35 protein-coding genes and 1 pseudogene (1 of these 36 running past the window's edge) are annotated in these 57,671 nt (G+C 41.4%); 12 read left to right on the top strand and 24 right to left on the bottom strand.

Going from position 1 to position 57,671, the window contains the following annotated elements; all coding sequences use genetic code 11:
* The 4 genes from GC101_RS15910 to loaP all read right to left on the bottom strand — a co-directional run.
* A protein-coding gene (locus GC101_RS15910) for an AprA-related methyltransferase (RefSeq protein ID WP_171718029.1) crosses the window boundary here: on the bottom strand, positions 1 to 3,040 show its 5' portion. 2,384 nt of this gene lie to the left of the window's left edge; only the first 3,040 of its 5,424 coding nucleotides appear in the window; it begins with the start codon at positions 3,038 to 3,040; its stop codon lies beyond the left edge, outside the window.
* A 3-nt stretch (positions 3,041 to 3,043) separates the two neighbouring features.
* Positions 3,044 to 3,811 carry an enoyl-CoA hydratase/isomerase gene (locus GC101_RS15905; protein ID WP_171718028.1) on the bottom strand — a complete coding sequence of 256 codons (768 nt, stop codon included), beginning with the start codon at positions 3,809 to 3,811 and terminating at the stop codon, positions 3,044 to 3,046.
* Positions 3,808 to 5,067: a hydroxymethylglutaryl-CoA synthase family protein gene (locus tag GC101_RS15900; RefSeq protein WP_171718027.1), complete on the bottom strand. Its 1,260-nt coding sequence runs from the start codon at positions 5,065 to 5,067 to the stop codon at positions 3,808 to 3,810. Before GC101_RS15900 ends, GC101_RS15905 begins: the two co-directional genes overlap by 4 nt.
* Before the next feature lie 424 nt (positions 5,068 to 5,491).
* Positions 5,492 to 6,076, bottom strand: a complete 585-nt coding sequence (loaP, locus tag GC101_RS15895) for an antiterminator LoaP (RefSeq protein WP_171718026.1) — start codon at positions 6,074 to 6,076, stop codon at positions 5,492 to 5,494.
* A 343-nt stretch (positions 6,077 to 6,419) separates the two neighbouring features.
* Between loaP and GC101_RS36925 the strand changes: the two are divergent.
* Positions 6,420 to 6,635: pseudogene (locus GC101_RS36925) on the top strand (DUF3221 domain-containing protein); the annotation flags it as partial.
* A gap of 487 nt (positions 6,636 to 7,122) precedes the next feature.
* Here GC101_RS36925 and GC101_RS15885 read toward each other — a convergent pair.
* From GC101_RS15885 to GC101_RS15875, 3 genes are all read right to left on the bottom strand, one after another.
* Positions 7,123 to 11,229: an NACHT domain-containing protein gene (locus tag GC101_RS15885; protein ID WP_171718025.1), complete on the bottom strand. Its 4,107-nt coding sequence runs from the start codon at positions 11,227 to 11,229 to the stop codon at positions 7,123 to 7,125.
* Positions 11,230 to 11,297: 68 nt separating this feature from the next.
* A complete protein-coding gene (locus GC101_RS15880) occupies positions 11,298 to 12,443 on the bottom strand; it encodes a hypothetical protein (protein ID WP_171718024.1) in 1,146 nt (381 codons plus the stop codon).
* 429 nt (positions 12,444 to 12,872) lie between these two features.
* On the bottom strand, positions 12,873 to 13,991 hold the full coding sequence (locus tag GC101_RS15875; protein ID WP_171718023.1) for a DUF3800 domain-containing protein: 1,119 nt from the start codon (positions 13,989 to 13,991) through the stop codon (positions 12,873 to 12,875).
* A gap of 205 nt (positions 13,992 to 14,196) precedes the next feature.
* Here GC101_RS15875 and tcmP point away from each other — a divergent pair, with 205 nt between their 5' ends.
* From tcmP to GC101_RS15855, 4 genes are all read left to right on the top strand, one after another.
* Complete coding sequence (gene tcmP, locus GC101_RS15870; protein ID WP_171718022.1) at positions 14,197 to 15,480, top strand: three-Cys-motif partner protein TcmP; 1,284 nt, start codon at positions 14,197 to 14,199, stop codon at positions 15,478 to 15,480.
* Between the two features lie 51 nt (positions 15,481 to 15,531).
* Positions 15,532 to 16,278 carry a DUF5131 family protein gene (locus GC101_RS15865; protein WP_171718021.1) on the top strand — a complete coding sequence of 249 codons (747 nt, stop codon included), beginning with the start codon at positions 15,532 to 15,534 and terminating at the stop codon, positions 16,276 to 16,278.
* 308 nt (positions 16,279 to 16,586) lie between these two features.
* On the top strand, positions 16,587 to 18,473 hold the full coding sequence (locus tag GC101_RS15860; protein WP_171718020.1) for an AAA family ATPase: 1,887 nt from the start codon (positions 16,587 to 16,589) through the stop codon (positions 18,471 to 18,473).
* A complete protein-coding gene (locus GC101_RS15855) occupies positions 18,470 to 19,489 on the top strand; it encodes a hypothetical protein (RefSeq protein WP_171718019.1) in 1,020 nt (339 codons plus the stop codon). Before GC101_RS15860 ends, GC101_RS15855 begins: the two co-directional genes overlap by 4 nt.
* A 315-nt stretch (positions 19,490 to 19,804) precedes the next feature.
* Here the strand turns inward: GC101_RS15855 and GC101_RS15850 are convergent, their stop codons facing one another.
* From GC101_RS15850 to GC101_RS15835, 4 genes are all read right to left on the bottom strand, one after another.
* The gene (locus GC101_RS15850; RefSeq protein ID WP_171718018.1) at positions 19,805 to 20,206 is read right to left on the bottom strand and encodes a nucleoside 2-deoxyribosyltransferase; all 402 of its coding nucleotides are present in this window, start codon (positions 20,204 to 20,206) and stop codon (positions 19,805 to 19,807) included.
* A 227-nt stretch (positions 20,207 to 20,433) separates the two neighbouring features.
* Complete coding sequence (locus GC101_RS15845; RefSeq protein WP_171718017.1) at positions 20,434 to 21,030, bottom strand: hypothetical protein; 597 nt, start codon at positions 21,028 to 21,030, stop codon at positions 20,434 to 20,436.
* A 791-nt stretch (positions 21,031 to 21,821) separates the two neighbouring features.
* Positions 21,822 to 22,934 carry a hypothetical protein gene (locus GC101_RS15840; protein ID WP_171718016.1) on the bottom strand — a complete coding sequence of 371 codons (1,113 nt, stop codon included), beginning with the start codon at positions 22,932 to 22,934 and terminating at the stop codon, positions 21,822 to 21,824.
* A 38-nt stretch (positions 22,935 to 22,972) separates the two neighbouring features.
* The gene (locus tag GC101_RS15835) at positions 22,973 to 23,629 is read right to left on the bottom strand and encodes a MarR family transcriptional regulator (protein ID WP_171718015.1); all 657 of its coding nucleotides are present in this window, start codon (positions 23,627 to 23,629) and stop codon (positions 22,973 to 22,975) included.
* A 258-nt stretch (positions 23,630 to 23,887) separates the two neighbouring features.
* On the opposite strand from GC101_RS15835, the gene GC101_RS15830 reads away from it, so the two are divergent.
* Positions 23,888 to 24,760, top strand: a complete 873-nt coding sequence (locus GC101_RS15830; protein ID WP_343049721.1) for an IS3 family transposase — start codon at positions 23,888 to 23,890, stop codon at positions 24,758 to 24,760.
* Between the two features lie 69 nt (positions 24,761 to 24,829).
* Here the strand turns inward: GC101_RS15830 and GC101_RS15825 are convergent, their stop codons facing one another.
* From GC101_RS15825 to GC101_RS15810, 4 genes are all read right to left on the bottom strand, one after another.
* Complete coding sequence (locus tag GC101_RS15825) at positions 24,830 to 30,913, bottom strand: hypothetical protein (RefSeq protein ID WP_171718013.1); 6,084 nt, start codon at positions 30,911 to 30,913, stop codon at positions 24,830 to 24,832.
* 13 nt (positions 30,914 to 30,926) lie between these two features.
* A complete protein-coding gene (locus GC101_RS15820) occupies positions 30,927 to 34,235 on the bottom strand; it encodes a hypothetical protein (protein ID WP_171718012.1) in 3,309 nt (1,102 codons plus the stop codon).
* A 35-nt stretch (positions 34,236 to 34,270) separates the two neighbouring features.
* Positions 34,271 to 35,119, bottom strand: coding sequence for a hypothetical protein (locus GC101_RS15815; RefSeq protein WP_171718011.1), 849 nt, complete (start codon positions 35,117 to 35,119; stop codon positions 34,271 to 34,273).
* A gap of 464 nt (positions 35,120 to 35,583) precedes the next feature.
* Positions 35,584 to 36,939: a TniQ family protein gene (locus GC101_RS15810; RefSeq protein ID WP_171718010.1), complete on the bottom strand. Its 1,356-nt coding sequence runs from the start codon at positions 36,937 to 36,939 to the stop codon at positions 35,584 to 35,586.
* Between the two features lie 432 nt (positions 36,940 to 37,371).
* Here GC101_RS15810 and GC101_RS15805 point away from each other — a divergent pair, with 432 nt between their 5' ends.
* Positions 37,372 to 38,610 carry an FRG domain-containing protein gene (locus GC101_RS15805; RefSeq protein WP_171718009.1) on the top strand — a complete coding sequence of 413 codons (1,239 nt, stop codon included), beginning with the start codon at positions 37,372 to 37,374 and terminating at the stop codon, positions 38,608 to 38,610.
* A gap of 9 nt (positions 38,611 to 38,619) precedes the next feature.
* Positions 38,620 to 39,534 carry a hypothetical protein gene (locus tag GC101_RS15800; RefSeq protein WP_171718008.1) on the top strand — a complete coding sequence of 305 codons (915 nt, stop codon included), beginning with the start codon at positions 38,620 to 38,622 and terminating at the stop codon, positions 39,532 to 39,534.
* Between the two features lie 158 nt (positions 39,535 to 39,692).
* Here GC101_RS15800 and GC101_RS15795 read toward each other — a convergent pair whose 3' ends face one another.
* The 7 genes from GC101_RS15795 to GC101_RS15765 all read right to left on the bottom strand — a co-directional run bounded on the left by GC101_RS15795 (position 39,693) and on the right by GC101_RS15765 (position 50,702).
* Positions 39,693 to 39,956, bottom strand: a complete 264-nt coding sequence (locus GC101_RS15795; RefSeq protein WP_171718007.1) for a hypothetical protein — start codon at positions 39,954 to 39,956, stop codon at positions 39,693 to 39,695.
* Positions 39,957 to 40,272: 316 nt separating this feature from the next.
* A complete protein-coding gene (locus tag GC101_RS15790; protein ID WP_246354357.1) occupies positions 40,273 to 41,973 on the bottom strand; it encodes a TniQ family protein in 1,701 nt (566 codons plus the stop codon).
* A gap of 172 nt (positions 41,974 to 42,145) precedes the next feature.
* A complete protein-coding gene (locus tag GC101_RS15785; RefSeq protein ID WP_171718005.1) occupies positions 42,146 to 43,156 on the bottom strand; it encodes a TniB family NTP-binding protein in 1,011 nt (336 codons plus the stop codon).
* A gap of 1 nt (position 43,157) precedes the next feature.
* The gene (locus GC101_RS15780; protein WP_171718004.1) at positions 43,158 to 45,281 is read right to left on the bottom strand and encodes a Mu transposase C-terminal domain-containing protein; all 2,124 of its coding nucleotides are present in this window, start codon (positions 45,279 to 45,281) and stop codon (positions 43,158 to 43,160) included.
* Positions 45,282 to 45,284: 3 nt separating this feature from the next.
* Positions 45,285 to 45,929, bottom strand: a complete 645-nt coding sequence (locus tag GC101_RS15775; protein ID WP_171718003.1) for a TnsA endonuclease N-terminal domain-containing protein — start codon at positions 45,927 to 45,929, stop codon at positions 45,285 to 45,287.
* A 369-nt stretch (positions 45,930 to 46,298) separates the two neighbouring features.
* Positions 46,299 to 47,804, bottom strand: a complete 1,506-nt coding sequence (locus GC101_RS15770; RefSeq protein ID WP_171718002.1) for a DUF6119 family protein — start codon at positions 47,802 to 47,804, stop codon at positions 46,299 to 46,301.
* A gap of 252 nt (positions 47,805 to 48,056) precedes the next feature.
* A complete protein-coding gene (locus GC101_RS15765; RefSeq protein WP_171718001.1) occupies positions 48,057 to 50,702 on the bottom strand; it encodes an adenosylcobalamin-dependent ribonucleoside-diphosphate reductase in 2,646 nt (881 codons plus the stop codon).
* Between the two features lie 550 nt (positions 50,703 to 51,252).
* Here GC101_RS15765 and GC101_RS15760 point away from each other — a divergent pair.
* From GC101_RS15760 to GC101_RS15750, 3 genes are all read left to right on the top strand, one after another.
* The gene (locus tag GC101_RS15760) at positions 51,253 to 52,998 is read left to right on the top strand and encodes a DEAD/DEAH box helicase (protein WP_171718000.1); all 1,746 of its coding nucleotides are present in this window, start codon (positions 51,253 to 51,255) and stop codon (positions 52,996 to 52,998) included.
* Complete coding sequence (locus GC101_RS15755; protein WP_171717999.1) at positions 52,998 to 54,074, top strand: YqhG family protein; 1,077 nt, start codon at positions 52,998 to 53,000, stop codon at positions 54,072 to 54,074. Before GC101_RS15760 ends, GC101_RS15755 begins: the two co-directional genes overlap by 1 nt.
* A 193-nt stretch (positions 54,075 to 54,267) precedes the next feature.
* The gene (locus GC101_RS15750) at positions 54,268 to 55,332 is read left to right on the top strand and encodes a hypothetical protein (protein WP_171717998.1); all 1,065 of its coding nucleotides are present in this window, start codon (positions 54,268 to 54,270) and stop codon (positions 55,330 to 55,332) included.
* Positions 55,333 to 55,461: 129 nt separating this feature from the next.
* Here the strand turns inward: GC101_RS15750 and GC101_RS15745 are convergent, their stop codons facing one another.
* Positions 55,462 to 55,650, bottom strand: a complete 189-nt coding sequence (locus GC101_RS15745) for a YqzE family protein (protein WP_042135853.1) — start codon at positions 55,648 to 55,650, stop codon at positions 55,462 to 55,464.
* A 195-nt stretch (positions 55,651 to 55,845) separates the two neighbouring features.
* Between GC101_RS15745 and GC101_RS15740 the strand changes: the two genes are divergently transcribed.
* A complete protein-coding gene (locus GC101_RS15740; RefSeq protein WP_246354356.1) occupies positions 55,846 to 56,643 on the top strand; it encodes an N-acetylmuramoyl-L-alanine amidase family protein in 798 nt (265 codons plus the stop codon).
* Here GC101_RS15740 and GC101_RS15735 read toward each other — a convergent pair.
* Positions 56,630 to 57,577, bottom strand: coding sequence for a divergent polysaccharide deacetylase family protein (locus tag GC101_RS15735; RefSeq protein ID WP_246354355.1), 948 nt, complete (start codon positions 57,575 to 57,577; stop codon positions 56,630 to 56,632). The two genes, GC101_RS15740 and GC101_RS15735, sit on opposite strands and share 14 nt — an antisense overlap.
* Positions 57,578 to 57,671 lie beyond the last annotated feature (94 nt).

The following is a 57,671-nucleotide window of genomic DNA, read 5'->3' as shown; positions in this document are numbered from 1 at the left end:
GCAGATTAAAATAATACGAAAGGCGGTTCGGCAGGGCCGCCATAGAAGCGCCGGGACCGTAGTAAACCTCGTGCTTATCCAGCAGCCGCTGATAATCAGAGCCGCTGGCCCCGATAAACACACCCGTATCGCTACCGGCCAGCTCCTTGGCCGGATAACCTGCGTGTTCGAAGCATTCCCAGGCAAGCTCAAGCAGCAGACGCTGCTGCGGGTCAATCCATTCGGCTTCCTTCGGGGAGATCCGGAAAAACGAAGGATCGAAGCCCGAAACATCATCCAAAAAACCGCCCCTATCGATTCCCCTATGGGATTGAGCCGTATCAACGGAATCCGGCCACTCCCATCTGCCGGCCGGCATACGCCCGACGGCGTTTCTTCCTTCCTGCAGCAGCTCCCACAGTTCATCCAGATTGGACACGCCTCCGGGAAACCGGCAGGCGGCGGCAACGATAGCGATACCGTTCTCCGGTGCCGCTTCACCATTCCCGGCAGCAGCTTGACGCAGGTTCCCGCTATCCGTGCAATCCGGAGCATCAACGGGCTTCACTGCGGCAACCTCCTCTTCGGTTTGCGGCTCCCGGGCGGCAGCCTGCTCCTCCAAGTAAGCAACGATGAGCTGCGGCGTATTATATTGAAAGAAAAAGGCCGGCTCCAGTCGGACAGAAAACTCGTGGCTGATCCGTTCGTTCAGCTCCAGCAGATCCGCCGAATCCAGTCCCATCTCCATCAAAGGCTGGTCCATGGAGAATTCTTGACCGCCCCCCAGAACGAGACCGATAACCTTCGTCACGTAGTCGCGGATCAAGCCGTTTCGGGATGGAACATTTCTGGCCGGCAGCGGCATCTTCGCCGCGGGTAACGCTTTCACTTCTTCAGGCGAAGGCGATGGTGCATGCTTATGCTTCTGATGCCGGTGCTGCAAATCGTATTCGATCCAGACGCCTTGGCCCTCGTTCGCGGTATCGAGCGGCCGGTAGCCCGGTATCAATTGCTTAATCTCCGCCCCATGCCATTCGTGAAATCTTAAATTCGGGTCCGCCGGGCTGCCATGCTCGTTGCGCAGCCGGATATAATCCTCCAGCGGGACCCCGGAATTCCGCGAGTAATTCTTGCACCGGGTAATGCCTGCTACGGTATGCACTCCGCTAATCAGGCTGCATCGCAGCAGCATAAATTCCAGCAGCTGGTCCCCCAAATTCCGGTGCTGCATCCCGGGCAGAATGTTCAGTCCAAGCAGCTGGACTACCGGTCCATTCTCCTCTTGCAGCTCTTCCAACCGGCCGAAGGAAGCCTGCCTCAGCTGCCCGGATGCTCCAATTCTCTGGGAGTACACCGCTCCGGCTATTCTTCCATCCACTTCAAGGACAAGCTGACCCGCCGGGTCCTGCTCCCATCTGCTCCGGATGGAGGAGGGCGGTGTCCGAAGATCAGGCTCCCAGCATGCCTCCTCCAGCTCCTCTAGAGCCGGCATATCGTCCAGACGGGCATACCGGATTCTATAGTCTCTCCGTTCGAACCGGTTCAAGGTAATACGGCCGAAGGGCATCGTCTTTGGGTATTTGCGGAAATAATTAGAATCCGGAAACAAGCCCGCCTCGGATGCGGCCATTAGAAACTGCTCTGCACCTACAAGAAGCTGCTGGGAGAAAGCGTGGTAAGCATCGAAATGCAAGCTTTCGCATTTACTTATATAATCGCGTACTGTCCGCGTCTCCAGGCCGTGTACCTCCAGGATGATTATACCGTCCTTACCCATGACGGATGCCCAGCGTTCCAGATGCTCCACCAGGCTTTGAAACACGTCGGTTCCCGGAATTTCATTCCCTTCCGAATCCGTATACGGCTGGTCGAAACGGACCCGCGAGCGGGCAGCGGCCGACACCTGATCTGCCGGCGGCAGGTAAGGGCGGTCATGATCGAGAAACGAACGGACATGCAGAATATGCTCCGGGTCCCCGATCCCCAGCTCCCTCAAATCCCGGATCACCTGGGCCGGATCGCCAATATTGCCCTTAAGCACCAGATGCTCCGTTCCCTGCAGGGTCAGGCTTGTCGCGTCCAGCGCCTTCCCGTTATAATCGATGCCGATCAGCTTAAGCGGATATTCCTGCAAATGCCGGCCCCGGACCGTTTTGTCCCGGATGATGGCATGCATCTTCTTCAACAGGGAGCCGTCCCCACATCCCATATCGGCGATATATTTCGGCTGCTCCGCGAGCGGCTCACGGTTGAATATCGCCAGGACGATTTCCTCCATATCGGAGAAATATTTTTCATGCTGAAATCCGCTGCCCACGACATTCAACGTCCGGTCGATATGCAGCTCATGCCCTTCCCCGTCATGTCCGAAGACTGCCCTGGAATCCCCGAACAGAAGCTCGTCCATACTCATGAGCATCGGCCGGTAGGCGGCCATCGCCGCGGTAATGAAAATACGGTCCACCATAAAGCGGCCCGTATCAGTCAGGCAATCCTCTTCCTTAACTTGCGCCAGCCAGCCGTGATGTGAAAAGTAACGCTTAATCTCCTTACGGGTGCGCGCCCCCATGTTCTTCAGCAGCAGCGTGTTGCTTCCGTCTTGCCCGTAGCTTAGCTGGCCGTTTTCTTTCAGTGCCAGGAGGAGCGGAATCACCAGCAAGCCGTCCATAAACCGGGCCATGACCGGGTTCTGCATATCCCACTGCCGCTCCGACCGTTCGATCCAATGCTCCAGTGTGAGCTTGGATGGGTTTCTTTTTAAATATGATTTCATCGGAAAAGACAACAGCGGCACGCCTTCCTCCCGCATCTGTTCATGAACATCGGCCGAAGCCGTGCGGATATAAGCATCCCCTTCGCTTCTCTCCACCCAATGCATCGATTCAAGCATGTTCAGCGCGATGCGTAAAAAACCCTTGTTGGCGTTCAGTTTCCCGCAAAGCTCCTGAAAAGAAACCGGGTCCGTCAAGGACAGCTCCGCGAAAAGTCCCTGCTTGCTGCATGCTGCAATGACGGGAATGGCTACATAGCCATTACTATAATCGTTCAATATCGTCAGCATAGATTATTCGTCCTCCCAAGGAAATTGTCCCTTCTCCACATAGCGGTAAATCTTCTCCAGATTCCGGGGGTCCGCGAAAATCTTCTCGTTAGCCGCCAAAGCTAACGGTTTGGATGTCGTCAATATCGCGCGCAGCTCGTTCATATAGGTTTTGTAATGCGCAATCGCGGGTTTCGGCAGCTTCTTGAGCCGGAGTAAATGCCTGCGGAGCAGCATTTCGCTGTCCGGGCCGTACCCGTCCACAATCCCCCACGCATGCGCTTCCTGTACCGGAATCGGCTTCGTTGTAAGGGTCATATAATGTGCCTTCTGAAAACCCGTCCGCCGAATGAGAAACGGTAATACGCAAGCAGGAAAAAGCCCGAACAGAAGCTCGGACAAGCTGAACTCCGCCTTCTCGTCTGCCAGCACGATATCGCAAGCGGCTGCGAAGCCTACCCCTCCGGCGTTCGCTTTGCCTCTGACATGGGCAATCGTAATGAATGGACCTGTCGCCAGCTTCTGCCACAGGGCATACAAAGGCTCCGGACGATTGTCCAGCGGCTCCCCCGCTGTCAGCTTGGCATGTATACCCTTGAAGTCAGCACCCGTGCAGAAAATACCGTCCATGCCTTCCAGTACAATGACCGACGCACTTTCCTCACATTGCGCCAGGGCGTGTGAGCATTCTTCGACCAACCGGTCGTTTATCGTATTGCCGGCTTCCGGACGGTACAGCTGAAGATAACAGACCTGCCCCTGAGCCCGGACCTTAATCGTGTCATAGTTCATGAGGTCCACCTGTATTCCCGGTGATATTCCCGGATTTCCTCCAGAACGAGGCGTGCACTCCCGCTTACAGACTTCAGTGCGCCGGGCAGTACTTCCGGATCAATCTTCAGATTGCGCGTGCCGAATCGAAGCGCGTTCGCAGGCTGGAACAACGATTCATATTCGTCAATCGATAGCGGATAACGCTCATCGAGCTGTTGGCCGATCATGAAACCGCGCTGAAGCTCCTGCCCCTTAGCTGAAGCAACTCCGCTAAAAAATTCGGAGCAGCAGCCGGAGCCGTAAGAGAAGCAGCCGATTCGGCCCGGCGTATCCAGACTTGCATGATCGATCGTACTCGCCAGCGAGAGCAGTGCCGTCGCGCCCATAATATTGCCAACCCGCTGGCAGTACACCATACCGGGCCTAACCCGCCTTTGGAAGTCCGCTTCAATTTCAGGCGGCTTCGCCTGGGCCAGCTTCCGCATCATCGACCGGTGGGCACCCTTCACCATTCCCCCGAAAGGGGTATGGAAAGCGAGATATTGAAAGGTCTCCTTGTAATCGGCTTCCGGCACCCTTTTTTTGTACTCCCGGAATGTCTGCTCGCAGCAGTCCAGATAAGACATCAAGGATAAGTCGGCATCGCCGGCTTCGCTGTCGGGAACCGGGCGGCAGCTGTCCATCACTTCATAGCCGTAATATCCGCTCGCCCCTACGTCGATCTGAAATACATACGGACGGGAGCTGACCAGCACAGCAACAGCGCCGGCCCCGGCGCTCGGTTCGGCGAACGACCAATCAGCCGTCAGCACCTCCCCCGGCTCCACAGTCATGAAGCGGGAGATATCCGTAGCGACAACGAGCGCCTTCGCACCCGGTGATGCTTGAGACAGCACGAAGCTGATGGCCGTCTGCAGGCCCGCGATGCCTGAGTAACAGGCCTGCTTGATCTCGAATAACCGGCAGTTCCGGTTCAGACCCAAATAATGATGTATATAGGTGCTAATCGACTTGCCGAAGTCGATGCCTGATTCCGTACAGGTGATAAGCAGCTCAATCCGATCCTTTTCTTCCGGCTGCAACGCATCAACTAGCGGCTTCGCCGCATTCACGCCGAAGGTGACCGGATCTTCGAACGGCAGCGCGACAGCCTTTTCTTTCATCATCAAATTGTCGAACCGGGTTGTATCCAATCCGCGATGCTTGGCCAGCTGCAGCACGTCCAGAAAGGCGGACCCTCCATAGACATTCAACGCTTCAATTCCGACAGGCATTCTATTCTCGCCCTCTCTGCTTTAAGTTTCTTCCTATCTGCTAAGACATATAGCCGTATTCATTCCGCTAGAGCCCGATCGGGCAGCAGCGCATATGACGAGCCCCATCCGTAACGCCTTACGCTTCCATATCATACTTATGGTGACAGAGCTGCTCGCCTCCTTTCCTTTGCCAGGGCCCCCTTAGGGTTCATTGCCGGAACGATACTGCCGCATTCCCCTTTCCCGGACAAAATAAAAAGACCGGACACAGGTGTGTCTAGTCTTTATATATATGTATTGAAATTTGGAATTCATAATGTCGACAGCTTCGCCCTTTCATGCTTCCTTCCGGAAGGCACTACCATTTCTATCCTATATCCATCGGTTGCCATATAACGTGCCGAAACATCGGTTATACAGCTTCCGGTTTCATGAGCTAAAGTTATTCCTGTACAAGATTCGTTTCCGGCTCCAAAAGGATAATTCCTAAATCGATCGTTCTCCCGCCGCCCAACAACTGAAGACTCACCTTCGCGCGCCTTTTGCGTTTGTCAACTTTGGTGACGAGCTCCTCTTTTCCAGTTAAGGGGCCCGACACGACGTTCATACGGGAGTTCTCAAAATACACTCTAGAATTCTCCGCCACATCGTCATGATCGAGCAGCCCCAATATAGGACTAATCTCCTCTTCCGGTATTTGCCTAAAATACTGCTCCTCAGAGTTCTCCAAATTATTCATAGCTTGGTGCTTATAGATAAGATCCTTGCGGCTGCAGTAGTTTAATAACCGGTAGACATGGGGGTTCTTCTGAAGGATATAATAGGTAGAGTAATTCATTTGAGTCTGGATGAACACATAGCCCGGAAATAACAGTCTTTCAATTAAATCATATTGACCGGCTCTTCTTTCCGAAATTTGCTTCTTGGGAACGACGCAGCGGAGCAACTCTCCGGTAAATAGCCGCTGCAGAGATGACTTCACACGGTCTTCGCAGCCATTTCGAACGAATAATACGTACCAGCTCATAATATCCCCCAATAGTAAAAGATTAAAGACAGGCGGACCTTCCGGTGAATGAATGCCCGAACTTGTTATAATCAACATATTAGAAAAGAAATTATATAATTGCTATTTTACTCATTATATACCAAAGGTTAGGAGTCTTCAACGATCAGTTACTAGAATCATTGCGCTATTTCTAATTCTTCATTTATTTGCAGCATTTGCTTCTGAACATTCTGATGTTAACAGAAATCCAATATATATCCCTCATCAAATGTCATAAATTAAAAGAGAAATCAATGGTTCATAAAAATACTATCTTTAAAAATACTATCCTTAACAAGATTCCTAAGATGCAGAAAATAAAAGAATCCTGGTTGTCTCCGGCTTAAAAGAAGAGGATTCGAAGAAGAGTTACAAAGAACTTCTCAATTCCAATGAGTACACTAAGGTCATTTGGGTAAATAAAGTTTCACCCTCTAGATTCAAACAGGGTGATGAAATTGAAATAACCTATACCGCGAGCGATGATTCTTATCCGGCACAAGTAACTGCCAAAAAAATCACTAAAATTAGTAATTGATTCAATAAATAAAATCTAGTAGGTGCAAGCATCGTTTCCAAAAGAAGTGGTGCTTTTTGATGTGAAACTAAAGCTACCCACAACCACTATTAGTATTTCCAGAGAGCTGCTCCACGCAAAAAATCCCGGGTGAGGGAATTACCTCACCGGGAATCATTAAATATTTCTCCTATTTAAAGCACTTGGCAGAATCCGTTGCGAAAGTACTCATTTTAATGAGTTGTGATGTTTCATTTTAAATGAGAATTTTTTGTTAGAAAACCCTTATATAATAAGGAATGCTGTTTCATTTTAAATGAGAAAAATTAGTCTGACCAGTCAGAAAACCTTTAATGTTTCATTTTAAACGAGAAAAAGCACTTTTATGGTTTATACATCATTATTGAATATTATGCATCATTCTAAATACAAACAACATAGGTCGATTTGAGCCTTATATTTAATCATCATTTTTGAATTGAACGATTAGGAATCTAGTTCAAAAAAATCATTCAACAATTAAACCACATCTTTTAATATATCCATGCAAGTTTTTTTCATCGTTAAATAATAGGCTTATCCGATACTTGTTTCGGGGGATTATATTTGTTCCAGTTTTCGGTATTGGTATTAAAGCTCGATAACCATCAACATGAACTAATGAAAAACTTTCTATTAGTATTCCATTAAGCAAAATGTTGTAATCAACTCTATATGCCTTGGAATCTGGATGACTGGTTGCCCAAGTATCAACAAATGGGTAGTCTCTATCAGTATCAAACCAAACAATTTTTAGATCTTGGTTCTTTAGATAAATCAACTCTTGTTTATCCTCATTACGTACCCATTCATTTTGAGTACTTTTGTAAACTAAATTAATTGCTTTTTTAATTTTATTTTCCTGATATTGATTGTCAAAATAATAATTTTTATTTGGATATACTAATGCTTTGGTTAATGCAAACAACTGATCAATATAGTTTCTCGCTAGTTCATCATTTCCTATAACTGAAAATGTTGAAATCATGTTCATTAAACCGTTTCTTCCACCTTGTTCTAAAACAAAATTAGTTGCCTGTTCTTTAGTCTTTACATCATCCAATATTATGGATGTAATAATGTGATAATATTTATTTGGATTACCGTAATGTGGCTCAGGGAAATGGGATTCCTTTAATGCCTGAAATAGCTCTGGCAGTTCGCTATTCATTTCTTTCTCAGCATTTATAAGTATTCTCCATGTATCTATTTTCGTGTAATCAATACCTTTAACTTCACAATTATAGTACTGTTTAAAATCACCTTTTGGCATAACATGTAAAACCCTTGCATTGGGATCAGTTACTTTATTACTGAATACATCTACCTCTGATACATTATAAATATCATCAAGTATTGGCGAATCAGGAACACATAGTTTTAAAACGTATTTAAAGTAATCTAAACTTCCACCTTGATCGGTTGTAGAACTCATAATATTCAACATTGCATAAATATCATTTAAGAATATTTCAAGATCACTTTCATCAAACCAATTGTTTTGATAAGCCAAAAAAACACATCTTGGTAATATATAAGATACCAAATCATCTTTTCTAAAAGCTGGTCTATAAATGCTGTTATTGAGTGCTGTTAATAGAAGTTTGTCGCTTGTAGCCACATTGAAACAAGACATCATTGTTGCAAAGAGGTAAGAATTTTCAGTATTATAATCATAATATGATAATTTTTTGGATTCTGCATTACTAATAGCACTTAACATTTTGCTGTTCGTTATACTTTTAAATAAATTCTTATTTTTTAAATAAACAGTATACAAAACTGTTGTTATAGAAATTACGCTATCATAATTCATTAAATTTCTAATAAATTTTTTTCTTTGACCTTCTTCGAATTCAAATCTAGCAATCAACTCCCCAATTAATTTTGAATTTTTATAAGAAAACCAATTGTCATATATTAGATTATATTTTTTAATACTTTCCATAATTAATTCTAGTACTTCGGATTTAGTAGTTTCATAATTATAAATAATCTTTCTAATCTCAACACCTAATGTGTATTCTCTGGAATATAATTCTTTTTCTTTATTCAACAATAAGGTAATGTAACTATTAGCCTCAATATTCTGATCCCAAGTTCCGTAATGATTTATGTTTACCTTGTTAAATCGGTCTATCAAAATCCCATTTTCCACAATACTTCTTGTCAATAAATTAAATATTACTTGTGTATTAAGTTTATAAGGCTTCTTTTTAAAGAATTGTATAGCCTTGTTTAAGGTATATCTTAGTTTTTGATACAACTCATTTTCATCAAATAAATAATAAATGCTTTCTGTTTTTAGTAATGTAAAACATAGTGCTTCTAGATGATCTGTCCCCAGTGTTGGGATAATTTCCACCAGTTTATCTACATATAATTCAAGACCTATCTCGAAATAACCTACAACTAAAGACACATTATTACGCTTATATGAATACATGTAGTCTAACTCAGAATCAAGCCCATCTAAGTTCATTGGCGAAATAACCTTATTATATATATCCCCATATAAAACTTTGTCCATAACACATTTACAGTACCAATAAGCACAAGGATTTTTACTTACTGCCTTATTTTCAAAATCAGCATTCAAATTATACTCTTGATGTAACCTAGGGCGAATATCTTCTCTTTGATGCATATAATATTTTTTCACAAACTCCCAATAATTATCTAGTGTAAGAAATCCCTTGATTGAAATCCCTTGATTATTTAATAAAGAACCTAATTCTTTTTCATTTTTTGTAGATAGAAAATCTAATAATTTTTCAGACTGCAGATAGGTTTCACTACCAACCCCATAATCCACTCGTTGACCGATTAAAGCATTGGTATAGCCATTCCAGTAATCTTTTCCTAGATACGCTTCAAAAAACCGTAAGGACAAAGTTTTAATGATGTCTCTATTGTTCATACTTTCTTTCAGTTCTTGATGTAAAAAAATGTTTAGAACGAAATCTTTATCCGGTAAGAGCCCCAATTCTCTAAGTATAAACGGATCCGAGTAAAATACTTGCTTGATTTTTTTATATAAGAAGTACTCATGATAACGTCTATGCTTATAAGAATATCTATTTAGATGATTTCCCCCGTGTGACGTATCAAAAAACATCTCCGATAGAGATGCAATGACTAAATCAGTTTCTATGTATGTTAATTTGGTATACTTGGAATTAATGATATTCTGTAGATTTTCAATTCCAATATTAAGGCTGTTGTTTATTTGTAAAAATAGCGAAACGTCTTGAAGTATTTCTTCAATACTCGCTAATTTGCCTTCAGGTAAATTTAAGTTCGCCATTTTCCTATAATTCTTAATCAATTGACTAGAAGTCAAGGAAATCAGTTCGATTTTTGTAGTTGAATTATCGATGCTTTCAATTGATTTCCAAAGCAAACTTACAGAAAAGATATCTTCTATATCTATTAATAAATTCTTTATATCATCCTTAATCATCTCATATTTTCCCAGTTTTGATTCTTCCGCTTTCGAAGTAAAATACTCATCTATAATATTTCGCTTTAATGCATCAATTTGATAAATTCTTAGATTCATTTCTCGATACAAAAATGTTAAGTTAGGTGAGTTTAGCCTTGAGGAAAATATTATTGAACGTGTATTTACCTGTTTATTTAAAATCTTTATTGTCGATAAAACCTTATCCACATCAGATATATTAACTTCATCTAGTCCATCGAAGAAATATAAATATTCTTGCTCAGTATCCCCATAAGTAATAGAGAAATCTTTCAATCTGTTCCTAATTAGAGACTCCAAATCGCCTAGTATACACTCTCGTAACTTTACAAAAATAGGTAGAGGCTCTTTTATATTACTATTTGAATTCAAATGTTTCTCCATAAATTTATCTGCAGTGTATATGTACATTTTCTTTAGAATTTCTGTTTTACCAGTTCCTGCATGGCCTAAAAGAATACTTAATTTATTACTAAGAATCTCGTTTTTTATTTTTTCTTGTTCAATCCCATTAATTGATAATTCTAAAAATGCATTTGATTTCAAAAAGGTCTTCTCTTCAATCGATATACTTGAATCAATAAAGGCGATTTCATTTTGCTCAGAAAAATATAAACGATATATATCAAGATTATCAATTTCATTAAGTATGTGTGAAAAATTTTCTTTCTTTATCCATCTTAAAGTTATTTTATTTTTAATAGCTTCTCTTTGAAGCTTGACTTTATAAGTTTTTATATTCTTATCGGACAATTCTTCTTGCGTACATTCTGGTTTAATATCTAAATTAGTGTAAATGTATATTTCATCTAATCTTCCCTCATAAATATTGAAGGCACTCATTAAAGAATCATATACTTGCTTATAAAAAGATGCTGAGTTGTGACTGGAAGAATACTTACATTGAAAACCATAGTGTTTCTCCCCAAATTGAATAGGCTCCGTTTCTAAACCAGCTTGATTGTAATTTGCAGAAAAATCATATCCATTAATTTTAAATTTTCGCATGAATAGATGTCTACTCATTCTTTCAAAAGCATCCTCTTTATCTGCATTTTTCAAATTAAATCTGTCCCATTTCACTTCAAACATAAGATCACTTCCTCATTTTTTCACTTTAAACATTTGAGTATTTGAGAGCCCTTTCAAACAATTATCAATTATTCGAAACAAAACTGCTTAATAACCAAATCAGCCAAACTTTTTAACACCTCAGTCCAATACAAATCCTTGGCTTTCGGGTGTAAAACTTCAATTGTTGGTATATTCAAGGTGAACTTAGTATCACCTTTTCCGTGGACAATACTGTTTCTAAAGATATATAAGGATGTGGAGAACGCGAATATATCAGTATTATCAATAAGCCCGTTATTCTTAGCGTATTGAATAACTTTTTCAACCCCATTAAGATTAATGAGTAAATTCTTAAGGAGTTCCACCTCTTTTGTACTATATAAGTTGGTTAATTCTTTGATTAATTTATCCATATCCTGTGATTCATTATAAGCTTCAACACTCTGTTTAATATTTGATTTTTTATTTATTATGAAAAAAAATTCAATCGCACGATAATAATACATCGGATCATTTACTTTTCTTGCCCTATTAAAAAATGCAATCGGCTCTAAATATTTTAAAGGTTTCGTAAAAATCCCATCAAAATCTTCACGTTCGCCAGGATCGTTCCACATCATACCTTCTCCATGGTATTGGTAAGGAATAATACTTGGATAATCACCAATCCTCTCAAATTCAGGGGTATCATATTTGGAAACTATAAACAGTACTTGCTGCAAATAATTTTCCAGCTTATCAAGGGGGAAATTAGTAATTTTCATTGTTTTTAAAGTATTCCAAGAAATAAAACTCTTATCGTTTCCAAAAGAGTTAAATAACAACTTATACAATGAACTCGGCTCTGAAATCTCCACTTCACATTCGCCAATATCAAAATTATCATAATAATCTGGATGCTCATAAAATAGAGAATCGTAAGTCAAAAGAAACTCTGCATAACAATTTCTTTTTAAAACAAAACCACAATCCTCATGAATTTCGATAAACTTGTTTTCATGCTCGATACTTTTTTTATTAAATGAATTGAGTATCTCGCGAGATGCCGAAAAAGCAACTCTTGCCTTATCTTGTCTTAAATAATTTATTTTCAGAGTAATACCAGAGTTCTTATGAGTAAATACAAACCTTTCTCCATCCAAATGTAGCACTATGAAATCATTTCCGAAATCAGGAATATAACGGCGCTCCAATTCTTTCTTTAATTCTGTCAGTAATAATTCATTTATCATAAAGTTCCTTTCAAAACATAATCATCATCGTAAAGAATGTTCATGCTAAAATAGATGGTTTATGAACACGTTCAATAATTCATTATCTTCCTTTAACCTATAAAGACTTATAACAAATTTTATTCTTTTAATTGTTTACCTCCACATTTTCAGTATTAAATTATTTTTTGTAAAAAATATAACACTAACATCTGACTCAAATGCTTTTTAATTTCCCATTCAGATTGAGTAGGAGGCCATCCATAAACTGAACTGCTGGCCTCTCACACCACCTTATGAACCGTTCCACAGTTTAAGGGCAATTGTGGTAAACGTTTGTCCTGCACCGGAAAGTAATAATACCTTGGCAATACAAATTTCTCATTTATTATGGAACGAGACGGCAATACAATGTTACTTGCGATTCGCCAGTGGCACATATACGTTTTCTTATGGCAGCACAATTTGCTCTTTTATTCTTTCATCATCACTTGTTATCTTTAATAGAAACCCTTTACACTTCTCATGCGATTTCCATGTAATTTCATTTAAAAGATTCAAATTTTCTTTTTCTAGCTCTCCAAGGTTACTGATAATATATTTAATGTCCTCTTCTGAACTTCGTCTGATAAAAGCATACAATTTACCAAGTAGCCCCATCATAATATCAGATAATTGTATAAATTCATTACTTTTGGAATCAATAAATCTATAGTGATCCAACTGCTTTTTTTCATCTACAAATTTGTATTGCTTTAGTATTTTTTCGATGTGGTCTTCTCTATCAAAATAATGCATTGAATTTTTAAACATACGTAAAGGTTGTATGTAGAATGGAGAATAGTCTTGCATTAAAACATGTTTAGTTTCATCTTGAATAAAAGCCATGCTTTTATTTCTTTTAGAAGCTTTAAGAATTTGAATTGCCGTCTCAATTCCTAGGTGACTTTTTCGAATATATCTATATGGTTCTATAATTTCAATAATATCATCCAAAAATTCCACAATTTTATTTTCATCAATGCTAGGATACCCATACTGAAAGAAAATTTCTTCAGTCTTCTCAATATTATCATTCAGAGCTGTGTAAAGTTCATTTTTAACATGATTTGCATATCCCATATCGAAGGCTTTTGTTGTCTCTGAAGACACTATCGCAGAATCAATAATATCAACGATTCCAAAGTATAAAGGGTTCAAATTGGTGTAATGTAAATATAATTTTTTTGAGGCCATCCATTTTAGAATCAGATTTATTTTCTTTGATTTCAGTACATTAATAAAATCGCCCGAGGCAATATGTTTAAATTTAACTTCGTTTATCGTCTTCTGTAAATCTAAACGTTGAAATAACTCAGTTGGTTCAATATCATTACTTTGACCTTCGTATACAATCCCTCCTAAAATAAAGTTCTGATCAATTGAAATATTGAACCTCCCATCCGCTAAATGAAACTTTCTACCGTTATTGGTTTCATCATAATAAAAGGTATAATTTACATCCATATTTTCTAATCCCTGAAATTCAATCATAAAATCCCTTTGTTCATTGACATTAATAATGTTCATTAGAATCCTCTCCTTATTTTTGGATAACAATTTTTCCTAACATTGTAAAATTAATGGTTCAAAAAGTATAACCAATATCATTAAAAAAGCAGTTTCAATATAAACATCCTTTTTACTCATACTTACAGTTTAATACAAAGATTATATCCGAAGTCAATTTATCCATGGTATAATTTGTGAAATTAGACCTATTGAGGTGAATTTCATGTCTAAAAAAGGGGATAATCACTTTAATCAGAAAGACATTCAAACTCATTTAAAACACATTCTTCTTGAAGACTATTTGAAAAATTGGAGTCAGGTTTTTGCAAACGCAAATCATGGTAAGAGTATTAGAACTATCAATTTCGTTGATGGGTTTGCCGGCCGGGGATATTTTGATGATGGGCATTGGGGTTCTCCACAAATTGCAATGAACCGTCTCCTCTATTTTCAAAATATCTTGCAACAGGAGTACGGAAATAATTTAAGATTTAATATTTATAATGTGGAATATAATTCAGAATATTATGATGAACTTGAAAAGATCAAACTTCGTTCTTCACATCCGCACCAAATCAAAAACTTTGCAGGAAAGTTTGAAGAGCATTTGGAAAGTATAATTTCTTTTACTCAGGGCAAGCCCACGCTTTATTTTATTGACCCTTTTGGCTATAAAGGCGTCAATATGACAGATATGCACCGAATCCTCCAGCAGCAATCTAATGAACTATTAATTAATGTGATGAGCTATTCCCTCGTAAGAAATTTACCTATTAAATCCAGTGAGAAGGAGTTATGCAATTTTTTTGGAGTTAGTACCCTTCCCCCTGACATTTCAGAGTATCTCCGCTTAAAAAATCTAAACATTGATACACCATCAAATATAACGATGCAAGACCTTTTGAAATTAGAAGATGATATCATAGAATTATATAAAACTCAGGTCAAGTCATGTGGATCTAATGTCTATACACTCAGTAAAAGAATTCATAGTCAGATTAATAATAATATTTACTTCCACTTAGTATTTGTAACCCGAAATCGTAAAGGCTTAATAGAAATGAAAAAATCGATGGTTCAATTCGAAGAATTACGAATTAATGCCGAAGATAAGTATGTTGCTCAACATCGAATAGATACTATTCATCTTCAAGATGATTTATTTTCCGATTTTAATCGTCATGAGTCTTATGAGTATCAAAATTTTGTTAGCGATTTTTTTACTCACTTTAATAAAAAGCCAAATGTAACCTATGCAAAAATCATTGATTTCTATCTTCAAAACTCTCCGCTGCCATTTGATTCTGTTAAAGATGATAAATCGATCACTCATTTTGCTAAAACATTATTTACGACTAATAAAAATTTAATTAAGACAACTAATAAAGCCTTCAAAGACCATAAAGATCTCGCTGAGAATAATATTATCACTTCTTCGTTGCCACCTTCTTTTCTTTCGAACATAGTTAAGCCCCCAGAAACATATGAGCAAATTCACCTCTTTTAACAACCTAATTTTTTCTACTTATGCTATACTTGGCCCAGGAGGGATTAATAAATGTCTACATCTTCCAGTATTGAATGGACTGAAGCCACGTGGAATCCTGTAACGGGCTGCACAAAAGTTTCTGAAGGTTGTCGTCATTGCTACGCGGCTACTATGGCAAAACGCCTCCACGCTATGGGAAACCCAAGATATGAAAATGGTTTTAAGTTAACTTTACATCCTGATTTAATAGAGCTGCCATTATCATGGAAGAAGCCACGAAGAATATTTGTTAACTCTATGTCCGATTTATTCCATAACGATGTTCCTTTAGAGTTTATACAACAAGTATTTTCGGTCATGGAAAAAGCATCTTGGCATACTTTTCAGGTATTAACTAAACGTTCGGATCGTCTGCTGCAACTAGCCCCTGAACTCCCATGTCCCCCTAATGTTTGGCTAGGTGTTAGTGTTGAAAATCAGAAAGTAATACATCGAATAGATCATTTAAGAGAAACGCCAGCTTTTATCAAGTTCCTCTCTATAGAGCCTTTAATTGGACCTCTAAACGATCTTAATCTGGAAGGTATCAACTGGGTTATTGTTGGTGGAGAATCTGGATATGGAGCTAGACCAATGGAGGAAGAGTGGGTAATATCCATCAAGGAACAGTGTGAGCTGCAAAATGTGGCATTCTTCTTTAAACAATGGGGTGGGGTTCAAAAACACCGTACAGGCCGCCTACTGCAGGGCAGAACATGGGATGAATATCCTTTAATTGTCCAACCGGCGGATACTGAAATTGCAAGAAATTTATAACAATAGTTCCTTTTGATGCCCATTTAAGAACTTTCACTTTTTTTCAACAAACCATTGGGGCCTAATGACAGTAATATTGAGAAGAGCGGCAGTCTAGGACTTAATAAATAAGTCTTAGACTGCCGCTGCTATTCAACTAACGTTTACAACAATACAGGATTGGTGGAAGTTTTTCCATTTTTCTGGACCTATTAAGAACTTAGTATTTTTTCAAGCACTGATTTTGGTGTTGAGCCGGAATTTGACGAAAAACAGGAATTACTTTTTAGAATAGAATACATATACTCATTGGAATTGGAGTCTTCAAATTGAACATACTGTATGCAATAATTAAAAATTATAAAAACATGAAGGAAATTCAGTGTAATTTCGGTGGAGCACACTTATATTCTTTAGATGATAATAGGCTTAGCTACACGATTAATGAAAAATTCATACCCTCTTTTTTCAATTTAATAGATCAAAAAAGACGTGCTAACTTACTTAACGTCACAGGAATAGTGGGAGAGAATGGAACGGGAAAATCAACAATGCTAGATTTTATCCTCCGTGTTTTTGATGGAACTATCAGAACACATAGTCCTGAATCAAGATATTTAATTATTTATTCCGTTGATAACCATCTTTACTACCTTGAGAATCTTGAAAACCACATACTTACTATTGAAAATCAAAAACAAAATATCAAAAAAAATTTCACTTTAAACGGTGTTTTATATCACAATAAAAGACCAAATTCCGATTGTAATGTTATCTTTTTCTCAAACATATATGATGCCAGAGCCATTGATAACTCCTTCGATAATAGTGATACTAATATGAAACCTATTAATTTATCTACAAATTATATAAGTACTAGATATAATAGTTTCGCGGAATCTTTAAAGTCTGATTTTACCAAACAATTTATTTTCTTAAAAGAATATGAGGATTATTTGATTTCAAACACACAACTAAATGTACCGGAGTTTATTACAATTTCAATAGACGAGTTTAATGTACATTATGAAGATGATGAAAAGTATGAAATTAATCCAGAGAACGATCAGTATTACTCCATCGTGAGCAATATTGATGAAGAATTTCCAGATATCGTGGCCACTTATAATTTTGATTATTTTCAAAGACTATTCCATCAGCATTTACTAATGTCATTTTTTGCAGATTTATTGGTACAAGTAAAAAAATTAATTCCAACTTCTTTTTTACAAAACACGATACGAGATGTAATTGAAGATGCATCGAAAGATTTATTTTTCGAGCATCTTCCCGAAAAAAATAAAAGTTTATATAATACTCTTAATGAAATTTTACACGAAAAGATTGATGAAATTAAAAAGTATGAATCACTAGAAGATAAGAAAGTTGAAGCAATTGTTACATGCAAAAAACTAATTGATCAACTAATTAAAAGTCGTAATAAATTAACTAAGCTATTCAATAAAATTTATATAAAAGATCCAAAGAACGAGTTATCAATAACAATTAGAACAAATAATGAATACATAAAAGAGTTTGTAAAATTATATCATTGGACAACCTATAACTACTCGTATCTTAATTTTTTTTGGTCCGAGTTAAGTAGTGGTGAGCATGCGTTGCTAACCTTATTCGGACGCTTTCATGCCGAGTCTAAACATATCAAAAAGAACATACTAATTTTAATTGATGAAGGCGATCTCTATTTTCATCCGCAATGGCAAAAGGAATGGTTTCTATTATTTATAAATATAATAACGCTTATCTTTATTCATTCTAAAATACATGTAATATTAACAACTCATTCCCCCTTCGTGTTGTCTGATTTACCAGGAAATCATGTCGTCTTTCTAAAAAAAGATATGCAAGGTAAAACAATTACCGGAAAAGGACTTGATGAAAACATCCAGACTTTTGCCTCTAATATACATAATTTGCTTATAGACTCTTTTTTCATTAAGAATGGTCTCTGTGGATCTTTTGCAAAATATAAAATCAACAATCTTATCGATTATATTTTAAGTACAGACATTGAAAAATTAAAATTGAATAAATCAATCATAAAGAATGAAATTGATATTATTGGAGAACCACTTATCAAAAAAAAGATTATAAGTATATTACAAGATAAAATTGGAACTGATGTATTAAATATTGATGATAAAATTGCCAACTTACAAAAACAAATAGATGAGCTAAGGAAACTACAACAATGATGAAACTTATTTTGAATAAAGGGATTTTAAATCAACACCTGCATTTCGGAAATGGCACAGAGAAAAAAACAACCCGTAGGATATCATGCAGGAAAAAATTAGAGGGGGAAATTGAACAAACTACCGATGTCAAGGTAAAAAGGCTTCTAACTTATTTACATAAAAACTTAAACACTATCTTAATAGGAAATCCATCAGAACTTTATAGAATAATAACTGCTTTAAACAAGAAAAAGCTATTTCTGTTTGAGGGCAATGATACTCAATGGCTTGAATTTTTGAGCAAATGCAATGAAATTTTTGTTAAAGACTACGAAGAGTTTGTGAATCGTGAAATAGGTGTGAATAATCTTTGGTGTGCTTATAAATATGTTGAAGAACTAAATATTACTATTTGTCCTTACTGTAATTCACAGTTTGTTTTTTATTATAATACGGAGAAAGGAAAGACACGTCCTGTTTTAGATCACTATTTTGATAAGGCAACCTATCCCTTTCTGGCCATTTCTATTCACAATTTAATTCCATGTTGTAAAATTTGTAATTCAGATTTCAAGGGTACTAAAACGATGTATTACAACAAATTTTTAAATCCTTTTGAAGAATGTTTTGGAGAGGAAGTATTTTTTGAAAAAAAGTTATACCAACAAGATAATCTTGATTATCACGCAGCTATAATTGGTGAAAGCTTCAAATATGATCTCAAAATAAATACTACTAAAGCTTCTCGGGCTCTTAGAGAAAAGGTTAATAACAATAATGATCTTTTCCATATAGAAGATATATATAACTCTTATCATAAGCGCTTCGTAAATGATTTAATTATAAAAACCACAATTTACAATGATTTGTATCTTAGTAATTTATCTGAAACATTCAATAAATTATTCAATAATCAAGTTGAACTTAGACAACATTTGATACCTAATGAAAAAGAGGCTAATGTAGTATTACTTTCTAAACTAACTAATGATATTGTACTAAGAGAATTAAACTGGAATACTGCTAGTGAATAAGATTTCAATAACTAAGGTTAATTAGAGCAACATGTTAAAAGGGCGATCGCTCACACTGCTGTGCTCGATCGCCGGGTTTTCCTTTGTAAAGCTTCTTGTTTACCATCCTTAATCTTATAAATATTATATTTAGGCATTCTACCCACACTCCTTTTATCTACCTCACCAGTTTAATCCGCACATTACCCATTTTCCTCAATTCTACATAGAGCAATATTATTCCTTCTTATGGAATTAAACTGCCCGTTAAAGTAATAGAGCTGCCGTTCATGCAGACAGTTTCGTTCCGATTGCTCGTTCCACTAACGTTCCCCGTTAGCTTAATAGTGTTGGGTATTCAAGACAGACTGAATTAATTAAGTCTTCTAAGGAACCAATCCTCTGTTGAACTGAATCTACATGATAAAACGTACATGTCTTTCCGATCTCATTGAGTTCATTTGTTAATGAGTATAAATAAATCTTCTTTCCTGCCCCCAGAGCAATTCCTAACTCAACATGGCTTCCTTTCCCTGCTGGGATCATAACTATTACAACATCTGCAGCCAAGACCCCAGAAACCTCTTCTTGACCAATACTACGAAGTTTGGTGATGGTGTCCACGTTCGATTGTGTAGTCCAATCGTAAGTATGCTGAAAACCACGTGCTTTCAAATCCTCAGCGACTCGCCTCACGTTTTCTATGTTTTTGAGACTGGAAGCTATGTAAAATTTCATATCGTCCTCCCATTTCAACCTTCTAACATGCTGTTATATATTAGCACATATTCGAAGTATCCTGCCCGTCAGTTGAACAAAAGCAGCCGATCACTTTGATCAGCTGCTTTCTTAGTTCTATTACGCTATCGTGTCCCGTTAGCGTTATGATTTCCGATTCGGACTGAGGGCTGAATGGCCCGAAGCGTAATGATGTCCCCCTACATCTTGTAATACCCTCACACTTGTTAATTCTTCTCCATTAACTTATTGAATAATGACTTTGAAAGTCGAATTTGTTGTTCTAAGACCACTAAATCTCCACCAATCTCTTCACGATTCCCTAATCCCAAAATAAGTGTTTCAGATAATTCATATATACTTGTAAATACTTCATCAAACTTAATATACATATTCTTGGTTACTAATTTCCCTTCCCTTGAAAAAATTGAATGAATAATATTTGTTGGATTCTTAATTTTTCTTTGGACTAAATTTATTGATAAGACTTCATTATCAACTAATTGAAATGTTATATAGTTATTCGTATCTGGATAAAAATAAACATGACGTTCGGCAATTGTATTATTCTTAGATTTAAGTAATCTCAATTCTTTCAACATGAATCTTAGCGTTGTAATTGGTAAGCCTTTGTAATCTCTTTTTGGATAAACAAAGTCAGTTGACTCAACATAAAATAAACTCATGAAAGAGCTGTGTTCATGTGACAAATAAATATGTTTATGGTCCACAATAAAATTGAGTTTGTCTAGCTTCACGTGATCCCTACTTTCAAATTGGTCCTTAAGCTCTTGGGGTATTTCACATAACGTTGTTGTATTCACGAATCCTCCCTGGCTTAAGGGGTCTCAGCCCTGGGTCCGAAGAACTTAGACAGTGCAGGGTTGTCTGCTGAGTCCGCTTCCTTGAAATGCCTCTGTAGACCATGGGCCGTCAGGCCTGCGTGAATAGGTGTTATATGCTGTGGCTGACTTCTCCGAGTCATCCAAGGAATACGTTGTTAATTCTTTCTCGATCATAATCTAAGATACATTCGTTTTCTCTACTCTTATATACTTGAATTTCAGCTATCCATATAACGTTATATTTGCGAACTTCGCAAACACCTTAATGTTTTACATATTCGTGAATCGGATTAAACTATCCTGCCCGTTACTTTAATGGAGTGCTACAGTTAGCACTATTACTTTATTTTCTTTGGACAGAACTCCATCTTGTTCAATTACTTAATTGTCTTCAATAAAAATTAATTTTCGTAAAGTAAAAGCCCAAACCTTTAAAAGGTTTGGACTCAATTGATGCTTTTATTAGTCAAAATAATGTTGTGTATAAATATTCATTTTCCAATTAATTACGGAATTCCATACCACCGAATTCTGTTACAATTCCATTGAATTATAGAATTTCACAAATGTGATTTTTCATTTCATTTGAGAATTTACTGTTAGAAAACCCTTATAAAATAAGGAATTGCGTTTCATTTCAAGTGAGAAATTAAAGTTTCGTCTGTTTAACCCCTCTAATATTTCATTTTAATTGAGAAAAACGCTTTTGTGATTTATACAGTATTTATTCACAATATACATTCGTTTAAATGTAGTTAATACACAACATCTTAATTAATCAGAATAAAAAAGAAATTATGCACCTCACCATTAATATCGATCTCTACATTCGTTTCTGTTTCTGCAGGGTAGAATGAAATCCACTGGACGCTTTCGTTAGTTGCCGTTGGGTGTGATTCAATGACTTCATCGTTAAGCTTAAATATGGCTGGATAATCCGGGGTTATTTTAAAATCCACTACTACTTTTTCCTCAGTAATTAGTTGGATCTTATCACCATCAAAAATCTCAAATATTCCATTCCCATTAGACTCTGGAAGAAAATAAGAAGCTGAAATTAAATGGTTACTTATCGGCCCTATACGTAGCCTGGACGAATTTGTCTTAAAAACATCCTGTTTTGAGTTATCAGATGGTATCTCAGCATGATTTGATGAGTCTCCATGTTCGGAGGATTCACTCGAATTTTCGTTTGAAGCCGGAGTACTAAGTGCGTCATTCCCACTATCACCTGGATTTCCATATCCCACTGCCCCAGAAGCATCCATGATTTGGGGAGCATCCGACACAGTCTTTGAACTTGCATTTCCACCCGATACTCCTCCTCTATGGAAGGTATCCCGATGATTTTCTAATCTGTTGGAAGTAGAAGGTGATGAATCAGAACTATCTGAAAATACAGACACCAAGGTTAATATTATCCAGAAAGCAACCCAACCCCACGAGAATAGCGTCACTAAAGCTCCACCTATTTTCCCAAAGATTTGTTCCCTACGGGTAGGTGTAGGCAAACCTTGATCTAAAAAGTGCGTTCGCTTCTTGTAATCTACATGAGTATAATCACTAAATAAAATTCTCTCTGCTTTTACTTTCATCGCTAAGGGGTACCTCGTAGCCCGAAGTCGTTCCATTAATTCAATGTACTCTTGACCTAACGCTTTAGCTTTTTTAAAAGCATGTAGCGTTTGTTCACTTTCAGGCAGACGAAGAAAAGCATCAATCGCATTGTTCCGAGCCATCACATAAAAAATGATTTCTTTGACTTCGCGCGGTGTTGCACGTTTAATTACTTGTTTGATGAGTAATTGATTATTTTCCTCATACTCTTTTCGCATTGCAGCTTTGACATCAGTCCTTGCAAGCTCCTTTATTTCTGCATCCATCTTAACGCTCCCATTCATGAACGAATTAACCAGAACAACTAGCCTTCTTCGCGTACCTCTCCTTGCTCGTTTATAAATAGGGCAGAAATACCTGTTCGCTTTTTAGCCAGAATCGGGAGTCGGGTCCACAAATTTCGGAACTGCCTAACATCGGGAAGCGCAATGCTGTATTTTGCATTTGGATCGTCCATCCGTTGCAAAGTTTCAGCCAATATACCCAAAAAGTAGTTTACATTCATCGGATTTGAAGACCCCAAACCTTTTACTTCAATGATCCAACGTTCATTCCCACGAATCGCGTTGATATCAATCCCAGGTAATCTTCCCCATGCTACCTGTGTTTTCCATCCTCTGGAATTAAGATATCTCACCAATATCTTTTTAATATTATCTTCTGAATAATCTGTATGTACATTTGTCATCATCGTAGTTTCTTCAGTTAGGATATTTGATTCAGAGATATCACTTACCACTTGATTCTTTAAAGAGATGTAATTACCTATTTTCCCGTCAGTTCTTTTAATTCGTTTAATAATTTGTTTAACTTCTAGAGATCTACAAACTTGATTCACTTGCTGTTGATTTTTATTTTTTCCTATCAATATATTTGTGACTTCACGATCAGTTAATCCATTTTGTTCAAGTAGCAGTGCATGAATTCTATCCTTCAGCGAATTTACAGAGCTACTATCCAAATTAAACACCTCCAATTATTCCCTAAAAACATTATAGGACGTATCAAACTATTATGTAAGTATCGTTCTTATAGGGAATTTGATATTCTAGAGACTCCCAATGATTATCTTCAAGTAGAAAATATTAATTAATATTATCAAGTAGATGTTACACCTAAAATATATCATGCTAATATACAAATTAAGAAAACGCGTCTACTTAATGGCGTTATCTTTTAGTGAGCTCAGAGGACATGTAATAGTTTAGGCTTAACCTAAATAGCGTTACTATACGCACGTACGCTGCGGAGGATCGAAGTGTATTCTAATGCATTTCTTTATCAGCTGTTGTGTGACATTGCAGGGATTTCACGGTCAAGTTACTACAAGTGGCTAAACCGCAAACCAAGTCGCCGAGAGGTCGACAATGTGAGGCTCACGCAGGCGATGCTCTGCTTGTACGAGAAGGTGGAGCGTATCTATGGATACCGCCAAATGGCCCTGTATTTGCGCAGGCAGATAGGCAAACCCATTAATACGAAACGAGTGTACCGTCTCATGAAGCTCCAAGGCATCCAGTCGGTAATCCGTAGGAAGAGGAAGAAGTACGCAGGCTCCACGCCTCAGCAAGTCGCAGAGAATGTGCTGAACCGTGAATTCCATGCCGAAGCACCAAACCAAAAATGGGTCACAGATGTCACGGAATTCAAGTACGGGAACGGAAAGAAGGCGTATTTGAGCGCTATATTAGACCTGCACGATAAGTCGATTGTTTCCTATGTACTAGGGCATTCCAATAATAACCTACTAGTCTTTGAAACGTTTGAGCTCGCCGTACAAGCCGCACCCAAGAGCCATCCACTCCTCCACAGCGACCGTGGGTTTCAATATACTTCTTTAAAATTCAAGGAGATGTTAGACGAAGCAGAAATGAAGCAAAGTATGTCCCGAGTGGGCTGCTGTATTGATAATGGACCGATGGAATCCTTCTGGGGGACACTAAAATGCGAGAAGTACTACCTACATACCTACCGAACCTTTGAAGAACTCCGGAAGGATATTGAGGACTACATTGACTTTTATAATAACGAACGGTTACAGGCAAAACTAAACGGCCTCAGTCCCGTGGAATTCAGGACCAAGGCCGCCTAACTATCTTTTATTATTTGTACTGTCTACTTGACGGGGTGCAGTTCAGCTATGGGCCCCCTCACTCTATACTTACTCCACAATGCTGATTTTATTAAGCGGCAATATGAGCTTTTTTATTACCAACACTGGGAGTGTATTGGCATTTACTGCATTTCCCGGGTAAATGCTGAGTTGAATGACAAACCTTCCTTGTTTGTTCAGAGGTCCATCATTGCGTTTCATACACTCATTCAATTGTCGGCAGAATTCCACTACCGATCCTTCATTCTCCTTATACAGGTTTGCATGTTTAAAACAGACCGGAACGGTGATTTCCCCCGTGTCGTCATCCCGAAGGGTGTGTACGGACAAGTACGCATACATATAGGATGCTGAGCAGACTATCGAATGTGGCAGCAATGGAATGCCTCCATCTTCGAACAGATGGTTTAATAAGGTGTCTACATGCTCTTTAATGGGATGTTCCCTGGCTCCGGAGAGTGTTGAGAAATCAATCTCCCTTGTCGTTTTTAAGCGGGGTGCAATGGAGTCCGTGAGGCTGACCTTTGGCGTCCGGTAAACAAATTCTTCCGCCGTTGCTTCCTCATAGGAGCTGCAACATTTCATTAAGCTCTCATTGCGTGTCTCATAAAGACTTATCCGAGATCTCTCGAATCTGAAAATGTTGAACTTCTCGATTTGAACAGTCCGCTCCGTATTTTCCGGCAGCATACGCTGATCAAACAGCAGATATTCCCGGTTCCCGTCTGCCCCTACAAAGTAGAAGAGAAATGCTCCCGGGCCGGCGGGTTCGGATTGGTATTTACCTATCTGCATGGAGAAATCCCCTACCGAGATCGGACCTGTCAGCTTATCCAGCATGACTTTCAACAGGGAAGAACTCCCCTGCTGCTCCAAAGTATCGAAAGTATCGAATGTGGTGGGCTCGCTGCTGCTCACTCCGAATGCCGCTTTGGAGAGCCGGGAATTCCATTTCGAGACGATCTGTTCCATACATTTCTTCAAACACTCCACCGCTTTGGAAACTCCAGTTGGATCAGCTCCAGGCTGCAAAGCCATGCGTATATCCGGCATGATATGGATGAGCTGGGCAAGAGCCTGAGGAAGCTCATCTGCTAATGTGTGCTTAGCCACTGGCAGTTCTTCATTCCAGACAATTTCATGCTTCAACCGATCTTGTCCTGTCATTTCTTGCCGAAGCTTATAGGTATACGTATACTTCCATTCTTTCGCCAAATCAAGAAGAATCCTGGCATTGTCAATATCCGGTTCTTCCTGGTCGATATAGCCATGACGCAGAAGCAGCGGGGGCTCCGGATGCCCTTTTATCGTTACAGGGATAACCATATCTCCCAATGGAAGATCATACGGCACGATTAACGATATCCAGGCTGATGCAACAGCCCCCTTCTCCACAAGCGCATATTCCAAATGTGTAACCCGATAATTCACACCTTTGGCTTGATACCGCGGAAAATGACCGGTGTTCTTAACATCAAACAAATAGGTCAATTGCTGTGTACCCCTTTGAAGCGACAGCTTGGCCGGAGTAAAGCTTGCCTGGACGTAAATCTCACTTCCCGGTTCCGCCTTGCATTCATCAGACAATCCAATGAGGCTTTCCGCCTCAATCGGCCCATAAAAACTCACTTGATCCATTTCACCCGGATCAACGCAAGCGATCTCCACGTTAAACGGCTGCTGTACGACTGTATCCTGCTTATAGGCTTCGGCGAGCCGGACCAGCATTTGCTGCTTGAATCGTTCACGGGCAGCGGCCAAATCGGAAATATCGGAAACCTTCAGCTTGCCCAGATGACTGACTTTGCTCGCATATGCTTCGGCTATTGCGCTTTTTGCCTTGCGAAGACTCTCCAGTTGTATGGCTCCATCATGTTTGCCTATCACACTCAGACAATCCTTGTCGAGCATTTCGTCAATGAAAGCGAACACTTGCTGCATCCAGATATCTAGGTCTTCCACTGATTCCGTCTCCATAGCATCAGCCACTAATGTACCGTCCGTGGCAGAGAATAATTCATACGGCTGAACGGTTAATGTACGGCTGCGCTTCATAGTCTCAAACGGTGCTGCACCGTAGAAGAATTCAGCGGCTTGCCGTTCTGTTTTCAAGCAAGCTGTGGCTGTGGTGCTTATACCGACAACCCAGAGCCGGCTGCCATCCTCGCTGTCACGCCACGCCCCCATGCCTATCTTTCGATCAAAGGCCGATTCAAAATACCGGGCGAACGCTTCAATCGTTTGCGTTCCCGCAATTCTGGTTGATGATTCATGCGGGATGCGGCTCGTGCCACTGACTGCCTCTGGAATGGATTTCATGTCAGGATCTATATGCTCTTCGTATGCGCGTAATATTGTCAATTCAAGGGTCAGCTCATAGAGAGGCTTCTCCATGGTGAGTGTTATCGCTGAAGGTTCAATTTTACACTCCTTGATCACGCGATTATAAGGCTCGCCGGAAAGCTTCTTGCAAAGCGAACGCCAGCATCCCAGGGCATATTCAGTCAGGATATCCTTCACATCATGCGTCTTCGTCTCATCAATCGACAAGGTCACTCCCACTTCGACATGCTCCTGCGACAACTGATGATAAGCCAGCGCATAGCTGTCTTTGGCAGCGCGGGCTTGTTCATCTGTCAAACCGTCCGCAGAAAAAGCCAAAATTACAACAAGCCCAGCCCCATCCAGACGGTAGCGCAGGGTTGTCCCCGGCCACTGGTGAGGGGGAACAACAAAATCACGGTAAAGCACCGGTATAATATAATCGTATCTTGGTTTGGACAGTGTATTTCCAAGAACGTCCCGTGGATATAAGGTTATTACTACTTTTTCTCCCAGACCGGCATAGGGGTTGTCAGCAGGCTTATCGCATTCTACAGTCTCCGGCGGCTGTATAGCATGCTTGACAATAGGCAATACAGGCCGATACTGATACCACGGTCCCGGCCACCTGGAGGGATCTGTAGGTAAATCACAGGGCAGTGCATTTACTTCCCCAACCGGTGCGATGGGCACGTCTGAAAGATCCTGCTCAGCGAACGCCAGACTGCCCTTCAGTTTTGTACCGATCAGATAAAACATCCGGCGCAAATACGCCTGCAAATCCGTTGACTCCTTGTCGGCAGGACGGTATATCTCAATGCCTGCATGACCGGAAGGAAATGCGGGTTTGCTGCTTCGGAGGGTATCCAGAAAATAAAAGGCTTCATCCGAATCGGAACCTATTACCGTATCCGCCGCATTTACGTATGCACCGAGAGGCGCGTTGTTAACATACCGGAAAAGGATCTGTGCAAGTATCGGATTCTCCGGGTCTGGCGGCTGGTCAAATGGATTCTCATACCAAAGATAAAAGCCTCCGGATCGGACAGTGCCGCTGGTATGCAGCAGTTGTGCGAATGTCGGGGGTGTTTGGGCTGCCGCCGCAGACAAGCCGTTTACCGGAGGTTCAGTGAACGTTGTCAGATTACTGCTGAGAACCAGAGGCAGCTTGCTGTCCGAACTCCAAATAACCCGACTATCTGATTCTTTACGCAAGTGAAGAACATGAATACTCTCCAGACCTACCGGACCTCTACTTGATTCATTTGCGATCGCCCGGTTTAACCGTTCAAGAAGCAGTTGTCCGTATCCGCTCGCACCTTTCAGCTCATACATATTAAGAACATTAGTTGGCCACAACCGGATTTCTACAAATGTCGCAAGTCGATATTCGTCTATGGCGGAATCTAATTTATGTGCTTGTTGCTTATCCATTTGCCACAAAGTCAAAGTTCCTGCCTGTGCCGCCAATCTATGACCAAGCGCTGCCGTGAACACACTCAGTTTCCGTCTGATTCCTGTCGCTGAACGGGTATCTTCCCATATCTGCGGCTGCTTCCCCGGATAAGTGTTGGGAACGTCAACATAAGGTGTAAGCGGACGGACACATGACCAATCATCATCCGGTAATTCGGCATGCTGCAACGCCGTTATCCGATCCAATTCGCAATCGGGAAAAATGATCGTGAGGGTAGACGGATCACCGTGAGGCTCTGTGCAATTGTTCATTGTCACCGGCAAATTGCTTGGAAGAACTTCCAGTTTTAAGGTAAGATCAGTTAACGAATCGGCTAACGAAAATTGCTGACCAATCGCGGTATATACAGATTTTTGCTCCGAAGACTCACTCTGCTTCACCAGGAGTCCGAACAAAGTGAATTGGGAGATGCTCGCCGCGACTATTTTCATCCGGTCATTATTGTCGACGACTTTATCGACAAGATCACTTATTGATATCGTGTCCCCCGGCAAAGCTAATCCTGACAGATCAACGGTTTCTCTGGCAAAAGCACGTATACACACAGTTACAGCATCCTGAATCCACAAGGTAGCCATTGACTCTATACTAGGCAAAGGTTGCGAATCAGGATGAGGGTTCGTTACTTCACCCTTATCTTCATGGACCGGCTCGGCCATCATCCGACGCGAATGTTGTCTTATATACTCAAGCTTTTCCGTGGAGACCGTTTGGTTATTTGTGAAATCAATTTTTAAGGTTTGCGGAGTCGCTACCCCAAAGAGTGTCTGTTCGACTGTCAGTTCGATATCGGGGAACATCGGAAAAAATACGAATTGTTTGCTTTCCAGCGTTCCGCTGCAGCCTATTTCCGGATGGCATATCGAAATATCAAAATATTCTGCCAGAAACGCTACAATACCTGTTCCGCCCTGATTATAGATAATAGGCGATCGGCCGTCTGTTGTGTACCTTTCAATGTTCCTTATTTCTTCTTTAGTAATGGTCTGTTGAAGCAATCTGTCGAGGGGAGTCCCTGAGCCAGAATTACGGTTCAAGTAAGCGTTCAGCGTCCATAGCAGTACCCCCCTGGCCCATACCTTAAATCCGTCCGGTTGAAGAGGATCGTCAATCATATACAGCATGGCTGAGCACTGAACCTTCTTGCTGCCGCCCTCTTCTCCTACGGAAAGCTGCGGCATACAATAGAGCGTTAATTTGCGCCGCTTTGGCAGAGGAACGATAACCGGCCACCAGACCAGATTGGCCGTTGTCAATGAATGGGGCGGGGATTGAAGGGGAGAGCATGCATCCCATGGAGCTGTAGTCTCTTTGCCCATTACAAAATCCATATTCATTTTGTCGTGAAAGCTTCGCGATATCTTCCCCTTTGCGATACCGAAATCGGCTTCTATTTCTCCATACGCATGAACTTCCAGCACGAAATCTATATTCGTCTCCTTGTACGATTCAATGATCATGTTGGCCGTTGCGTTGACTTCGCAATCCACTTCGGCCCGCAGTACCTTTAAATCCACTTCTCCAAAAACTTTGCCGGATAGTCCCAAAGTGCCTTTGTACCAACTGAACTTTGCTCCATTCCTGGTAAGGTCGCAATTCGCGTTAAACGTTGCATTCGTTCCTTCGAGGATTCCAATCCCCGTCAAACTAAGTCCCGCATTCAGCACTCCTCGCTTGAAGTATTTTCCGTATCCCAGATTGACAGCTAATCCGGCCTCAATAATTGAACTGAATGTACCTATTGTCGTACTAATTACCGGAACTCTGCTATACGCAGATGTCTCAGCGCTTAAGCGGGCAAAATAAAAGCCACCCCATCCAACATACGGTAGAGCCTCTATACATAATGACCGGCTAAAATCCAGGCCAACCGGAAAGCCTACATCAATCTTGAAATCTCCGTTACGGTAAAGATCGAGTGCAACTTCGGGGACGATCACCGTTAGTGCGCCCATCTCGACTCGCCGCTGTTCATCAAGCAGACTGATGGCCCCGGTGAACCGTCCAACGGAGCCTTTTCTTTTTTCATAACTGAAATCACCGTTCAATCCTGCGAAGGGACCTGCCCCATCTCCAAGCAATTGAACAAAAAGGCCATAACGGTTATACTCATCCTGAAACAAAGCGGCAAGATCAACGAATGGAACCGGATTGAACTTGATACCGGCGAGCCATCTGGCGTTGGGGTTATAGAATAGATCAGCAGGTAAACGGCCATCATTCATCACTATAAATATGTCTTTCATGCTGTCGACTGTTGCCTTAGTCTTCATATCTGCTCCAAACTTATCAGAACTGACAAACTGACCTAATCCGGCAAAAAGATCACTCATGTTCTCGCTCCTTTCAGACACCGTTTGTTGTTAGATACCAGCCGATCTGCCCTTTTTGATGATCGGCTTGAAAGATCGTAAATTGAGTCTTGTAGCTTGTCCCGAACAATCGTACAACAGCTTGCGTGCTCATTAGATAGCCATCGCTGGTCAAAGCAAGCTGAAGATCGTTTGGCAGTTTCAGATCCAGCATTTCCTCCAGAGCCAGCAGCCCCTTTTCCTTATCCACATCAAGTCCGGGTATTTTGAGCCCGCAATAAAATTTCCCGTCCGCATTCCATCCTGCAATCAAATTGCCGACGAGCATGCCCTCGGGCAGCAGCTTGCCAAGAGTACCCATTTCGAAGTCAAAAACGAGTCCATACCAAGGTCCGTTTGCAGCACTATATTCAGGCAATCCGGCAATGGGCACATTACGATAACCAAGCTTATTCCAATCAGCCACAGATTCTGCGGATACCAGATAGCGAAGACGGAGCGGAAAATTGGCCCCCAAGCTGCCGGGGCGTCCGCTGCTTTTTTCGGGATCGAGGGAGACTTGTGAAATATCAAAGGCAAACTTACCGGAATTTACAGGGTCATTAATGTCAAAATTCATTGTGATCCCCAGGTTCCCAAACAAGAGACCGAGCAATCCCGCTTTGACTCCATAGCCGAATAAATCAATCACCTGATCAACCTCCGGATTCAACTTATCAAGAAAAATTTTCGATCCGTATATAGAGAAACCGGTTTTTATATTTTGTTTATCCGAAGCGTCGAGCGTCTGGAAGCTGATTTTGTCTAAACGCATGTTTTGTAATATGGGCGGGAGAACCAATTGCTGGAACGCGGCATGCACAGGTGTCTTCGTCTGAAAGACATAGGCAGGTACGCCTTCATGCTGCTCCATTGATCCATATAAAGTAAGAATTGGCTGTGGAAACTCAGGGCCACCTTCCTCGCTGACTTTTACGGGACTCCCGTATAACGTTCGCACAAGCAGTTCAATTTTGGCGTGGAACAATTCAATTTTTGTGTTCACAAATCGGGCCTTTAGCTCGGTTACACGAAATTTGTAAGTATAGCTGTCCCAATTGACATTATCAAGATCCTCGTATTTGACATACCCGAATAGCGAGCTTGGCTTGTCCAATTTCAGGCCGGCAGCAGCATCCCACTCCACCAGGCTCGAGTCTAAGCCGACATGGTGTGCGCGCAGACCCCCCGGTTTAATGCCGCCAATAAGACATATCAAATCATCCGGCATCTGTTCCGGAATAATATCCACGTTAAGAGCAACAATTCCGTTCCATTTCGGATCACGGCACATCCGGTAAAACGGAATCAATTCCGGAGGAACATCTTTCTCGGCCACCCCGCGCATACAGTAATTGCTCAACCACGTTGACAACATGCCCAATTGGCCTGCCTGGTTGAACGCTTCGCCATCCGTCCAGCGCCCGGGCTGCTCGATGCCCTCCAGCAATGATCCCGGGCAAAATTTGAAGATGAGGATATTCTGGTAATTCATATCACCCGGTACTGCCAGCTTGAAGGGCCAACCCGAAATCGTCACCAGATCATCAAACGTTTCCCATAGCGGCGAAGACGTGGAATTCATTGATACGACAAGAAAGAGCCGGTTGGATAAGAGGGCATTTCGGAAAACCGCCGAAGGTTTGGTAAATTTCAGCATGTCCCATGCTTCGGCTGCCCCCGGAACGAGACCTGCTGCGTTTCGGATGTTCTGCCCGATAATTAATTCCGACCACTGACCGGCGATTTCCTGAACAAATAAGCCTTGCGGCGTGGTCGAAAGGCCATCTGTAAAGGCTGTGCTGCCCAAGGCCGATCCCGCTGAGAGCTGGTTCATAAGCTGCTTGCGATTCGGGGCGATTCCGCGCCGTTCCATTGCGAGTGCTTGCTTGAGCTGCGATTTATCATTCCGTTGAACTCCAAGAAGAGGAACCAGAGGTATGCTGTTATCTGTATCCCTTGTCCAATCGAAGATAACCGGTTCATGAAAGTGGCTGACGCCTTCAGCCACCGGGCGGAAATGCGGATCATCTTCAGGCTGTGCCGAATAGGTGATTGGCGGCGCCTCGAAAATGCGGTTGTCGCTCGGACGCACCGCTATCCAGGACGTATAAGCGTCATCCTTTAATGGTGGAGGCTGATCCGTTTCGCTGCCGAGTGGATCAGCGGGCCAGAATGCGGGTTTGCCTCGTATGAACTCCATACGGTCACCTCTGTAACCATTGCCTTGAGGTACAAAAACAATGGTTTCCGTTCCAGTGCCGCCACAAAGCAGGCGCATAGCTCCTGCAAACGGCTCTGTATCGGTGACCGAAAGGTAAAAGTTCCCTTGCGGGACCGTATATGCCGGGTCGAATGCCGATATTTTATACTTCGGAGATAACACCAGCATGCCGCTGCCAGGCAACGGACGCGGCAGTACCCCTTCAACATTTGGTTCCAACCGGGCATCCGGTTGGAGCTCTATAGTATGACCGAACGGGGTACGGAAATGGCTGGGCAGTGCATCTACCGATGGATCAAAGACGAGGTACGAGCGGAGTCCCAAGTCAGGCTGAGTTTCATAATGTCGGTTAAAGGGATCAAGCTCATCAAGAGAAACCAGAAAATGAAGCTTCTTCCCATCTTCCTTCTCGAAAATCGGGTAGTTACGTTCCTTGTTTGCAGTGGTATGCCCAATTTGTTGTTTGTAAAAATATTTAAGCCCGACATTAAACTGTACATTTTCTTCAAACACACGATTAGATGGAGTTTGGATGCGAAAACGGAATGCACCTCCATCCTTACCTCCAAACGGAAGATATACAATTAGATCATCAATGGCCGTATAATCTTCGTCCATAAATCGTAAGTATGGCTTGTCTGTTTTTTTTATAGCTAACTGCATTCTCTCTGCTTGAAATTCAACAAATGCAGGCTTTGGAATAGATAGGCTATAAGTGTTTTCCAGCGATACTTCAAAATTATTTTTTGTTTTCCATCCACCGGCACCGGGCACGATCTTCAGGATCTTACAATTGTTCAATGGAGTAGTGTTCAGCCAAATGAGCTGGATTTCTTCTGAGTCTCTATCCTCATGGTCACGCAGGTACTGCTCGTATTGCTTGACAGCAGTCAAAAGAGCATCTGGGTCTGGGGGACTGCCAGCAAACAAAAACAATCCCCTATCATTCCAAGCTTCATTTAAACTAATATATTCCCGGTTATAAGATCCCCCACGAGGACGATATCCCCTCCACCCGACGGAAGGGACATCATCAGCCTCAAACAAGCTTCCATCGTTGTTCATCTTCGCATATTGCAATGATTAATCACTCCATTCGATGAAAATCAAAGCCTTCATTGATCATTTACAGTCCATTTAGCTAATACTTGTGGTTGGATACAATGCCATTTATTCTGTGTCAAATAAAATCCTTCTATGCATAAGCTTCCTTCTAAATCTGCACGGGGAATTGTTAACCAAATTCTGTTAACTCTCACTTCCTTCACTAGGCTGTCTGAATAGGGTCCACCTGCAGGGTATAATAAAATGTGTCTTTCCTCTAAATTTTGATTGAACAGAAAAAGTGGATCTTGTTGTCTCCATCCCAGCTTATAATCCTGAACCAGTCCTATACCTGAAGCCTTGTCAATGAAGGATACCGATGCCGCGTTGTAAATTATGCAAGGATAATCCTTAAAAAGATCAATGCTCATAGTCAAGGGACCACTTCCCTCAGAGGATAAAACAGAACTGCTACACGCATGCCAGTTGCATTCATTCTGCAACCCATGCCATTCCGCGATTAAATAGGAAATGGATTTGGGAGAGTGGCCAAATCTATCTGTAAGGAGTCCATGCACATAAATTTGTCCGTTCTGTCCGCCGACCGCTGGCACGTAACTAATGCATACATGGAACTTTTGCAGAAAGCCTTGACTACCGGATACAAAGCAGGTGGATTGCTCCCGACTTATATCGTTCAGCAGCACACGGTTATTCGATGTTCCTTCAATGACCATATACGAGGTGCCAATCCTAAATTGAACTTTTGCAAGGTCAACCACACTGCCTTCTAGTGAATAAAGATCTACAACCGCTTCGATTTCATAATCGCCTTTGCCAATGAATGTCGAACAGACCAAAGGCCCTGTGCATGGTGCTATCTTTCTTTGAACGATGTCAATATTGCTATTTATGCTCAAGTGATTTACCTCCCTCTTATCAGTACTGCATTATATGTATGAATGGGCTTTTCCTGTGAAGAGTACGCTCAGCAGTACAAAAAAATGTTATGAAATCTCAGAAAGGGCAGGCAACAGCTTTACTTTCTTGACACTTGGGTTACTGTAATGGTTTGAATCGGCTACAGTGGCCACAGGAAAATACAGGTATCTTTGAGCCTCACACTCGGCGGCCTCAAACATCCACAGAAATTGTTTCTACAGTTCAATGGAGCAATCGCCATTAAAAAATCCCAATATAGGAAATTCCTAATTGGGACTTTTTCAATAGTTATTTATTTTTCCAGAAAGCGAGTCACAAATCCCGCATAAATTTTCAATTTCCCGAAAATTCTGCCCGTCTGTCCATTTACATTATCTCATTCCAGCTTGTGATCTAACCTTACTTTTTTTCGGAAAATGAATTATGCAAAATGCTTATATAACTATTTCAACAATACTTTTATATCATTTTTTCGATACAGATACATTCCACCACCATCAATTTTTAATCCTGACACTGGTATAATGTCTTTCCTTAATAATTGAGAGTATGAAGTATTCAGTTTTTTCTGTAGTTCTTTCAAGGTTATATATGTTCTTTTAAATTTCTTAAAGCTTTCTAAAGTAACTATATCATCAAACTCATCTTCTGCAGTATTTTCAAGTAATCCTTTCTTTATCCAGAATTTTATATGCCATTCTTGACATTCTATTAATATCCCAATTTCTTTTATATGCAAACGGCCTTGTGTCTTTCTTTTTAAAAACAGTTCCTTCTCATTATCTTTTAATATTCCTATCAATCTTTCGAACTCTTCCACTTCTCTTTTTTGTTTTTCTTCTTCTTCCTGTGCTCTTTTTTCTTTTATGGGTTTCACATATAATAGATACTCTTCTATCAGAGGTTTTAAATTACCACCATCGCTTTGAAAAATAATGAGAGATTTCTCTAAATAGTATAAATCCGAATATATTCTCAAATTCAGATTATCAAGAAAATTTCTATATCCTTCCGGCCATAACCTTAAAATTCGAATTATATTGAGTTGAAATTGTATATACTCCGAAAAGGTAATGCTCCCTCTCTTATACTTGTTCTCCATACTCAACCCAGTGGTTATTTCTCTTCCCAAAAACCGATGCATTGTGTTTAATGTTAGCAAGTCGCAATCTATAAAATCACTTTTGTTGATAAATGTTAATCTTTCGTTGTATAAATCACATTTAGAATAGACATATTCGGAAAAGTTAACTGTTACATTTACTGCCAATACCGCCTGACTTTTTTTATGTCGATGTCCACAGCGACATAAAAATATATTTCCTTTTCTCCAAGAAATTTGCTCAGAACATACAATACAACTATCCATTAGCTCAACACTATGATACGGGCATGCCGTCACATTACTTAGGAGCCATATTTTCCTAAAATATTCGCTCTCAGATAAACAACAAGGGCAAACCTTCGCTCGTATAATTTCAATATCATCATGCAAAATAAGATTTCCACTAAACTCTATATTTAGATTTTTATGTTTAGGTATTATCATATTAAAAATATCTACAGTTTTATTATTTGTTATATTCGCCAAAAATTTTAAATCTTTATCACTTAAAAAATCCAAATCAATAAAATAACTATTTATTTGTCGTTTCTCCCTAAATAAATCTAATTTCTCATACAGAAATCTTGGGGGCACAATGTTTTCAGAAGAAAATCTTAACAAATATCCGCTTAAACTTTCATCATAATAAGGAAGTGGATGTAAAGGTTGAGGTTGCATCAGTAATTTATTCATCCTTTCCTCCAGCTACATAGGCTTAACAAGGAAACGGAGCAAGTTTTTTTATGACATCAATTTTTATACTATAGTGGTTGAAAAATAAAAAATTCAATCATATGCAATTACTTTAAGTTCTCAATCAACATCCTTAAATCTTTGACTATAATAATTAATAAACGATCATCCAAATTTTAAACACAAAGGAAATAAACTAAATAATCATAGTTTCTTCTTATTTATGCCAACCTTTTTCTTCTTCCACACAAGATCGCCCATTCATTTTCATTGCAGCTCAGAAATACTAAGTCACAATCAGAAAACAGGACATTCCATCTTTATCTTTAGAACTGTCCAATGTAAAATGTTGTATAATATATTTGTATAGTAACCATTGAATTATCACAAAAGTTAAAACAATTCCATTGTTTTTCGGGGGCTGGATACAACATGCAAAAATACATATATATCTCAACAAAAATAAGAAAGAATTCAAAAACCATTACCAAGCTTATAGAACAGACTAATGAAGCTGTAATTTGGTATATCAGTAAAGATACAAACCTTAATTCAGAGGCATATTATTTCAATAACAAAAATGGCACATTAAAGCGCACTCTACTGAGTACTGATATTCTTGATATTGCACTTTTGGATACAATCACCTACACAGAAAGTATGTATATGCCAGTAAATAGCACAATGAATGAAATTTGTGTTTTAAAAGTAGACAGTTTAATTAAATACATCGAAATCATTGATGTAATTAACGATACTTCTGATTTTGTTTTTAGAGGACAAAAGGATAAAACCTGGTCTTTAAAAGCAAGTATTTTTAGAAATGGATATAATCATAATAAGGAATATGATATCTACAGAGAAATCAGGAAAAACAGATTTGAAGATCTTACAGGTTCGAAATTTTTAGATAATTTAATTCACATGCAACATTATGGAATCCCCACAAGACTGCTTGATTGGAGTAGAAATCCTCTAATTCCACTTTTTTTTGCATGCTCTGATAATAAAAACGATGGTAAAATATTTGCATATAAACCTAATATTATTTACGAGTTTGATCAGGAACAATTTAAACAGATATCCACATATTTAAATGAGGATTTCAATAGGATACAATTAAATCCGCATTCAATTAAATTTCTAGCTTCTATTTTTAGGGGGGCTCAACCAGATTCAATTTTTATTGAAAGCACCATTGAAAATGAACGTTTGAAAGCACAACGTGGCTTATTCTCAATACAGATAGATATACGACCAAACTACATAGAGTATATTAGAGAGGAGATTATTAAATCAACTAAGCTTTTTAGCAAATATAATAAAAAAAACTTATTAGACATTGATCAAATAAAAAAATTAGCGCTTCCAGATTTAAAACATATTATTGATACATTAACTACGTACAAAACAACACTCCCTTTAGATGGGATGATAATTGATAGGGAAGCAGAAGAATTTTTAAAAGAGTTGACCCAAGTTAATTATTGGAAACAAGAAAATCATAATTACGATACTAATCTGAACTCTCTTTCTATTGAATTCATAATACCAAAAGAATATAAAAATAAAATAAGAAAGCAACTTGAAAGCCTCAACATAAACTCTATGACTGTTTATCCTGACTTTTTTGGATTTGTACAATATATTAATGATAAGTATGAAGGGTAGGTTTGATACATGCAAAAAGAAATTACTAACCTAGATGCAAGACAACGTAATTTAAAAATGATTATGGTTAGGGAATATACAAGCAAAAAATTTAAGATCAAGGATAAATTCACTGAAGATACTATTGTAAAGTTATTTTTCTTTAGACAATCTGATTTACAAAATTCACTTAAATATTTTTTCGCAAAAAAAGGAGAAGCCTATATATTTAAAAATAATATTGCTGATGAAATTTCTGAAATGAGCAGTAAACATTTCAAAGCGATCACAGACTCTAAAGAAACTTCACAAAAATATGTAAACCTCTTTAAATTATTCAGTGAAGATTATTTGAAGAACATCCATAAAGGTGACAGTAGTGAGAAGTACAATACTTTCTATAACGAATTTTCTTCGTCACTTGAAGAGCTCCACTGGTTCTCATTACCAGAATTCTCCGAACAAATGATGATCAATAGAGGAATGATTCCCGAAGATAATATTCTTGAATACTATAATCACTATCATAGCCTGGAAGATCTTTACGATGTGTTAACAGGAAAAACAGTTCCGTCTAACTCCTATAAAGGGGATATTAACTTGAATAAAAGATTATCATTTAGAGTATACAGCAGACGCTGGGGCCACGATGATACATATTCTGTTGAACGGAGAACTGAAGGGTGGTTTGTTTCACATTTAGCGATCAATGGTCCTTCAAAAAAAGATGGAACCGGCTCCATGATTGCCAACTTGGATCATGACTCAATTCAATATCCAAAAGAGGGTGTGAGATACGCATTTCGAACACTATGGTATTTAGCAGATGAGGAGGAGATGTCTACAGAAGAACTTCAAGTCAAATTGCAAGAGATCGCTGATTGGATTAGTGCTGTTGAAAAAACGATTGGAGAATTCCAACCAGATTGGTGTGGCTACTATTAATAATATTTATGTTGAGGGTAAAAAATAATAAAACAATATGCTTTAATACGTTAAAGAAGCACGTCCTTCTTAATCAAAATAAATCACCTTTATTTTACACTAACAGGCCGATAGCCTTTAAATGGGACCTATCGGCCTTTTCATTGAGATGTTGGAATTTATTCATCCATCTTCAAAAGTTTTTTCAATCGAGTATTCTCAATCGATAAAGTTATCAATTTATGATTAATTTCTCTGGACTCCTCACTCTGAGAAGCAACAAGACCATCCCGGTACGCAGCGCTGTATGTTTCATTTAATAAGGTATTGATTGTATCAGCTAGCTCACTACTTGGAGCTTTAAATATTATTACCTCTTCAACTCGATCAGAAAAATATATTGTTTGATCAACAACAAAGTATGGCATCAACATCTTTTTCATGTTTTCTCTCCTTCAGTAATATTTTTGCCAAAATACCCTCCAGAGCACCATTTTATATGCTGTGCTCTACTCTTCTCATGTAGATTAAGCAATTGATTTAATACAAATATTCTCTGAACTATATCCTGGGCAATAAAGAACTGCTGTTTGTAATAGTTAATGTCTCTTTGATTTGAACTTAAACAGTTGTTATACTTTTCGTAATCAAAAAGCAATTGCATATGTAAATCATAGAGCTCCTTATGAGTCATTATAATCCCCCGTTCTATTAATTAAATTCCAACTGTACCCTAACCTTATAAAAAACCTCAGATATTCATCTCAATGCTCTTCTTATCTCCTCTACTTTTGGGAGAGAATAAAGATATCGTATACGTCCATCTCTATAAATAATTATTTCATCAGGTTCAATTTGCTTGTCAACTAGTAATAACTTCAATTTCTTCTCCCCAACATGCAGTATTTTCATTATTTCGGAGAAATAATATCCTTTTGTTTCCCTACGTTCCTCTTTCAATAATGTAATACATCTTTCCAATTCATACTCCGAATACGAAACGTCAGCTAGTGTTCCATTGTGACACTTTATTCTTGGATGTAAAATTCCATCTTTTGTGAAACGAATTAGATCAACTATTTTAAGTCCAATTACAGAATACTTGATTAGTGCATCGTGAAATGGAATTCCCCTAAAAGATCGTTGGTAAGTACCAGAAAACTCCTGAAGCAGATCTTCTATATCTTTTTTTAATATCATTTTGTTATGTGCATATGAAGTTGCATACTCTTGGAGAATTTCTGCTTTAATCAAAAGAGTAATTGAATCGCTTGTAATACCAAGAATATTTGCAGCCTCATGTTTATGTATGTAGGTATTTCGATCTTCAATTACTTTATTGAGTGAATCTTGGTTAACAATATACCTTTGTTGATTGCCAAATCCATTTAATTGCAAATCAAGCTTTCCGATTTCTTGGAGTCTATTCATTTTCCCGTAGCCCATTCCCGTAGCGTGTTTAACTTCTTCTCTTCTTAAAGCAATGCGCTTTTTTATTAATTGTTGATTAGATTTAAAAATTGAAAAATCTTTTCTGATACTTCCCTCATTCAGCTTTCCAATCCAAAAATCTTCATATGCCTTTCTTATTATTGAAAACTCTTTATTTACTAGCCCTTCCTCATACCTGCTTTTCTGCTCATACAATGTCTTCCTACTCTTTTTTGAAAACTCATTAAGTACCTGATAATAATTCATAGGAAAATCATCATACATCCATACGAAATTCCCCCACGAAATTAAGTTTTTTTGGTTATCTAAGTTTCCATTTCGCTTATTTGTAAATGTGTTAATTAAGAGATGCTCTTCATTTAAAAAGCTTTGGAGACCTTCCAGAATATGAAAGGATATTCTGGCTAAGCTAAAAAAATCTTCTGCATTACTTATAGTAGTATTTTTAAGTAACGGATTCCCTCCAAGAAAACACTGTTGAATTAATGTCTGTGAAGAAATATATTCAGGTGAAAGAATTGATTTATTATTAGCATCAATTAGGATTTTACAACTGCATTTTTTACATACGCCTGATCTTAATAATTCAGTTAAAGTAATATTTTTATTACACTTCGGGCAAAGATTAATAAGAATTCGTTGATGCTCTAGACAAATGCAAACTGGGTGGAATCCCCAAATGTATTTATGAATTCCCTTTATTTTTACACACTCTGGGCAAAATTTTATTTGATTCCTCAAAACATAATTACTGCTAGACTGATGCTTAATAATCCATTGAAAATAACTTTTCGACGTTAAATTATCAATGAGTTTACCAGTTAAATCTCCTAAAATTATCGCATCTACATTAGAAAACATATTATTTTGTAAATCTCTTGTGGAAGAATGAAGAAGGCGATAAATACCCAAACTATCTTTATAACAATTTTGAGTGGAAATACGTTCAACATAACCCACTAAGCTTTCCTCATCATTAATCCTAGGTCTTAATAAAAATCGCAACATTCTCCCCCCATAAAAACCGTTCTAACTCTAGTATTTCCGATTAATTAATGCTTTATTCTAATAGGACAAAACAAAAAAACCTACTAGAATTAGTAGGGATCTCACATACTTACTCACTTACTTATCAGGAGAGAAAATAGTATTCATTTTGATTCAATATATAACCAGAAAATCATTTTCTTTTCCCTTTCTTAGGCTCAGACTGAAAAAGCCGTTCATGGAGTTTTTTCTCTTTCTCAATCTCATCCATTAAATGAAATTTTGTATTTTCAAATGGATTTATGGCGTATGGACGTGTAGACCGAGTAATTCTGTTGAATGCACCTCGTAATTCTATCTCAGATATTAGATCCTGCCCCTTATTTAGGGAGATTTCAGTCGCAATTTTAAGTAAGTTCATTACATATCTTGGAACACCAAAAGAGAAATAAAATATTTTTGCTGCTAATTCAGGGTCCGACAAATTTGAAAGCTTTGATAATGGTAATTTATTATCAATAGATACGAGAAATCGTCTAAATTCAGTTATATCCTCTTTATTGGTGTAAGAAAAAGGGGGAAGCACCATGCGATTAGGATACCGTCCATCTAATTGTTCATTATATGAGAATATTCGCTCCGATTCAGGTAATCCAACAAGCACCACAGGAATTTTAACCTTGTCTATAAATGTTTTCAGCCAGTCAGAGGCACTTGCAAGGACGTAATCTGTATCCCTATCAATCAAATGATGAAATTCGTCTAGAAGTATCATCTTAATATCACACTTATCGACGTAATTACAGATACGATGAGTCATATGTTCTTCAGAGCCAGAATCAAAAAAATGATCTCCCATTTCACGAAGTATTTTCGAAGCCAAGACCCTAGGAGATTTAGCTCTTGGAGGAACGCTGACAAGTAAAACCGGAATTTGAGTTCGTTCGTCTTCCTCTACATGTGGATATTTGGATGCATACAGCTCTATAATAGATGACTTACCAGCACCAGTTTGTCCTATAATACATAATTGTTCTGCCTTAACATTGGCTTTTGAGAGATTATGGATTTTAGTCACTTCTGATGTAATTTCGGAAAACTTTGGATGGACTACTCTTAAAGATTCTATATGAGCATATCGTATATTAAACTCCTTTTCAGATATCCGTTTACCATTAAGTGATTCAAAAAACATCTTTGTCATATTATTCATCCCCTTCACCATTCATATTATAAATGGTATCATATGGCTTTAAGTCCATTTCCAAAGAAGTATCAACAATAGTTGTTTGCTCCACTGGCGGTGTTTTAAAACTAGACTTTTTGTTTCCTGTATTCTTGTCTGAGGAGGTAGCTTTACTTTTTCTCTTCCTTTTAAACTTCTCTTTATAATCTTTAATATGTTCTGATGCCTCATCCACTAAACGGATAGACTCCAAATCATTAGGTGCTAATTGAGCATCAAATGTAACATGGGCTGCTGACAAATTTTTCGACATTATTTCTGAACGCTCATCTTTAGGTAATTGTTCGACTACCTTTAATCTCCCCGCACTTTCAGTAATTAGTCTTTTAATGGCTTGATCTGCATGATATAAATCAGATGTATCAAAATCACGATAATTTTTCCCATTATTATAAGAAATAGAATGCAACTGCTCATAATGGACCGGATACAAATCATTAATATTTTTATTTTGCAGACTATTCTTTGTAGAATACACCTCAATATACTGCTGATTTTCTTCATCATATACATAGATTATTCTCATATCAGCCTTATTAAAGCGTACTCTGACATCTTCTTCATCTTTTCTTCGTTTTTTTCTATCAGCTAGTTCCATAAGCGATGGACTAGTAAAGTATTGTGATTGAATTTTAATTCCCTTATTGGAAATTGACCGATACTCTGTTCCTGAACCCAAAAGTATAATTAGCTCCTCTTTACTAAAAGGTATTCTTCTATGAACTTTTAGTTTTTTGAGGCCTTCCCTCCATACAAAATCAGGAGTTCCCCCAACAGCCAAACTATAATCATTGGCAATCTTTTCAATAAAAATAATATGAATGATATTTAATAGAGTAAGCATATCAATGCAAGCTTCTTCTTCAGATTTATACTGGGATCTTTCTTGTGGATTGGAAAAAGTAGATCCTGGATATTTCTGCAAAATACGATTAATCGTTTGCAAACCTCTCTCGATCGTTCCTTTATAGTGTCCTGTTTTAACAGGACAAAATTGCACTTCGACATTAATTAAACCCAATATTTCCTTAAGGTCTCCTGATTCATTTGCTTTGGCATTATCTACTACCACTACCTCGGGAACACCGAAAGCCGTCCAATCATGTTTTAAATCTGGATATAATTTTTTTAAATGAAGTTTAGGTAACATTGCATGTAGGAGGCACTGCAAAATATCTTTTGTATCCGGCTCATTAGGGCAAATATAAAAACCAAGGGGATAGTCACTAAATACGTCTATTGCGTATATGAGATAATAACGCACTCGCTTTAATGTTTCTAAATCAACAATAAGTAAGTCAATAGGCGTCCAGTCAACTTCCACACGTTCTAAAGGACGTTCTACCACTAGTTCTGAAGTTGAACCATTCATATTTAGTGCCGCTTGTACTGGTCCATGTCTTGATCGATCTTTTGCTCGACTATTAGTTCTATCTTGTACAATACGGAATAAAGTAGTTCGGCCACAAGGTATAACCCGTTCCTTCTCTTCTCGGAATTTATTGAGCTCCTCAATTTGTCCCTTTAAACTGATGTGTTTATCCCGAATAGTTGTCGTTAAACCTGTTCTCTCTTCATCACGAAGCATTTTTTCAATGAGAGAAATAATAATTGGATCCGTATAAAAACCGCGCTTTTGAGACCGTCCTGTAGAAAGTAAAGACCTTTTATCACCTGTCTCTATATATTTCTTTTTCCACTTGTATAGCATGGAAACAGACCTAATACTAAGTTTCAACTCCACTGGTAACGAATCAACGTAATTTCTAATATCTGCTGGTTTTATATGTCCTTTGATAACTGGTTCTAAAACTTTTAAGCGGTTTTCCATAATTTTATTTTCTTCATCTGAAATCAGTTCTGGATCCATCAAGCGTGGTAGCAAATGAATAGCTAATTCTTTTTTTGGAACAAGACGCTTTTCATACCATGCCTCTAACAATTCATTTGTTGAAAATATCTCCACGCTGTTGTACGATAAGTTTGAAAGTTCAATATCGTCATTTTCGAGACATTTACGAATAATATACTTGTCATCATGCATTTTAAATTGCATTCCTGGAATTAAAGCGAAAGCATCCATAATTTACACCTCCAGTTGAATGCTTATTTCCGCATCATCATTCAACTCTTGATTAACTATGTCCATATAAATATTGTGATGATAGATTAAGTAATAAATCCCCTTGTAAAAATCCTCATCATCCATTTCTGTACACTTAATGCATAAATCTTTTATTGTGCATGTCCCTACTTCTTTTAATTTTTGTGCAATATATATTAATAATTTGTAATCGACCTGCGTAGTACCGAAACTACGAAGATCGTTTAAATTTTTCATTAGAAATCCCTGTCTTATTTCATCCTCAGTTACAACTTTGTACTCCCATCCCCTTGGATCACAGTAGAGCTTTCCGACTACATATTTAATTAAATTCTCTTCTTTTCTAAGCTTTTCTGCAGACTTAATTTCGACTATCCATACATCCCCATTAGTTAAAATAACTTTAAAATCAGGAAAGTAGGCACGCACTTTACCTCGATAAGAGTAAAAAATCGCTAGCGGTTGGCTAAAGATTTCATTTATTGTTGGGTCAAAATCTAGAACTTTCACATAATCACGTTCAATACTTCCCTCACATAAAATCATAGATTTTTTACGTATAAACGGAACTTCGTATCTTGAGTGTTTGCCTCTACTTGGTGGTATTTTTCTAGCTGGCTTTACCATATATCTCACCTCAAATCTATTATTATCAATCTATAAATTAGATATACAATCAATAGGATTTAATTAAACTGGAGGTCATAAGAAGTAATAAGTCATAATTATCCTCTATTCTTATAAATAGATATGCGAATTCTCGAACTACATTACGACCACTAATTAGGTTGTATTTAAAAGACCATCTATCTTACATTGCTTTAACTTTACCTTATAAAATTATTACCCATTCAATCTAAACAAACACATTTATACTGTAAAAGTTCGAATTTTTATCTGTCTCCATATCGATTTATATTTTTATACTGTGTAATAAAATAGCACTTCCCCAAAATGTGGAGAAGTGCTATTTATTATTAGAAACATCATCAAAATCTAAATTTTTTTTGGATCTTTATAACCAATGTTTATAGTGGGCTTATAACTTGCCACAATTACATTACGCTTCCATTCAACTAATTTCATAAGAAATATGAGCGATCTGACATCTGATAATTTTTTAATTGTTGTTTTTCTTTCAAATATGAGCCAAAGACACATATTTTCCGGTTCAATTTTTTTTTGATTTATAATGATATCTTCTACGTTATTTTGGAGTATTTTTACAGTATTTAAAGATTGGTCTATTACATAACTTAGATTCTGGGGTTCACCCATTTTGACAAAATATAGTGTCTTATCTTTGTAGAGATCCATTTTCTCTATGTTGTACTTTTCAATATAAGAAAAGTCTTTATCAAAATTCAAATAACCATCAGATACCTTACCTTTATTAAAATCATCTTCTTTTAAATTTGTAGGAAGGAGAGTTGTATCGTGATGTAGTATTGGTATCTTATCTACCTCTTTTTGCAGAAAGTTAATATACGATTGGTTAAATCGATGCCATTTTCCGTTCACTAAGCAATATCTTTCATCATCAACATAATCTAAAACTTTTTTTAAAGATTCGCTTCTTGTTCTACTATTTTCACTTTTTATCTGAATACGAATATCATTGATTGAATTAATCAAATCAATCCCATTTTCAGTTACGAAACTGGTAAGACGTTCTAAAGACAAGTCATCAAATTTCAGTTCGCTTTGTTTTAAATTTCCTTTTAAGAAGAATGCATATTGATTATTTTCACTAAAGACAAAGTCGACTCCTGAAACAGAAAACTCCTCAGCAAGCGTACCTGTTATAGTATTCGATATTAGCGATATAGCAAGCTCTCTATCCAAGCGTCGCTTAGTCTCTACATCTTTTACCTCCTCTACTCTTGGTAGTGTAAGGATAGGTTTTTGACTAAGTTTCTGCTCTATGGAATCTAGAAATCCATCAAGTTCTGAAGGAGGTATTTTTACATTAAATAATACTGAAGAACCAAAACTAACTACGCTTCCCCAATCCTCTGCATTAATTGTTTTAGCTTTTATATATTGGAATGATTCTCCACTATCATATTCAATTGGGCTCCTGTCTTGATAAGAGGTAATATTTTTTGATCTTCTTCCTCCAAACAATTTAGAATTTTTTATTCTAAGATTGTTTTCGTCCACAATCCTTTCGGCTAAATTTAATCCAAATTCCCCATCACAATATTCACGAAGGTAAAAATGCGCTTTACCAAAGCTGATTGCATAACAGATTTCTTTTTTGACTAATAACAGTATTCCAAAATATAACTCATTATTAGGAAGTTTGTTTACGTCTAAGAAGTCTTTATATAAGTCAACCCACCATATTGTAACTAAATCAGGTTTGTCAGAAAAATAAAATTTGGCCGTATACTCACCAATTTGTTTTTCATTCTTTGCAACTAACCCTACAGTATTAAGTTTTCTTTGCAAAGCTTCCTGGCTGCCATCTTTAATCTTATAGATATTATACTTAGGCATTTAAACCAGCCTCCTTGTTTTTAGGTAAAATACAAACAGTTCATTAAATAGGCACAAACAAAAAAGAACACCGCAACATAATGAAGCATGCTGCGGTGTTCTAGTTGTGATTTCAATGTATTTTTATTCAATTAAGTGTATAAAACTATTTTCTCACTTGAAATGAAACAATTTTCTCGTTTGAAATGAAACAATTCTCATTTAAAATGAAACATCACATGAGTCGTTCTTATCATCATGCCAATAATCTACTCAACCACACCGGCTATACCCGCAATTCCCGCAAGTCTTACATCCCTCAATATTAATAAGTGATGCACTTCCGCAGGAAGGGCAGAGATCCCGCGAAGCAGTCGCATGGCTATGCGCACCATGACCTCCGTGTCCATCATCAGTAGCCGTTGCCGGGACACTGGATTTCAGCTCCGCGCTGAGCGCTTCGTTGAAATCAAGCTCCAGTGTAGCTGCGATAGGTGCAGGCACATGGTCGTCCTGTGCGTTGTTCAGCACATGGGTTTCCAGTGCCTTAGCCACTGCGTCGGCAATGGACTCGACGCGGTTCGCACCGAAGCCGATGGCGCCGGAGCCGCCGATGCCTTTGAGATGCTTAATCAGCAGCTCGACCTTCTCGCCGTGGTCGCCGTAGCGCAGGAACAGCGAGCAGACGCGGCCCAGTGCTTCCGCCATGGCGAAGACGTCGGAGCCGGCTTTACCGACATTCAGGAAGATCTCGGCCGGAATGCCGTCAAGGTCGTTGATGGTGATATACGCCATACCGAATGGCGTGTTGATCTTATAAGTAGCGCCACGCAGCACCTGCGGGCGTTTCTTGTATTGTTTGTCCACTACATTAGCCGCAGGCTGCGGTGCAGGTGCTGCTGCAACTGTGACTGGAGCAGGAGCAGCTTCCACGGGCTCAGCTTCAGCAGTCTCAACTGCCGCCGGAGCGTCTTTCTTTTCTTCCTTCTTCGTTGTTTCCAGTACCTGTACGTCACGGCTGCCGTCACGGTAGATCGTTACACCTTTGCAGCCCAGGTCGAAGGCCATTTCGTACAGCTCGGCAGTTTCTTCAACGGTGAAGTCGGACGGGCAGTTCGCCGTCTTGGAGATCGAGCTGTCCACCCAGCGCTGAATCGCAGCCTGTGCACGGATATGATCCTTAGCGGACAGATCCATCGAAGTAACGAAGTATTCAGGGAGTTCTTCACCCGGATGGGCTTCCAGCCATTCCTGGGCAATCGGCACGAACTGCTCGTCATAGCCCAGACGGCTCTGGCGGTAATATTTGAATGCGAAATAAGGCTCGATACCGGTCGAAGTGCCGACCATGGTTCCAGTACTACCTGTAGGTGCCTGGGTAATCACTGTAACGTTGCGCATGCCGTGCTTACGGATGGATTCGCCGACTTCCGGATAGACCTCGGTGATATTACGCATGAAGCCGCTCTGCAGATATTTATCGGTATCAAAAGCCTGGAAAGATCCCTTCTCGCCAGCGATCTCAGCAGAAGCCAGATAAGCTTCGCGCGCCATGAAGCCGTAGAGCTTGTCCAGGAACTCCAGAGATTCCGGGCTGCCGTAACGGATATTCAGCTTGATCATCAGCTCAGCCAATCCCATTGTGCCGAGTCCTACGCGGCGTTCGAGCTTCTGGTTGGCTTCATTTTCCGGGAAATGATAAGGTGTCTTGTCGATGACATTGTCCAGGAAACGCACGGAATAGCGGGTCGTTGTCGCCAGATCTGCCCAGTCCACGTCATGATTCTCCGCATCGTAGAACTTGGAGAGGTTGACGGCCGACAGATTGCACACGCCCCAGCCCGGCAGACCCTGCTCACCGCATGGATTGGTGCAGATGATCGGGTTGAAATACCAGCTGTTGGACATCTGGTTGTAATATTCCATGAACACTACGCCCGGCTCAGCCGACTTCCAGGCCGATTCGATAATCGTATGCCACACATCGCGTGCTCTAACGGTACGGTAAGGAATGACGCGGCGGCCGTCTGCCTTCCATTTATCCAGATCGCCGTCCCAGATTGTATCGTAATCCGGATCGGTGGTATCCGGGAAGACCAGCTCCCAGTCCAGATCCTCTTTGACAGCTTTCATGAAGGCATTGCTCACGCATACCGACAGGTTGGCATTCGTTACCTGACCCATCGTCTGCTTCACGGTAATGAAGTCCACCACATCCGGATGCCAGTCATTGATCATCAGCATCAGCGCGCCGCGGCGGCTTCCGCCTTGCTCAATCAGTCCGGTTGTATAGCTGAAGAGGCCGCCCCAGGACACTGAGCCGCTGGATGATCCGTTCACGCCTCTTACAATCGCGCGGCGCGGACGCAGCGAGGATAAGTTAATGCCAACACCGCCGCCGCGGGCCATAATCTCGGTCATTTCGGAGAGCGTCTGCATGATGCCCCCGCGGCTGTCTTTCGGGGAAGGTACAACATAACAGTTGAACAGCGTAAGCTCCTCGCTTGCTCCGGCACCTGCCGCAATCCGACCGCCCGGTACCAGCTTCCAGTCATCAAGAATAGAGCGGAACTTGCCTGTCCACTCTTCCTGAAGCTCGGGAGTCTGCTCTACGGAAGCCATGGCTGCCGCAAGACGGTCCCACATTTCCTCCGGGGTCTTCTCAATATTCAGTGTCAGCTTCTCCACATCCGATTGCACGAGTTCACCGCTGCGGGTCTTCACCGTAACCATCCGGCCTGTGCGCTCAACAATCTCGCCAACCTCCTTGGTTGGAAATTTCGGATCATCCTTCGTCAGGACAAGCACTACATCGCCTACCTTGGCATTATTGCTGTCCGCGTCCTTCCAGGCATAACGGTCCAAAAATATTTTTTCACTCAGCCCCTCAAGACGCTGCTTGCGTTCCACTGTACTCAATAGAAAAACCTCCCGGATGATTGATAGGTAATACTTCCGTTCCTTGGTGTGGGCTTAGACTTTTTGTAACCCACAACAACAACTTCCGGCGGCAGGGTAGCCGCAGCCTGCATGTACAGCGGAAGTTCCTCTTGTCAATAACAAATAACCGCAAAAACCCGCGAATAATCAAATTTTCAAGCTTTTGTAACAATATATTGTATACATCAGCTTTTCAACTATACCACATATTGTATCAGAGTTCTTTTTCCAAAAAAGCGGCCCATGGCGGGAATTTCGGAAAAACGGTAAAAGATAGTGGATTTTCTCCCTCTTTCTCGCTTTTTTACAGGTTCCAGATTGATAAGCTTCCGGGCCCGGAAGACAGATTCCGCCACGGATATTCAAGATCCGCCGAAGCCGCCGCAGCATCAGCAGCAGTACCGCCGCAAGGCTCCGCAAGATTACTCCACGGCAGCAGCCGGAGGATAGCAGGTTATGAAATCTCTCTTTTACGCGCATACTACTGCTACGCATTTCGATATGAAACCGCGCCGGAGGAGGCTGCAACATGACGCAATTATTCCGCAATTCCTTGCCGCAAGGGGGAAGTACGCCTGCCCCGCTGCTGCCTGTTCCTCTGTCCTTTGAGCGTAACTGGCTGCAGGACCTGGAGTCGAAGCTTGATAAAGGCGGACCCTGGGGAGACTGGAGATTATCCCGGCTGGCCATACAAGGAGAGCAATCGGGCCTCGTTACGAGCTTCGATGAGCTGCAGTGTCTGAAGCATCTGTCCGGGTTATCCCCGCTCCCCCACCAGCTGGATACCGCCCATAAGGTGCTGTTTGAAATGTCAGGTCGGGCCATTCTGGCAGACGAAGTAGGGCTAGGCAAGACGATAGAAGCCGGACTGATCCTCAAGGAATATCTGGTGCGCGGGCTCGTAAGTAAAGTTCTGATCCTTGTTCCTGCGTCTCTTGTCCTGCAGTGGGTGCGCGAGCTGAACAGTAAATTCGGTATTTCAGCTGTGGCACAGAAGAAAGCTTACTCCTGGGGCAACGACATTGTTGTCGCCTCCATGGATACGGCGAAGCGTGATCCGCACAAGGAGCTGCTGCTAAGCCAGGAATTCGACATGCTGATTATCGACGAGGCCCATAAGCTGAAGAATAAGAAATCAACGAACTATCTGTTCGTACAACAGCTGCGCAAGAAGTACTGCCTGCTGCTCACCGCCACTCCCGTGCAGAATGATCTCGGCGAGCTATTCAATCTGATCACATTACTGAAGCCGGGACAGCTCGGGAATCAGGGGGATTTTGCCACCAATTTCGTGGTCGATAAACGCCAGCCGAAGAACGAAGTCCAGCTGAGAGGCGAGCTCTCCAAGGTGATGATCCGCAACCGCCGCGGCGAGGGTCCCGTGAACTTCACGAAGCGCAAAGTGCGTAATATCCCGCTTACCCTCTCTTTAGAGGAGAAAGAATTATATGACGGTGTCACCGCCTTTGTCAAAGACCAATATCAGGAAGCGGGCGGCAATCTCAGCAGCATGCTCTCCCTGGTTACGCTCCAGCGCGAGGTATGCAGCAGCCGGGATGCGGTGTTCGTCACGCTTGTGAATCTGATCAAGAAGCTTCCGGCGGATTCACCGAAACGCGAGCGGATGATGGGTCTGCTCCAGACGATCCGTACCGTTAAGACGAATACCAAAGCGGAGAAGACGATGGAGCTGATCCGCCAAATGAACGAGAAGGTCATCGTCTTCACCGAATACCGGGCGACCCAGGAATATCTGCTGCAATATTTCCGTGAGCATGGACTGCAGTGTGTCACATACTCCGGCGGGATGAACCGCGGCAAAAAAGACTGGATGATGGACCTCTTCCGCGGGCGCGCCCAGGTAATGATTGCTACGGAAGCAGGCGGCGAAGGGATCAATCTGCAGTTCTGCCACCATATGATCAACTTCGACCTCCCCTGGAACCCCATGCGGGTAGAGCAGCGGATCGGCCGGGTACACCGGCTTGGCCAGGAGAACGATGTAGTCATCTACAATCTCTCTACCGAAGGCACGATCGAGGAGCATATTCTTCACCTGCTGCATGAAAAAATCAATATGTTCGAGATGGTTATCGGCGGGCTGGATGTCATCCTGGAACGCTTCGAGAAGAAGGAGTCGCTTGAGAAAAGCTTATATAAAATCGTCCTCGAGGCCCGCAGCGACGAGGAGCTGCGCAGCGAGCTGGATCAGATCGGTGACACGATCAGCGAGCTGACCCATGCCAATCTGGATGAAAGCGAGGTGGCTCCTTAATGCTAACCCCTGTTGAAGTACGCAAGCAGGTCATGGATTACCTGGAAGCGACAGAATGTACGATTCTCGAATCCTCTCCGCTGCATGTGACGGTGAAGCTCTCGCCGCGCGCGGACCGGATGCTGACGGACCGCCCTTATTACTGGGGATTCGTGGAGCGCACCGGCGTAGATCCGGAGACCCTGTCCTTCAGCTTCGTCTTCGATCCGGAGAAGTACGATGAACTGGCCGCGCAGGCAGCTGCGCCTGCAGCCCTGCCGCGCGGCGGGGCGGTCCGCCCGGCGGCAGGGCCTCTGCCGGGCGGCATCGGCACGGCGGGTGCCGCGGATGCTGAGGCAGGCGCGGAGCCTGGCGCCGCACCGGCAGCTGCACCCGGAGGCGTGGTGCCGCCCGGGGTCTCCGCTGATCCGGAGGACAGCATCCTCGCCAGGTACTTCGGCATCGTCCCGCAGCTGCCGCGCATCGGGCCGGGCATGATCCGCCGCGAGGATGTGACCTACGGCAGCAAGCGCCTGCGGCAGATCTGGTCAGCGGCACGGGATGAGGGCAAATGCCTGCAGCTGTTCGAGGACCCGGGACTCCGGCAGCGGACCACGCTGTTCTCGGCCGCCTACGAGCCTTGGCTTGCCGTCTGCTATAAGGTGGAGATGACCTGTGATCTTAAGCGTGAAGAGATGCATTTCATCGCGGTGTCACTGACCTCCGGGCTGATTGTTCCGGACTTCGAGGCCCGGCTGGCTTCGCGGGAGCTTACGCCAAGGCTGCCGGAGAATATCCACATCCAGCCTTCCGAGCTGTCCGTTACTGCCGGAGCCGACAGGCTGGAGGGATATCTGACCTCGAAGCTGGCTCTGCTGGATTACACCTGGGCCGAGGAAGCCCGCGAACGCCTGCGGCTGGAGCTGAGCATCGTGGATATCTATTATGAGGAGCTGCTGAAGGAGCAGGATGAGGAGAAACGCCTCGGCATAGAGGAGCAATACAACCGCCGCCGCAAAGAGACCACCTGGCAGTATGAGCCGCAGATTGCAGTTTCTGCCGTAACGTACGGGCTGTTTCACCTGCGCAGCACATAGAATGCGACCCGGCTCGCTAAAAGCAAACAAAAAAACAGCGGAATTCCTGCAGGCTGCCGCGACAGTAAGCAACAGCCTTTTCAAGGCTTGTCCCCTACAATTAAAAGTATGAAGCAGAACCTGCCGGGCTCCGGTTTGCCGGACCCGGTAATTCTTGCGATTAACCTTTGGAACAGGAAAGGTGAACGATAACATGAAAATCAAAGCGAAGCAGAAGGGGCCGCTAGGGCGGCGTACCCGCCTGCTCCTCTGTCTGACTCTCGGGCTGACTCTGTTCGCCGCGAGCGCCTCCCCGCCTCCGGCGCTCGCGTCAATAGGCAGCCGGGCCACTGTCACACAAGCCGTCCTGCAGGAGCTGCTGCCCGGACTTGTGATGACACAGGCGCCCGCATCTGAAACCTTGCAGGATTTCACCCGTCTCACAATTAGCCAATTGTCGGCGGATGCTCCGTTTAAGGAATGGAAGAATGCCGGAACTGAGGTCTATCCACTCGGGCCGGGCACACGCAGCTGGCTGGTCAATGTGATGAACGGGGAGCAGCGGATCGGATACCTCATTATATCTGCTGCGGACGGGGGCAAATATCTGCTGAGTGAATACGGAGCCGGTACCTATGGTCTCCCTTATAGTATGAGTGATCTGCGCCAGTATCTGGTGCAGGAAGGACTGATTACCTCCTCTTATTCCGGTAAAATAGAACTATCGGCGCTGTACGCTCCGCTGCTGCCGGTCTGGAAGCTCACGCTTGCGGACAAGACGCTGTATCTCAATGCCTCAGTACTGCAGGTACTGCCTTGGAGCCTTAGCCAGGCAAACCGTATCCTGGACGGCCAGCTTGATGCTAATGCCCTGGTTGTCTACACCGGGTCTGGACAACAAGTCCGCACTCCTCTGCCCGCTCTGCTCAGCGGCGGGCAGGATGACCCGTATGCAGATTTACTGTGGCTGACTGCTCCTGAGCTGAAGACTATCAGCGAAGGCAGTTTAAATACTTTGCTTAAAAGCCGCGGCAGCCTTGCCTTCCAGTCGACAGGACGCAATGATGCCTTGGGTGCTCCGTTCATGATTACAGGCTGCCAGAGCTGGCTTCCGGCCTCTGCCGGTAAGGCGGGTGCTGAACCGGCAGTTATATACGCCGCTGCCGGTCCAGGGGCGAAGCGGTACCTCCCGCTCACGGCCCTCCAGAAGTACGGAACCTTCCACAAGCCGCCGCTGCCGCTATCAGGAGGAACGACGCTCGGCGCGGCGCCGCATTAATACTGAAGGTTTCAGCGATAATCCTATATACAGCTGAACATGCCAAACAGCCTTCCCTTCAGCCGTGTCAAGCGGCTTTAAGGGAAGGCTGTTTCGGAATTCGGGGGAGCTGCGGCGCTGCTAGGCTGGCTACTCCCGATCCTTGCGGCTCCATTTGCTGCGCCAGACCGACCAGGCGAGCGGCAGCGTGCCGAACCATTTCTCGGCCCAGGGCTGCTTCTCTGCCTTCCGCCGTGCATGTACGGCGCGCGGGTCCTCCATATATATGACTACTTTCTCCGTAATGTATTTCACCAGATCATCTCCGCTGGATGCCATTACTATCCCTCCCCTGCAGGCGCTGGCGGGTCGCCGCCTGCCGCCCTGCCTTTTCTCCATGACTTTAGTGTGCTCCAAATCCCCGCTCTCTAAACCGGAACCGCTAACCTTCGTATAGGTTTGGCTGTTAAGGCACAATCTAACAGAGATTCCACCAAAGATACTGAGGATGATTCCGGCAGGGAGGTTATTCACTTGAGAATTTCGGAACATTTACAAGAAGATCATACAGGAGGGGCCAGCCGTCCTGGGCAACATTTCCGGCTAGGGCGAGGGCTGCGGAGGATACTGGCTTCGATAGCGGTGCTGACTCTGCTGACAGCTGGACATGCAGGGACCATCCTGGCCGCCACACCGGGAGTAAACCACTTCACCGACAACCCGTCAGACCGCCAGCATATGCTCGGTCATGACCAGCGGATCATTCTGATTGATGCCGGACACGGAGGGATTGACGGCGGAACCTCACACGGCACCATCCTGGAGAAGGATATTACTCTGGCGATCTCACGCCGGCTGTTTCTCCTGCTGCGCAGTGACGGCTTCGATGCCATATTGAACCGGACCGGCGATTATGCGCCGAGCGATGAGAATCTCTGGCTGCGTAGTAAATCCCGGCACCTGCGTGATCTGGCCCAGCGCAAGGAACTGGCCGAAACGCTGCCGGCGAATGTCGTGGTCAGCATTCATATCAATTGGGCAAAGTCACCCTCCAAGCATGGTCCGCTTGTCTTGTACCGCCAGGAAGGGCGCAGCTTCCTGCTGGCCAGATTAATTCAGGATCAGCTGAACGGGCTGTATGGAATGAAGAACGACCCCAGACAAGGCAAACCCTTCTACCTGCTCAACAAAATAACCGCCACAACGGTTATCGTCGAGGCGGGATTTGTAAGCAGTCCGGCGGATCGCGAGAAGCTGTGCACCCCGAAGGGTCAGGAAGAGATTGCCGAGGCGGTTGCCAATGGAATTGCCGCGTACCTTATGGAAGTGTGACCTGCGAATTCCATTTCCACTCTTCCCGGACAAGCTCGGAGATTCCGATAAACTCAACGCTGTCCTTCATTCCGGCAATGCCGCTGCGGATGCCCGCTGCGGTTTCTTTGCCTTGAATGCCGACATGGCCAATCGTCACGCAGTATCTCTGGCTCAGGGCCCGCTCCTGGACCAGCTTCATCTGCTTAGCCACATGGCCGGCAGAATGCACGTCGTCCAGGAAAATGTGGTTCTCCACTGGCGGGAGTCCAATCTCCCGGGCCATTCTCCCGGCAACGGAACGATAATTGGTATGGCTGTCTACGAAGAAAAGGCCGCGCTCCTTGCAGACCGCGAGCACAATACCCATCACCCGCTCGTCACCGGTCACCTTGGAGCCCATATGGTTGTTAATGCCGATCGCATAAGGTACATTCTCAAGCGCTGCCTCCACCCGCTGGCGGACTTCTGCATCGCTCATCCTGGTCAGCACCGCTCCTGGTCCAAGCCATTCCGGCTTGCCCTGGCGCGGCTCCATCGGCAGATGTACCAGTACATCGAAGCCGAGCTCATGTGCACGGCGTGCATCCTGCTCGCTCGAGGGCAGGAATGGCATCACCGCAACAGTAATCTTGACCGGCAGCTTGAACATCTCCTCCGTGCCCCGCATGTTATTGCCGAAATCATCAACAATGATGGCGACCCGGTTGGGCAACTTCTTATTCTCCGCTTGCCGGTCAACTGAACCGCTGTTTCCGCTGCTGTCTGCATGCGTATCAGTTACCGGACGGAGCGTGGAGACTGCAGCTTCAAGGTTATGGGCAGAGTGCCCGCCAGGTTGCGATGCGGCAGATACGGACTGAGGGGCTGACGGAATCAGCGTGGTCATCAGAACAACTACGGCGGCCAAAGGATAGAGAATGATGTGCTTTACGCTGTGATTGCTTTTCTCCAAAATGGAACACCTCCTTCGTGATTCAACAATTGTTCTCATTGTTTGGCTCACGGAGGATAAATATGTACGCTGAACTTACGCAATAATTAACAAG

Origin of the sequence: Paenibacillus phytohabitans, assembly GCF_013141775.1 — a bacterium.
In the GTDB taxonomy this organism is placed as follows: Bacteria; Bacillota; Bacilli; order Paenibacillales; family Paenibacillaceae; genus Paenibacillus_AQ; species Paenibacillus_AQ phytohabitans.
Note: the sequence above shows the minus strand (reverse complement) of the source record. Positions and strands in the feature narration are given on the sequence as shown.

Bases quoted from the DNA above. Each gene is read 5' to 3' on its own strand.
- GC101_RS15880 (WP_171718024.1), bottom strand. From the start codon at position 12,443: ATGATAAATGAATTATTACTGACAGAATTAAAGAAAGAATTGGAGCGC.
- GC101_RS15790 (WP_246354357.1), bottom strand. From the start codon at position 41,973: ATGTTGCGATTTTTATTAAGACCTAGGATTAATGATGAGGAAAGCTTA.
- GC101_RS15905 (WP_171718028.1), bottom strand. From the start codon at position 3,811: ATGAACTATGACACGATTAAGGTCCGGGCTCAGGGGCAGGTCTGTTAT.
- GC101_RS15885 (WP_171718025.1), bottom strand. From the start codon at position 11,229: ATGTTTGAAGTGAAATGGGACAGATTTAATTTGAAAAATGCAGATAAA.
- tcmP (WP_171718022.1), top strand. From the start codon at position 14,197: ATGTCTAAAAAAGGGGATAATCACTTTAATCAGAAAGACATTCAAACT.
- GC101_RS15775 (WP_171718003.1), bottom strand. From the start codon at position 45,929: ATGGTAAAGCCAGCTAGAAAAATACCACCAAGTAGAGGCAAACACTCA.
- GC101_RS15900 (WP_171718027.1), bottom strand. From the start codon at position 5,067: ATGCCTGTCGGAATTGAAGCGTTGAATGTCTATGGAGGGTCCGCCTTT.
- GC101_RS15800 (WP_171718008.1), top strand. From the start codon at position 38,620: ATGCAAAAAGAAATTACTAACCTAGATGCAAGACAACGTAATTTAAAA.
- GC101_RS15780 (WP_171718004.1), bottom strand. From the start codon at position 45,281: ATGGATGCTTTCGCTTTAATTCCAGGAATGCAATTTAAAATGCATGAT.
- GC101_RS15825 (WP_171718013.1), bottom strand. From the start codon at position 30,913: ATGAGTGATCTTTTTGCCGGATTAGGTCAGTTTGTCAGTTCTGATAAG.
- GC101_RS15855 (WP_171718019.1), top strand. From the start codon at position 18,470: ATGATGAAACTTATTTTGAATAAAGGGATTTTAAATCAACACCTGCAT.
- GC101_RS15755 (WP_171717999.1), top strand. From the start codon at position 52,998: ATGCTAACCCCTGTTGAAGTACGCAAGCAGGTCATGGATTACCTGGAA.
- GC101_RS15865 (WP_171718021.1), top strand. From the start codon at position 15,532: ATGTCTACATCTTCCAGTATTGAATGGACTGAAGCCACGTGGAATCCT.
- GC101_RS15785 (WP_171718005.1), bottom strand. From the start codon at position 43,156: ATGACAAAGATGTTTTTTGAATCACTTAATGGTAAACGGATATCTGAA.
- GC101_RS15850 (WP_171718018.1), bottom strand. From the start codon at position 20,206: ATGAAATTTTACATAGCTTCCAGTCTCAAAAACATAGAAAACGTGAGG.
- GC101_RS15840 (WP_171718016.1), bottom strand. From the start codon at position 22,934: ATGGATGCAGAAATAAAGGAGCTTGCAAGGACTGATGTCAAAGCTGCA.
- GC101_RS15745 (WP_042135853.1), bottom strand. From the start codon at position 55,650: ATGGCATCCAGCGGAGATGATCTGGTGAAATACATTACGGAGAAAGTA.
- GC101_RS15805 (WP_171718009.1), top strand. From the start codon at position 37,372: ATGCAAAAATACATATATATCTCAACAAAAATAAGAAAGAATTCAAAA.
- GC101_RS15875 (WP_171718023.1), bottom strand. From the start codon at position 13,991: ATGAACATTATTAATGTCAATGAACAAAGGGATTTTATGATTGAATTT.
- GC101_RS15760 (WP_171718000.1), top strand. From the start codon at position 51,253: ATGACGCAATTATTCCGCAATTCCTTGCCGCAAGGGGGAAGTACGCCT.
- GC101_RS15750 (WP_171717998.1), top strand. From the start codon at position 54,268: ATGAAAATCAAAGCGAAGCAGAAGGGGCCGCTAGGGCGGCGTACCCGC.
- GC101_RS15810 (WP_171718010.1), bottom strand. From the start codon at position 36,939: ATGAATAAATTACTGATGCAACCTCAACCTTTACATCCACTTCCTTAT.
- loaP (WP_171718026.1), bottom strand. From the start codon at position 6,076: ATGAGCTGGTACGTATTATTCGTTCGAAATGGCTGCGAAGACCGTGTG.
- GC101_RS15795 (WP_171718007.1), bottom strand. From the start codon at position 39,956: ATGAAAAAGATGTTGATGCCATACTTTGTTGTTGATCAAACAATATAT.
- GC101_RS15770 (WP_171718002.1), bottom strand. From the start codon at position 47,804: ATGCCTAAGTATAATATCTATAAGATTAAAGATGGCAGCCAGGAAGCT.